The sequence below is a fragment of the Phycicoccus ginsengisoli genome, from assembly GCF_054779295.1.
In genome coordinates this window covers 224,641-280,991 of record NZ_BAAGYN010000006.1, presented here as the reverse complement: position 1 = coordinate 280,991, position 56,351 = coordinate 224,641, and the positions used below count along the sequence as shown (strand labels likewise).

52 protein-coding genes (2 of these 52 only partly in view) are annotated in these 56,351 nt (G+C 73.4%); 15 read left to right on the top strand and 37 right to left on the bottom strand.

The features are described from left to right. On the bottom strand, nt 1-496 hold the 5' portion of the coding sequence (locus tag ACYVDO_RS12460) for a PadR family transcriptional regulator (RefSeq protein WP_460936296.1). 200 nt of this gene lie to the left of the window's left edge; the window shows 496 of its 696 coding nt (coding positions 1-496); it begins with the start codon at nt 494-496; its stop codon lies beyond the left edge, outside the window. Between the two features lie 180 nt (nt 497-676). Further along, nucleotides 677-1,222: a hypothetical protein gene (locus tag ACYVDO_RS12455; RefSeq protein ID WP_460936294.1), complete on the bottom strand. Its 546-nt coding sequence runs from the start codon at nt 1,220-1,222 to the stop codon at nt 677-679. A 142-nt stretch (nt 1,223-1,364) separates the two neighbouring features. On the opposite strand from ACYVDO_RS12455, the gene argG reads away from it, so the two are divergent. Continuing rightward, a complete protein-coding gene (gene argG, locus ACYVDO_RS12450) occupies nt 1,365-2,792 on the top strand; it encodes an argininosuccinate synthase (protein ID WP_460936292.1) in 1,428 nt (475 codons plus the stop codon). A gap of 120 nt (nt 2,793-2,912) precedes the next feature. On the opposite strand, the gene ACYVDO_RS12445 is transcribed toward argG, so the two are convergent. After that, nucleotides 2,913-3,593 (bottom strand): response regulator, encoded by a 681-nt coding sequence (locus ACYVDO_RS12445; protein ID WP_460936290.1) that lies wholly within the window; start codon nt 3,591-3,593, stop codon nt 2,913-2,915. 124 nt (nt 3,594-3,717) lie between these two features. Here ACYVDO_RS12445 and ACYVDO_RS12440 point away from each other — a divergent pair, with 124 nt between their 5' ends. Beyond that, the gene (locus ACYVDO_RS12440; RefSeq protein WP_460936288.1) at nt 3,718-4,140 is read left to right on the top strand and encodes a response regulator; all 423 of its coding nucleotides are present in this window, start codon (nt 3,718-3,720) and stop codon (nt 4,138-4,140) included. A gap of 208 nt (nt 4,141-4,348) precedes the next feature. After that, nucleotides 4,349-5,785, top strand: coding sequence for a PAS domain-containing sensor histidine kinase (locus tag ACYVDO_RS12435; protein ID WP_460936286.1), 1,437 nt, complete (start codon nt 4,349-4,351; stop codon nt 5,783-5,785). A gap of 390 nt (nt 5,786-6,175) precedes the next feature. Here the strand turns inward: ACYVDO_RS12435 and cimA are convergent, their stop codons facing one another. From cimA to ACYVDO_RS12370, 13 genes are all read right to left on the bottom strand, one after another. Next, the gene (gene cimA / locus ACYVDO_RS12430; RefSeq protein ID WP_460936284.1) at nt 6,176-7,756 is read right to left on the bottom strand and encodes a citramalate synthase; all 1,581 of its coding nucleotides are present in this window, start codon (nt 7,754-7,756) and stop codon (nt 6,176-6,178) included. Between the two features lie 409 nt (nt 7,757-8,165). Continuing rightward, nucleotides 8,166-9,104: a type IV toxin-antitoxin system AbiEi family antitoxin domain-containing protein gene (locus ACYVDO_RS12425; RefSeq protein WP_460936282.1), complete on the bottom strand. Its 939-nt coding sequence runs from the start codon at nt 9,102-9,104 to the stop codon at nt 8,166-8,168. A gap of 147 nt (nt 9,105-9,251) precedes the next feature. Next, nucleotides 9,252-10,364 (bottom strand): branched-chain amino acid aminotransferase, encoded by a 1,113-nt coding sequence (locus ACYVDO_RS12420; protein ID WP_460936280.1) that lies wholly within the window; start codon nt 10,362-10,364, stop codon nt 9,252-9,254. 90 nt (nt 10,365-10,454) lie between these two features. Then, nucleotides 10,455-11,531 (bottom strand): 3-isopropylmalate dehydrogenase, encoded by a 1,077-nt coding sequence (locus ACYVDO_RS12415; protein WP_460936278.1) that lies wholly within the window; start codon nt 11,529-11,531, stop codon nt 10,455-10,457. Nucleotides 11,532-11,653: 122 nt separating this feature from the next. Then, a complete protein-coding gene (locus ACYVDO_RS12410; RefSeq protein WP_460936276.1) occupies nt 11,654-11,752 on the bottom strand; it encodes a 3-isopropylmalate dehydrogenase in 99 nt (32 codons plus the stop codon). Between the two features lie 355 nt (nt 11,753-12,107). Beyond that, entirely contained in the window at nt 12,108-13,694 is a 1,587-nt protein-coding gene (gene serA / locus ACYVDO_RS12405) for a phosphoglycerate dehydrogenase (RefSeq protein ID WP_460936274.1), read from the bottom strand. A 313-nt stretch (nt 13,695-14,007) separates the two neighbouring features. Further along, nucleotides 14,008-15,036: a ketol-acid reductoisomerase gene (gene ilvC / locus ACYVDO_RS12400; RefSeq protein WP_460936273.1), complete on the bottom strand. Its 1,029-nt coding sequence runs from the start codon at nt 15,034-15,036 to the stop codon at nt 14,008-14,010. A 100-nt stretch (nt 15,037-15,136) separates the two neighbouring features. Next, nucleotides 15,137-15,649, bottom strand: a complete 513-nt coding sequence (gene ilvN, locus ACYVDO_RS12395; RefSeq protein ID WP_310155145.1) for an acetolactate synthase small subunit — start codon at nt 15,647-15,649, stop codon at nt 15,137-15,139. Next, nucleotides 15,646-17,550, bottom strand: coding sequence for an acetolactate synthase large subunit (locus ACYVDO_RS12390; RefSeq protein WP_460936270.1), 1,905 nt, complete (start codon nt 17,548-17,550; stop codon nt 15,646-15,648). Before ACYVDO_RS12390 ends, ilvN begins: the two co-directional genes overlap by 4 nt. 264 nt (nt 17,551-17,814) lie before the next feature. Next, the gene (gene ilvD, locus ACYVDO_RS12385; protein WP_460936267.1) at nt 17,815-19,536 is read right to left on the bottom strand and encodes a dihydroxy-acid dehydratase; all 1,722 of its coding nucleotides are present in this window, start codon (nt 19,534-19,536) and stop codon (nt 17,815-17,817) included. Between the two features lie 76 nt (nt 19,537-19,612). After that, entirely contained in the window at nt 19,613-20,137 is a 525-nt protein-coding gene (locus ACYVDO_RS12380; RefSeq protein ID WP_460936265.1) for a SixA phosphatase family protein, read from the bottom strand. Nucleotides 20,138-20,324: 187 nt separating this feature from the next. Next, a complete protein-coding gene (locus tag ACYVDO_RS12375; protein WP_460936263.1) occupies nt 20,325-22,388 on the bottom strand; it encodes a YhgE/Pip family protein in 2,064 nt (687 codons plus the stop codon). Then, complete coding sequence (locus tag ACYVDO_RS12370) at nt 22,385-23,086, bottom strand: hypothetical protein (protein WP_460936261.1); 702 nt, start codon at nt 23,084-23,086, stop codon at nt 22,385-22,387. The genes ACYVDO_RS12375 and ACYVDO_RS12370 overlap by 4 nt, the downstream gene beginning before the upstream one ends. Before the next feature lie 125 nt (nt 23,087-23,211). On the opposite strand from ACYVDO_RS12370, the gene ACYVDO_RS12365 reads away from it, so the two are divergent. Together ACYVDO_RS12365 and ACYVDO_RS12360 are read left to right on the top strand one after the other, a co-directional pair. Beyond that, nucleotides 23,212-23,874 carry a TetR/AcrR family transcriptional regulator gene (locus tag ACYVDO_RS12365; protein ID WP_460936259.1) on the top strand — a complete coding sequence of 221 codons (663 nt, stop codon included), beginning with the start codon at nt 23,212-23,214 and terminating at the stop codon, nt 23,872-23,874. A 9-nt stretch (nt 23,875-23,883) separates the two neighbouring features. After that, nucleotides 23,884-24,996 carry a PLP-dependent cysteine synthase family protein gene (locus ACYVDO_RS12360; RefSeq protein ID WP_460936256.1) on the top strand — a complete coding sequence of 371 codons (1,113 nt, stop codon included), beginning with the start codon at nt 23,884-23,886 and terminating at the stop codon, nt 24,994-24,996. 84 nt (nt 24,997-25,080) lie between these two features. Here ACYVDO_RS12360 and ACYVDO_RS12355 read toward each other — a convergent pair whose 3' ends face one another. From ACYVDO_RS12355 to ACYVDO_RS12345, 3 genes are all read right to left on the bottom strand, one after another. Beyond that, nucleotides 25,081-25,359: a MoaD/ThiS family protein gene (locus tag ACYVDO_RS12355; protein ID WP_460936254.1), complete on the bottom strand. Its 279-nt coding sequence runs from the start codon at nt 25,357-25,359 to the stop codon at nt 25,081-25,083. A 2-nt stretch (nt 25,360-25,361) separates the two neighbouring features. Then, nucleotides 25,362-26,444, bottom strand: coding sequence for a WD40/YVTN/BNR-like repeat-containing protein (locus ACYVDO_RS12350; protein WP_460936252.1), 1,083 nt, complete (start codon nt 26,442-26,444; stop codon nt 25,362-25,364). A gap of 87 nt (nt 26,445-26,531) precedes the next feature. Then, entirely contained in the window at nt 26,532-27,455 is a 924-nt protein-coding gene (locus tag ACYVDO_RS12345) for a 2-hydroxyacid dehydrogenase (RefSeq protein ID WP_460936250.1), read from the bottom strand. A gap of 65 nt (nt 27,456-27,520) precedes the next feature. Here ACYVDO_RS12345 and ACYVDO_RS12340 point away from each other — a divergent pair, with 65 nt between their 5' ends. Beyond that, a complete protein-coding gene (locus tag ACYVDO_RS12340) occupies nt 27,521-28,741 on the top strand; it encodes a PQQ-dependent sugar dehydrogenase (protein WP_460936248.1) in 1,221 nt (406 codons plus the stop codon). Nucleotides 28,742-28,926: 185 nt separating this feature from the next. Here the strand turns inward: ACYVDO_RS12340 and gatB are convergent, their stop codons facing one another. From gatB to gatC, 3 genes are read right to left on the bottom strand one after another with little or no spacing between them, the layout of a single operon-like run. Continuing rightward, nucleotides 28,927-30,477, bottom strand: a complete 1,551-nt coding sequence (gatB, locus tag ACYVDO_RS12335) for an Asp-tRNA(Asn)/Glu-tRNA(Gln) amidotransferase subunit GatB (protein WP_460936246.1) — start codon at nt 30,475-30,477, stop codon at nt 28,927-28,929. A 5-nt stretch (nt 30,478-30,482) separates the two neighbouring features. After that, nucleotides 30,483-32,006, bottom strand: a complete 1,524-nt coding sequence (gene gatA / locus ACYVDO_RS12330) for an Asp-tRNA(Asn)/Glu-tRNA(Gln) amidotransferase subunit GatA (protein ID WP_460936244.1) — start codon at nt 32,004-32,006, stop codon at nt 30,483-30,485. A gap of 21 nt (nt 32,007-32,027) precedes the next feature. Next, a complete protein-coding gene (gene gatC / locus ACYVDO_RS12325; protein ID WP_460936242.1) occupies nt 32,028-32,324 on the bottom strand; it encodes an Asp-tRNA(Asn)/Glu-tRNA(Gln) amidotransferase subunit GatC in 297 nt (98 codons plus the stop codon). Nucleotides 32,325-32,431: 107 nt separating this feature from the next. Between gatC and ACYVDO_RS12320 the strand changes: the two genes are divergently transcribed. The 6 genes from ACYVDO_RS12320 (at nt 32,432) to ACYVDO_RS12295 (ending at nt 38,675) form a co-directional block, all read left to right on the top strand. Then, nucleotides 32,432-33,001, top strand: a complete 570-nt coding sequence (locus ACYVDO_RS12320) for a hypothetical protein (protein ID WP_460936240.1) — start codon at nt 32,432-32,434, stop codon at nt 32,999-33,001. A gap of 59 nt (nt 33,002-33,060) precedes the next feature. Next, complete coding sequence (gene mce / locus ACYVDO_RS12315) at nt 33,061-33,504, top strand: methylmalonyl-CoA epimerase (protein ID WP_460936238.1); 444 nt, start codon at nt 33,061-33,063, stop codon at nt 33,502-33,504. Nucleotides 33,505-33,587: 83 nt separating this feature from the next. Beyond that, on the top strand, nt 33,588-34,208 hold the full coding sequence (locus ACYVDO_RS12310) for a hypothetical protein (RefSeq protein WP_460936236.1): 621 nt from the start codon (nt 33,588-33,590) through the stop codon (nt 34,206-34,208). Nucleotides 34,209-34,213: 5 nt separating this feature from the next. Then, nucleotides 34,214-35,839 carry an FAD-dependent oxidoreductase gene (locus tag ACYVDO_RS12305; RefSeq protein ID WP_460936234.1) on the top strand — a complete coding sequence of 542 codons (1,626 nt, stop codon included), beginning with the start codon at nt 34,214-34,216 and terminating at the stop codon, nt 35,837-35,839. A gap of 100 nt (nt 35,840-35,939) precedes the next feature. Then, nucleotides 35,940-37,280 carry a crotonyl-CoA carboxylase/reductase gene (gene ccrA / locus ACYVDO_RS12300; RefSeq protein WP_460936424.1) on the top strand — a complete coding sequence of 447 codons (1,341 nt, stop codon included), beginning with the start codon at nt 35,940-35,942 and terminating at the stop codon, nt 37,278-37,280. A gap of 102 nt (nt 37,281-37,382) precedes the next feature. After that, on the top strand, nt 37,383-38,675 hold the full coding sequence (locus ACYVDO_RS12295) for an AI-2E family transporter (RefSeq protein ID WP_460936232.1): 1,293 nt from the start codon (nt 37,383-37,385) through the stop codon (nt 38,673-38,675). Nucleotides 38,676-38,710: 35 nt separating this feature from the next. On the opposite strand, the gene ACYVDO_RS12290 is transcribed toward ACYVDO_RS12295, so the two are convergent. The 7 genes from ACYVDO_RS12290 to ACYVDO_RS12260 form a co-directional block, all read right to left on the bottom strand. Further along, on the bottom strand, nt 38,711-39,904 hold the full coding sequence (locus ACYVDO_RS12290; protein WP_460936230.1) for an ABC transporter permease: 1,194 nt from the start codon (nt 39,902-39,904) through the stop codon (nt 38,711-38,713). Beyond that, nucleotides 39,901-40,830, bottom strand: a complete 930-nt coding sequence (locus tag ACYVDO_RS12285) for an ABC transporter ATP-binding protein (protein ID WP_460936228.1) — start codon at nt 40,828-40,830, stop codon at nt 39,901-39,903. Before ACYVDO_RS12285 ends, ACYVDO_RS12290 begins: the two co-directional genes overlap by 4 nt. Before the next feature lie 223 nt (nt 40,831-41,053). Beyond that, complete coding sequence (locus ACYVDO_RS12280) at nt 41,054-41,353, bottom strand: hypothetical protein (RefSeq protein ID WP_460936226.1); 300 nt, start codon at nt 41,351-41,353, stop codon at nt 41,054-41,056. Beyond that, complete coding sequence (locus ACYVDO_RS12275) at nt 41,311-41,880, bottom strand: SigE family RNA polymerase sigma factor (RefSeq protein WP_460936224.1); 570 nt, start codon at nt 41,878-41,880, stop codon at nt 41,311-41,313. The genes ACYVDO_RS12280 and ACYVDO_RS12275 overlap by 43 nt, the downstream gene beginning before the upstream one ends. Before the next feature lie 3 nt (nt 41,881-41,883). After that, nucleotides 41,884-43,428: a hypothetical protein gene (locus ACYVDO_RS12270; RefSeq protein WP_460936222.1), complete on the bottom strand. Its 1,545-nt coding sequence runs from the start codon at nt 43,426-43,428 to the stop codon at nt 41,884-41,886. A 100-nt stretch (nt 43,429-43,528) separates the two neighbouring features. Continuing rightward, nucleotides 43,529-45,307 (bottom strand): 3-hydroxyacyl-CoA dehydrogenase family protein, encoded by a 1,779-nt coding sequence (locus tag ACYVDO_RS12265; RefSeq protein ID WP_460936220.1) that lies wholly within the window; start codon nt 45,305-45,307, stop codon nt 43,529-43,531. A 143-nt stretch (nt 45,308-45,450) separates the two neighbouring features. Then, a complete protein-coding gene (locus tag ACYVDO_RS12260; protein ID WP_460936218.1) occupies nt 45,451-45,864 on the bottom strand; it encodes a hypothetical protein in 414 nt (137 codons plus the stop codon). Nucleotides 45,865-45,970: 106 nt separating this feature from the next. On the opposite strand from ACYVDO_RS12260, the gene nucS reads away from it, so the two are divergent. After that, nucleotides 45,971-46,666 (top strand): endonuclease NucS, encoded by a 696-nt coding sequence (nucS, locus tag ACYVDO_RS12255; protein WP_460936216.1) that lies wholly within the window; start codon nt 45,971-45,973, stop codon nt 46,664-46,666. Between the two features lie 10 nt (nt 46,667-46,676). On the opposite strand, the gene ACYVDO_RS12250 is transcribed toward nucS, so the two are convergent. Genes ACYVDO_RS12250 through ACYVDO_RS12230 form a run of 5 tightly spaced genes read right to left on the bottom strand, consistent with a single transcriptional unit; the run spans nt 46,677 to nt 50,908 of the window. Further along, nucleotides 46,677-47,300 (bottom strand): histidine phosphatase family protein, encoded by a 624-nt coding sequence (locus tag ACYVDO_RS12250; protein ID WP_460936214.1) that lies wholly within the window; start codon nt 47,298-47,300, stop codon nt 46,677-46,679. 56 nt (nt 47,301-47,356) lie between these two features. Further along, nucleotides 47,357-48,190, bottom strand: a complete 834-nt coding sequence (locus ACYVDO_RS12245; protein WP_460936212.1) for a class II fructose-bisphosphate aldolase — start codon at nt 48,188-48,190, stop codon at nt 47,357-47,359. A gap of 1 nt (nt 48,191) precedes the next feature. Next, nucleotides 48,192-49,124: a 1-phosphofructokinase family hexose kinase gene (locus ACYVDO_RS12240; protein ID WP_460936210.1), complete on the bottom strand. Its 933-nt coding sequence runs from the start codon at nt 49,122-49,124 to the stop codon at nt 48,192-48,194. After that, entirely contained in the window at nt 49,121-50,095 is a 975-nt protein-coding gene (locus ACYVDO_RS12235; RefSeq protein ID WP_460936208.1) for an ROK family protein, read from the bottom strand. The genes ACYVDO_RS12240 and ACYVDO_RS12235 overlap by 4 nt, the downstream gene beginning before the upstream one ends. Nucleotides 50,096-50,098: 3 nt before the next feature. Then, complete coding sequence (locus tag ACYVDO_RS12230) at nt 50,099-50,908, bottom strand: DeoR/GlpR family DNA-binding transcription regulator (RefSeq protein WP_460936206.1); 810 nt, start codon at nt 50,906-50,908, stop codon at nt 50,099-50,101. A gap of 279 nt (nt 50,909-51,187) precedes the next feature. Here ACYVDO_RS12230 and ACYVDO_RS12225 point away from each other — a divergent pair, with 279 nt between their 5' ends. Further along, nucleotides 51,188-52,090 (top strand): SIS domain-containing protein, encoded by a 903-nt coding sequence (locus ACYVDO_RS12225; RefSeq protein ID WP_460936422.1) that lies wholly within the window; start codon nt 51,188-51,190, stop codon nt 52,088-52,090. Then, on the top strand, nt 52,087-53,286 hold the full coding sequence (locus ACYVDO_RS12220; protein WP_460936204.1) for an N-acetylglucosamine-6-phosphate deacetylase: 1,200 nt from the start codon (nt 52,087-52,089) through the stop codon (nt 53,284-53,286). Before ACYVDO_RS12225 ends, ACYVDO_RS12220 begins: the two co-directional genes overlap by 4 nt. Nucleotides 53,287-53,301: 15 nt before the next feature. On the opposite strand, the gene ACYVDO_RS12215 is transcribed toward ACYVDO_RS12220, so the two are convergent. From ACYVDO_RS12215 to murA, 3 genes are all read right to left on the bottom strand, one after another. After that, nucleotides 53,302-55,320, bottom strand: a complete 2,019-nt coding sequence (locus tag ACYVDO_RS12215) for a protein meaA (protein ID WP_460936420.1) — start codon at nt 55,318-55,320, stop codon at nt 53,302-53,304. A gap of 116 nt (nt 55,321-55,436) precedes the next feature. Further along, complete coding sequence (locus ACYVDO_RS12210) at nt 55,437-55,802, bottom strand: STAS domain-containing protein (protein ID WP_460936202.1); 366 nt, start codon at nt 55,800-55,802, stop codon at nt 55,437-55,439. Nucleotides 55,803-55,974: 172 nt separating this feature from the next. After that, a protein-coding gene (gene murA / locus ACYVDO_RS12205) for a UDP-N-acetylglucosamine 1-carboxyvinyltransferase (RefSeq protein WP_460936200.1) crosses the window boundary here: on the bottom strand, nt 55,975-56,351 show its 3' portion. It continues 907 nt past the right edge of the window; only the last 377 of its 1,284 coding nucleotides appear in the window; the start codon falls outside the window, past its right edge; it ends in the stop codon at nt 55,975-55,977.

The following is a 56,351-nucleotide window of genomic DNA, read 5'->3' as shown; positions in this document are numbered from 1 at the left end:
CGCCCGCCAGCTCCTCGACGTGGGCCTCGGCGTAGGCGCGGCCGTCGGCGGTGAGGGCGAAGACCTTGCGGCGCGGATCGTCGTCGCTCTCGTCGGGGGCGATGAGGCCCTCCTCGTCGAGCGCCCGCAGCGCCGGGTAGATCGAGCCGGGGCCTGGCTGCCAGGTGGCGTCCGAGCGCTCGGCGATGGCGGTGATGATGCCGTAGCCGTTCCTCGGCTCCTCGGCGAGCAGCGCGAGGATCGCCCTGCGGACGTCACCGCGCCGGCCGCGGCGCCCCGGGCCGAAGCCGCCCCCGCGGGGGCCGCCGAAACCCGGGCCGAAGCCAGGGCCGAAGCCAGGGCCGAAACCGAGGCCGGGGCCGCCCGGTCCGCGGCGCGGGTGCCGCCCGTGCGGTGCGTCGGGGCGCCGGGGGCCGTCATGGTGGGCCCCGTCGTGGTGCGGGCCGTGGTGGTGGTCGTGGTGGTGCTGCTCGTGGACGTGGTTCATGCGGTTCATGGCTGGTCTCCCGTTCGGGTCGTGGGGGTGTGCGGCGGGGCCTCGCCCTGTCTGCGGGGGGCCGGTCTCGACGCACTGTCGACGATGTTCCGTCGATATATCGATAGAGTGCCTCGTCGACATATCGGTGTCAACCCCCGCCCGGCCCTGCCCTACGCCGTGCCCCCGCCCGGCCCTGCCCTACGCCGTGCCCACCGCGAGGGCTGCGCGGGAGGGCGCGAGGACGTCCCGGAGCCGTTCGAGCAGCGCCACGTCGACGCAGGCCGCACCGCCCGTGCCCCGCAGGGCGTCGATGACCTCCAGCACCTGGCCGTCGAGCCACGGAAGTCCCGGCGTGAACCCCGCCTCCGCGGCGAAGTCCACGGTGCTCTCCACCCGCGAGAACAGGCCGCCGAAGGAACGCTCGTTCCCCTGACCGGCCTCGAGGGCGTAGGCGAGCGCCGCCAGGAAGTCCACCCGGAAGGCCGCCGGCCCATCCGGCTCCTCGTCGAGCCGGAGCTCCTCGCTGGTGGTCACCTCCGCGAGCAGGGAGTCGGGCGGACCTGCGTCGACGTCGCGCAGCGCCCGGTCGAGCCACTCCCGGCAGACCTCGCCGCGCTGTCGGCCCTCCGGCGTGTCGTCGTACCGCAGGACCGGCGCCAGCACCCACGTGAGCAGCAGCCCCAGCACCATCCGCTCGCGGGGGCGCAGGTCCCTCGCCTGCCCCTTCAGGCCGTCTCCGTTCATGACTCACCCCATCAGACCAGGACCCCGAACCGGACCCGGCTCAGGATCGACGACCCGCCCACGCCCGTCAACGGCGGAAGGGCCGTGCCACCCCGTGGGCGCCGGGACGACGGCGTGCGGCAGGGCCGTAGGCTGACCTGCTGTGTCCAAGGTTCTGACGTCCCTCCCTGTCGGTGAACGTGTCGGCATCGCCTTCTCCGGCGGGCTCGACACCTCGGTCGCGGTCGCGTGGATGCGTGAGAAGGGGGCGATCCCCTGCACGTACACCGCCAACCTCGGCCAGTACGACGAGCCCGAGATCGACACCGTCCCGGGCCGCGCCGGCCAGTACGGCGCCGAGCTCGCGCGCCTCGTCGACTGCCGCTCGGCCCTCGTCGAGGAGGGGCTCTCGGCCATCGCCTGCGGCGCGTTCCACATCCGCAGCGGCGGTCGCACCTACTTCAACACCACTCCCCTGGGTCGCGCCGTCACCGGCACCCTGCTCGTGCGCGCCATGAAGGAGGACGGCGTCGACATCTGGGGCGACGGCTCGACCTTCAAGGGCAACGACATCGAGCGGTTCTACCGCTACGGCCTGCTCGCCAACCCCTCGCTGCGCATCTACAAGCCGTGGCTCGACGCCGACTTCGTGCACGAGCTCGGCGGCCGGCACGAGATGTCGCAGTGGCTCACCGCCCGCGACCTGCCGTACCGCGCGAGCGCCGAGAAGGCGTACTCCACCGACGCCAACATCTGGGGCGCGACGCACGAGGCCAAGACGCTCGAGTACCTCGACGAGTCGATGGAGGTCGTCGACCCGATCATGGGCGTCGCCTTCTGGGACGAGTCGGTCCACATCGCGTCCGAGGACGTCACGGTCCGGTTCGAGCAGGGCCGCCCCGTCGCGATCGACGGCGAGGGTTTCGGCGGCGACGCCGTCGCCCTGGTCGACGCGGCCAACAAGGTCGGCGGGCGCCACGGCCTCGGCATGTCCGACCAGATCGAGAACCGCATCATCGAGGCCAAGTCGCGCGGCATCTACGAGGCCCCCGGACTGGCGCTGCTGCACATCACCTTCGAGCGGCTGCTCAACGCGATCCACAACGAGGACACCATCGCGAGCTACCACGCCGAGGGGCGCCGGCTCGGCCGGCTCCTCTACGAGGGCCGCTGGCTCGACCCGCAGTCGCTCATGCTCCGCGAGTCGCTGCAGCGCTGGGTCGCCTCGGCCGTGACCGGCGAGGTCACCCTGCGGTTGCGGCGCGGCGACGACTACTCGATCGTCCGCACCGAGGGCCCGGCCTTCTCCTACCACCCCGAGAAGCTCTCGATGGAGCGCACCGAGGACGCGGCCTTCGGCCCCGTCGACCGGATCGGCCAGCTCACCATGCGCAACCTCGACATCGCCGACAGCCGGGCCAAGCTCGAGCTGTATGCCGCGCAGGGCCAGCTCGTGCGCCGTCACCAGGACCTCGTGGGCGACCTCGAGCCCGGCGGCGCCCGCGCCATCTCGGCGAACCCCAGCGCCGCCCAGGTCGACGAGCAGGACGACGCCCTCGACCGCGCAGCGATCGAGTCCGGCACCGACTGACGCCTCCGACGGTCAGCCGGCATACCGGCATACCGCCGCTCCCGAAGAAGTGCCCACTCTCCGGATCGGGAGGGAAGGTTCCAGCCCGACGCGAAGACTGGGCACTTCTTCGGGTGAGGGTCAGCCGGGCGGGGAGAGCAGGCCGCGCTGGATGGCGATCGACATCGCCTCGAGCTTGCTGTGGGCACCGAGCTTGGCCGACAGGTTGGCCACGTGGTTGCGCACGGTGTTGACGCTGACGACGAGCTCGGCGGCGATGGCGGCGTTCGACAGGCCGCGGGCCAGCATGGAGAGGACCTCATCCTCGCGCCGGGTGAGGGTCGGCCCGGGCGCGGGCTGGCGGGTCAGCTTGGGCAGCAGGCGGGCCAGCATCTCCGGTGAGATGGTCGCCTCGCCCTGGGCTGCGGCACGGACGGCGCTGGTCACCTCGCCGAGGCTGCGCGTCTTGGAGAGGAACCCGGCGGCGCCCGCCTCGAGCGCCCGTACGAGCACGTCGTCCGAGCTCGACCCGGTCAGCACCAGCACGTTCATGCTGGGGCGCAGCGCCTTCAGCGCGGCGATGGCGTCGACGCCGTCGCCGTCGGGGAGCCTCCGGTCGAGGATCAGCACATCCGGGGCAGCCGACTGGATCCGGGCCCGCGCCTGCGCGATGGTGCTCGCGAGCCCCACCGTCACGACGTCGGGCTCGTCGTCCAGGACGCGCGCCAGACTGGCCGCCACCACCTCGTGGTCGTCGACGATGACGACCCGGATGGGTTGCTCGGCCCCTGGCTCGTGCGCCACCTCGGCACGCTCGCTCACCACACCACCTCCGCGGCTAGTATCCATGCACTATCCCCCGCGACGCGCGCGCATCGGCATTCCCGTGCCCCTCCGACGGCAGAATGAAGTGCCATCTGAACCTTCGTCGCCGTCAGGAAATTCCGTGCCCCTTCGCGTGCTCGTCGCCGACGACCATCCGCAGATGCTGGCCGCCCTCGTGCACGTCCTCGAGTCCGACGGCCGGTTCACGGTGGTGGCCCGCGCCTCCGACGGCGAGGAGGCCCTCCGCCTGGCCTCCGAGCTCGACCTCGACCTCGCCCTGCTCGACGTGCGGATGCCGGGCGGCGGGGCGGCCGCCGTCGCGGCCATCGCGGCCCTGCCGGGCGCCCCGGCCGTCGTGGCGGTGTCGGCCGAGGTCACGGGAAGCACGGTGGCCGCGATCGTCCGCGCTGGCGCGGTGGGCTACCTGGCCAAGGGACAGATCGGGGAGTTCCTGACCGACCTGCTCGTGCGCTGTGCCGCTGGTGAGGTCGTGCTCGCGACGGGGACTGCCGCCGGGGCGCTGCGGGTCCTCACGCGGGGCTGAGCCGGCGGGTCGCCTGCCCTGCGGGTCTCGTGTCCCGTGGCTCGCCTGCGGTGCGGTCGCGTGGACTGCGGGTGGGTCTGCTGCACGGTCCCCTGGGCTGCGGGCCGCCTCCCCCCTCTGCCACCCGTGGTCAGTTCGGTGTGCGCCCGACCATCGCGCCTACGATGAGGGCGCGGCCACCGCGGGCCGGCACCTGGAGGGGGCGCGCATGGCAGAGGGCGAGTGGCTCACGACCGATGACGGGGTCGACGTCGGGCCCCAGATCATCTTCGGGATGGATGCGACCGGGCGGTGCACCCTCTCGGTCGGGCCCGGGCTGGCGGCGATCGGTCTCGGCCCCAACGAGCTGCTCGGCCAGAACTTCTTCGACGTCTACCGGGACGACCCGCTGGCGACCGAGGCCGTCACCAGGGCGCTGGCGGGCGAGCGGTTCTCCGGGGAGCGCGAGTTCCGGGGCCGGCGGCTCGCCATGCACTTCGAACCACTCTTCGACGACGACAGCAGGCTCACGGGCGCGGCCGGCGTCACCACGGACGTCACCGACCAGCGGGCCCGCGAGGCAGCCGCTGCGGCTGACCGCCGCCGCATCGAGGACCTGGCGTCCGACCTCAGCAGGTTCAAGGCCCTCGTCGAGGCGTCCCCGGACTTCATCGCCATCGCCTCGCTCGACGGCACGGTCGAGTACGTCAACCCGGGCGGCAGGGCCCTCATCGGCATGCCGGCCGACGCCGACGTGCGCCGGACGACGATCGCCGACTACCTGACCCCGGAGGGACTGGTGGCCTCGGTCGAGGTCGAGCAGCCCGCCGTGGTCCGCGACGGGCACTGGGCCGGCCAGACGACCCTGAAGCGCTGGGGCGTCGACGACGCCATCCCCGTGGTGGTCGCCAGCTTCCTCATGCGCGACATCGCGACCGGCGAGCCGTTCGCCCTCGCCACCGTGCAGCGAGACATCAGCGAGCGGGTCGCGTCCGAGGCGGCGCTGCGCGAGCTCGTGGACCAGCGGTCGGCCCTGCTCGGCCGGCTCGTCGACGCCCAGGACGCCGAACGGGCGCGCATCGCCGCCGACGTGCACGACGACCCGGTCCAGGCGTGCGCCGCGGTCGACCTGAGGCTCGGACTGCTGCGCCGCCGGTTGCGGGAGCAGGCGCCGTCGCTGTTGCCCGAGCTCGACGGGCTCCAGGAGTCGGTCACCGGGGCCACCGCACGGCTCCGGGCGCTCCTGTTCGACCTGGAGCCGCCGGACCTGCACGAGGGCGTCACCCCGGCACTGGCACGGGCGGCCGAGGAGGTCTTCGAGGGGACCGACGTCGTCCGCCGGGTCGACGGCACGGCGGAACCGGACATGCCCGAGTCCACCCGCGCCGTGGCCTACCGGATCGTCAAGGAGGCCCTGGTCAACGCGTTCAAGCACGCGAAGGCCTCCCACGTCGAGGTCGTGGTCTCGGGTGTCGACGGCGGGCTGCGGGTCCTCGTGCGGGACGACGGCGTCGGCCCCGGGGAGGGCGTCGAGTCCTCGGCGCCCGGCCACCGGGGTGTCTCGGGTATGCGTGACCGCGCCACCCTGGCCGGTGGCTGGTGCACCGTCGAGCCGCGGCCCGGTGGCGGCACCTGCGTGACGCTCTGGCTCCCCGGTCCGCACTGATCCCCATGCACTAGGCGAATTGCGGCGGCGGCACCGGGTGCCGGCCCTGCCCCGCGGGAGAGGGTAGGCGTACGCCGACCGGTCCACGTCCCCTGAGGGCCGGTCGGCGCTCCACGCCGGGCGATCCCGCCGACGCCTGCGCGTCCCGAGCACCGGCCGGTCCAGGCATACCCCCCCTCCTCCAGGACCGGTCGGTGCTCGACTCGTTCCAGCGCCGGGTCGTGGACGCCCCGTCACCACCGGTCGTACGCGCCCCGTCACCGCCGGTCGTGCGCGCCGCCTCCAGGATGGGACGCCGCCTGCCGGACGGGGCCACAGCCTGCTGGACGGGACCGCCTACCGGACGGGGCCACAGCCGGCTGGACGGGGCCGCCTACCGGACGGGGCCGCCTACCGGACGGGGACGCCGGCCCGGACCAGGCCGTACGTGACGCCGTCGACGAGGGCCTGCCAGGACGCCTCGATGATGTTGCCCGCGACGCCGATGGTCTCCCACGAGGTGGAGCCGTCGGACGTCTCGATGAGCACCCGGGTGACCGCGTCGGTGCCGTGCGCGGCGTCGAGGATGCGGACGCGGAAGTCGATGAGCTCGAGCTTGTCCAGCTCGGGGTAGGCCGGGACCAGCGCCTGCCGCAGCGCGTGGTCGAGCGCGTTGACGGGGCCGTTGCCCTCCCCCGTCGCGACGACGCGCTGGCCGCCCGCGACCACCTTCACCGTCGCCTCCGAGAGGGCGTCCTCGGCACCGCGCGCGTCGGTGATGACCCGCCACGACTCGACGTCGAAGAAGTCGTGGGTGGCACCCTCGACCTCGCGGCGCAGCAGCAGCTCGAAGGACGCGTCGGCCGCGTCGAAGGTGTAGCCGCGCAGCTCGAGCTCCTTGACGGTCGCGAGGACGCGGGCGAGCAGCTCCGGGTCGCCCGACAGGTCGTAGCCCAGCTCTCGGCCCTTGAGCTCGATCGAGGCGCGACCGGCCATGTCGGACACCAGCATCCTCATGTCGTTGCCGACGTGCTGGGGGTCGGTGTGCTGGTACAGGTCGGGGTCGACCTTGATCGCGCTCGCGTGCAGGCCGGCCTTGTGCGCGAACGCGCTGGCGCCGACGTAGGGCTGGCGGGAGTACGGCGGGACGTTCGTGATCTCACTGATGGAGTGGGCGATCCGGGTCGCCTCGCGCAGCCGCTGCGGCTCGAGCAGGGGCAGGCCGCGCTTGATCTGCAGGTTGCTCACGACGGTGAGCAGGTCGGCGTTGCCGGTGCGCTCGCCGTACCCGTTGATCGTGCCCTGCACGTGGCTGGCACCCGCCTCGACCGCCGCCATCGAGTTGGCCACCGCGCAGCCGGTGTCGTTGTGGCAGTGGATGCCGACCCGCCCCGCCGTCGACGACACCGTGTCGCCCACGACGTCGGCCACCTGCCCGGGCAGCATGCCGCCGTTGGTGTCACAGAGCGCCACGACCTCCGCTCCCGCCTCGAGCGCGGTCCGCACGACCTCGAGCGCGTAGGCACGGTCCGCGGCATACCCGTCGAAGAAGTGCTCCGCGTCGAGGAACACGCGCCGGCCCTCGCCGGTGAGGAAGGAGACGGTGTCGCGCACCATGGCGAGGTTCTCCGCCAGGGTAGTGCGCAGCGCGGACTCGACATGGCGCACGTGCGACTTGGCCACGAGGGTGACCACCGGCGCCTCGGAGTCGAGCAGGGCGCGGACCAGTGGGTCGTCGGCAGCGACGCCGCCGGCCCGCCGGGTCGCGCCGAACGCCGCGAGGGTGGCGTTGCGCAGCTGCAGCTCGGTGCGGGCGCGGGCGAAGAACTCCGTGTCCTTGGGGTTCGCACCCGGCCAGCCCCCCTCGATGAAGCCGACGCCCAGCTCGTCGAGGTGCGCCGCGATGGCGAGCTTGTCGGCGACGGAGAGGTTGAGTCCCTCCTGCTGCGCGCCGTCGCGCAGGGTCGTGTCGTAGACGTGCAGGTCGCTCATCGTGGGTCCTCGGGGCCGTTCTCGCGGTCGGGCCGCCGCGTGGCGGTCCGTGTCCTCGTCCTGGGGGTGATTGTCCTCGTCGTCGCGCCCGACGCCCGGCGTGGGGTGGGCCGGGTCGTCGCCACAAACAGACCGTGCTTCACAAACAGAAAGACCCCCCGGGTGCGGGAGGTCTGCGCGACGGGAGAGATCTCGTCGCGCTAGTCGATAATCACCATGGCGGTGGCCACGTGCCAGGACGTCATGGGCCCATCGTGACAGCCCCGTCCGGCCACTGGTACCCCGCGTCCGGATGGTGGGCGCCGGGTCGCCAGTCTCGTCCGCCCCCCTGCGAATGTTGGCCCAAGATTCGCAGGGCGGGTGAAGGTTCGCCAGCAGCGCGAATCTTGGGCCACGATTCGGGACAGGGTCAGGCAGACCGCACGGCCGCCCGCGAACGCGCCTGACGCAGAAGCAGGGCCAGCCGGCCCGGCGTGTGCAGGTCGGCCCACGTGAGCCGGACGACCTCGTACCCGGCCGCACGCAGCCGGTCCTCACGATGCTTCTCCGCCGCCAGGGCGTGTCGACCCTCCTGCCCCTCGTACTTCACGAGGCCGTCGAACTCGAGCACGATCCGACCCTCGACGAGGAAGTCGACCCGGCCGATGAAGCCGCGCGAGTCGCCCACGTCGACCTGGGTCCTGAAGCGCACCCCCAGCCCCACCAGCGACATCCTCGTCAGGCTCTCGCCGGGTGACTCCGACGAGGCGTCGACGAGCTGCAGGAGCCGTGCCGCCTTCGACCTGCCTCGGACTCCGAGCGCCAGGCGGCTGGTGGCGGCCGACAGCCCTGCGAGGTCGACGAGGCCCGCGTGCGTCGCCGCGTCAGCAGCGACGACTCCGGCCCTGAGACCGTGGCGGACCGCCGTCATCACCACGGCACTCGCCGTGGAGATGCACTTGACCCCGCCGACCACCAGGGTCTGCTCACCCTCGGGCAGCGGGTGTGTCACCACGTTGCCGTTGCGGAACTCGCGCTTGACCCCGGCGCAGACGTCGAAGCGGTCGAGGTCGAGGTCGAGCAGGGGGAGACCTGCGACGGCCAGGGCCGCGTAGTGCGAGGCCCACCCCGGCTCACCCCTGGACAGCAGCACGGCCCTGGACTTCACGGCATACAGCTGCTCGGGCGTCAGCACGAGAACCGCGTCGGCGCACACGAAGGCCTCTCGCCTCACCCGCAGCAGCACGTCCTCGCGCACGAGCCGGTAGAGCTCGAGGTCGTCGACGCCGAACCGGTGCGCCTGGACCGAGCTGAACGCTCCGGACTGCGAGGCCGCGAGGTCGGCGAGTGCGGGCTCCATCGTTGGCATGGACCCAGCGTGGCAGCCGCCCGCGCGGAGATGGGAAGCATCGTCGGGGCTGTGGACAACGCCGAGCCCGGACGTGCCCCGGCAATGTTGGGCAAAGATTCGGCCGCGGGACGGGGCGGGCGGGTCGGGCGGGTCGGACCGGACGGGTCAGACCAGGCGGGTCAGCCAGCCGTGGGTGTCCTCGGCCCGGCCGTACTGGATGTCGAGCAGCCGCGTGCGGATGGTCCCGGTGACCTCGCCGATGTCGGAGCCGTCACGGCGGTGGTCGCACGAGCCGCCGTCCCAGCGCATCTCGCCCACCGGCGTGATGACCGCGGCCGTCCCGCACGCGAAGATCTCGGCGATCTCGCCCGAGGCGGCGCCGTCCTTCCACTCCTGGATCGGCACCCGGCGCTCCTCGACCGTCAGCCCGAGCTCCTTGCCGAGCTCGAGCACCGACGAGCGCGTCACCCCTTCGAGGATCGACCCGGTGAGCTCGGGCGTGACGAGCCGGTTGTCGCGGGTCACGAAGAACAGGTTCATGCCGCCGAGCTCCTCGACGTAGGTGTGCGTCGAGGAGTCGAGGAAGACCGCCTGGTCGCACCCGTGCTCGATGCCCTCGAGCTGGCCCGCGAGCGAGGAGGCGTAGTTGCCCCCGCACTTGGCCGCGCCGGTGCCGCCCTCCCCCGCCCGGGCGTAGTGCTCGGACAACCACAGCGTGACCGGCTTGATGCCGCCGCTGAAGTACGCGCCGGCGGGCGAGGCGATGACCGAGTAGGTCACCTCCGCGGCCGGCCGCACGCCCAGGAACGCTTCCGAGGCATACATGAACGGCCGCAGGTACAGGCTCTTCTCGCCGCCGTCGTACGCCGGGACCCACGCCTGGTCCACCTCGACCAGCGCCCGCAGGGAGGCGAGGAAGTCGTCCTCGGGCAGCTGCGGCAGCGCCATCCGGGTGGAGCTGCGCAGCATCCGCTGGGCGTTGGCCTCCGGGCGGAAGGTCCAGATGGAGCCGTCCTCGTGCCGGTAGGCCTTCATGCCCTCGAAGATCTCCTGGGCGTAGTGCAGGACCGCCGCCGAGGGCATGAGCGTGATGGGCCCGTATGCCGTGACCCGGCCGTCGTGCCAGCCCTCGTCACGCGTCCACGTGGCCGTGACCATGTGGTCGGTGAAGGTCGTGCCGAACCCCGGGTTCGCCAGTACGGCCTCGCGCTCCGCGTCCGGCCGCGGGTCGGTGCGGCGGGTGACCTCGAAGGTCAGCGGGGCGGCGGTCTGGCTCATGGAGTCCTCCTGCGACGGTGCGGGTTCTCCTGCCGAGGTTACCTGCCCGGCCGGGCGCGTCGGGCAGGAGAGGCGGGCGCCGCCGGGGACCTAGAGCCGGGCGGCGACCGCGTCGCCGACCTCGGTGGTGCTGCGTACGGCCGAGCCCCGCTGGGCCAGGTCCGCGGCCACGGCGGCCTCGACCCGGGCGGCCTCCTCGGGGCGGCCGAGGTGCTCGAGCAGCATGGCCACGGAGAGGATCGTCGCCGTCGGGTCGGCCTTGCCCTGGCCGGCGATGTCGGGGGCCGACCCGTGCACCGGCTCGAACATGCTCGGCGCGGTGCGGTCGGGGTTGATGTTGCCACTGGCGGCCAGGCCGATGCCCCCGGCGATCGCGGCGGCGATGTCGGTGATGATGTCGCCGAACAGGTTGTCGGTGACGATGACGTCGAACCGCCCCGGGTCGGTGGCCAGGAAGATCGTGGCCGCGTCGACGTGCTGGTAGGCCGTCTGGACGTCGGGGAACTCCGCCCCGACCTCCTCGACCGTCCGGCGCCACAGGTGCCCGGCGTGGGTGAGGACGTTGTGCTTGTGCACGAGCGTCAGGTGCTTGCGGGGGCGCGCCTGGGCGCGGGCGAAGGCGTCGCGCACGACCCGCTCGACGCCGAACCGGGTGTTGACGCTCACCTCGGTGGCGATCTCGTGGGGGGTGCCGGTACGCAGCGACCCGCCGTTGCCGGTGTACGGCCCCTCGGTGCCCTCCCGGACGACGACGAAGTCGATGCCGTCGGGGGCGACGCGCTCGACGGCGAGCGGGCTCTGGACGCCCGGGTAGAGCTTGGCCGGCCGCAGGTTGACGTAGTGCTCGAGCGCGAACCGCAGCGGCAGCAGGACGCCCCGCTCGAGGACGCCGCTCGGGACCGTCGGGTCGCCGATCGCGCCGAGCAGGATCGCGTCGTGGCCGCGAAGCTCCTCCAGCACCGAGTCGGGCAGCGTCTCGCCGGTGGCGTGCCAGCGGCGGGCGCCGAGGTCGTACTCGGTCGTGTGGAACTTGGTGCCGCTGCCGGCGGTGACCGCCTCGAGGACCTTCAGCCCCTCCGCGACGACCTCGGGGCCGATGCCGTCGCCGCCGATCACGGCCAGGGCGACGGTGTCGGACGAGGGGCTCGTGGCGGGATGGGAGGTCATGGGAACCAGCCTAGGGATCGTCTTGCCATACGAAATGTCTGTCTCAGATGACGAACGGCCCCGGATCGCGGGGATCGGGGCCGTTCGTCTGGCGCGGCTCGCTGGCCGGCATCGGGTGGGTCTCAGTCGTCCGAGTGACCCTGCTCGCGCAGGTCCATCGACTCCTGCAGTGCCTGACGCGCCTTCTGTGCCTCTTCGCTCATCACGATCTCTTCCTTCACGGATTCCCCTGTGTGGGAACAGGGTTCGGGTCTTGGGGTTCGGGGGGCCATCCCTGGGTTCCAGGGGGCCGCTGTCAGCCGGGCACGGCGGGATCTCCGCGGCGAGCTGGCTGACTACCGGAACTCGCCGCGGCTGCTAAGAATTACGAGCTGCCACGCCATGCTTCGAGATTACGTGGACGTCCAACTATCCGGAACCCGTTTCCCACAGCCTGAGACGGCCCTTCCCTTCGCGAGCACGACCGTCCCTCCCCCGCAGGACCGCAGCCAGTGCTCACCGGAGCACCCCGCCAAGCACGGATGCCGTGTGGCCCCCGGTCGGGGCCACACGGCATCCGGGCGGAGCAGTGTCGCGTCAGTCGGCCAGGTCGACGACGGTGACCTCGGCGCCCACCTCGGAGGCGATGGCGTCCAGGACGTCACCGGGGACCTTGGTGTCGACGGTGAGGGTCACCAGGGCCGACCCGCCCTGCTCCTTGCGCGCCACCTGCATGCTGGCGATGTTGACCTGCGCGTCACCGAGGAGGCGGCCCACCGTGCCGATGACACCGGGGCGGTCGACGTAGGTGAAGAAGGCGAGGTGGTCGGCAAGGGCGACCTCGAGGTCGAACCCGTTGACCCCCACGATCTTCTCGGTCAGGCGCGGGCCCGTGAGCGTGCCCGCGACCGACACGGTCGACCCGTCGGCGAGGGTGCCTCGCAGCGTGGTGACGTTGCGGAAGTCGCTGCTCACGGGGTCGGTGCGCAGGCGCACCTCGCAGCCCCGCTGCTCGGCGAGCAGGGGTGCGTTGACGTAGGTCACCGGGTCCTCGGTGACGTCGGCGAACAGGCCCTTGAGCGCGGCGAGCTTCCAGATCGACACGTCGTGCTCGGTGATCTCGCCCTGGACGTCGACGTCGAGCTGCACCGGCACGGAGCCGGCCAGCCCGGTGAAGATGCGACCGAGCTTCTCGACGAGGGCGATGCCGGGCCGGACCTCCTCGGGGACGGCACCGCCGTCGACGTTGACCGCGTCGGGGACGAGATCGCCGCCGAGGGCCAGTCGGACCGACTTGGCCACGGCCACGCCGGCCTTCTCCTGGGCCTCGTCGGTCGAGGCGCCGAGGTGCGGCGTCACGACGACGGACTCGAACTCGAAGAGCGGGCTCTCGGTCGTCGGCTCGGTGGCGAACACGTCGATCCCGGCCCCGGCCACCCGGCCCTCGCGCAGCGCCTCGGCGAGGGCCTCCTCGTCGACGATCCCGCCGCGGGCCGCGTTGATGACCCGCACGCTGGGCTTGACCTTGGTGAGCGCCTCCTTGCCGATGAGGCCGAGGGTCTCGGGGCTCTTGGGCAGGTGCACGGTGATGAAGTCGGACTGCTCGAGCAGCTCGTCGAGGCTCACGAGCTGGGCACCCAGTTGGCCGGCGCGCTGCGCGGAGACGTACGGGTCGTAGGCCAGGATCTCCATCCCGAAGCCGCGCAGGCGCTCGGCCACGAGCTGGCCGATGCGGCCGAAGCCCACCACGCCGACCTTCTTGTCGAGGAGCTCGACGCCGGAGTACTTGCTGCGCTTCCACGCGCCGGCCTTGAGGGCCTGGTTGGCGGGGGCGATGTTGCGGGCCGTCGACAGCAGCAGGCCGACCGCGAGCTCCGCAGCCGAGGTGATGTTGGAGGTGGGCGCGTTGACCACCATGACGCCGGCGCGGGTGGCGGCCGGGACGTCGACGTTGTCCAGACCCACGCCCGCGCGCGCGATGACCTTGAGGTTCCTCGCGGCGGCGATGGCCTCGGCGTCCATCTTCGTGGCGGAGCGGATGAGGACGGCGTCGGCGTCGGCGAGCGCGGGCAGCAGGGCCTCGCGGGAGGCGCCGTCGACGTGGCGGATCTCGAAGTCGGGCCCGAGGGCGTCGATGGTGGCGGGGGACAGCTCCTCGGCAATGAGGACGATCGGCTTGCTCACGTGGGTTCCTTCGAGGTTCCGGGGGTGGCTGACGGTGTCTCGGCACCACGCTGTGCCCGCCGACAGCATAGGCGCGCTCTCACCATGTGGATGCGGTCGCTCGACATCTGGAACACACATCACATCCCGGGGCGCGGCGTCCCGCGGCACACGGCCAGCCGTCGACGAGCTCCCTCGCGGCGCCCACCCTGGGTGCCGCCTCTTCCCCACTCGCTCTCCCCGCCCCGACCCCCGCAAGACAACGGTTGCTCGACTTCCCGCGGAATGTCATCCCGAGGGTCGTCGAGCAACCGTTGTCTTGCGAGAAGTCCCGTCAGCGGGCCGCGGAGCCCTCGACGTAGTCGGTGTCGGTGTCCTTCACCCAGGCCATGAGCTTGCGCAGCTCGCGGCCGGTGGCCTCGATCGGGTGCTGGGCACCCTTCTCGCGCAGGGCCTTGAACTCCGGGCCGCCGGCGTCCTGGTCGTCGATGAACCGCTGGGCGAACGCGCCGCTCTTGATGTCGGCGAGCACCGCCTTCATGTTCTCCTTGACGTGCTCGTCGATGACGCGCGGGCCCGACACGTAGTCGCCGTACTCCGCGGTGTCCGACACCGACCAGCGCTGCTTGGCGATGCCGCCCTCGACCATGAGGTCCACGATCAGCTTGAGCTCGTGCAGGCACTCGAAGTACGCGACCTCGGGCTGGTACCCGGCCTCGACCAGGGTCTCGAAGCCGTACATGATCAGCTGGCTCGCGCCACCGCAGAGCACCGACTGCTCACCGAACAGATCGGTCTCGGTCTCCTCGGTGAACGTGGTCCGGATGCCGCCGGCACGCAGGCCGCCGATCGCCTTGGCGTAGGACTTGGCGAGGTCCCAGGCCGCGCCGCTGGCGTCCTGCTCGACCGCTAGGAGCACCGGCACGCCACGCCCGTCGACGAACTCGCGGCGCACGAGGTGGCCCGGCCCCTTGGGGGCGACCATGACGACGTCGGAGCCGGCCTCGGGCTTGATGTAGCCGAACCGGATGTTGAAGCCGTGGCCGAACAGCAGGGCCGCGCCCTCCTTGAGGTTGGGCTGGATGTCGTTCGCGTACACGGTCCGCTGCACCTGGTCCGGCGTGAGGATGACGACGAGGTCGGCCTCCTTCACGGCGTCGGCCACGGACTTCACGGTGAGGCCCTCGTTCTCGGCCTTCGCCCGGCTCTTGCTGCCCTCGGCGAGGCCGACGGTGACGTCGACGCCCGAGTCGCGCAGGTTGAGCGCGTGGGCGTGGCCCTGGCTGCCATAGCCGATGACGGCCACCTTCTTGCCCTGGACCACACTCAGGTCAGCGTCGTCGTCGTAGAACATCTCGGCCACGGTGGCCAACTCCTTCGGTTGCGGGTTTCGTTCCGGTTCTTGGTGTTTCGTGGGTGGGTTCAGTGGTGGGTATGCCGCGTGCCCGGCGGGGACCCGGGGCTCAGGCCGAGCGCAGCGCCCGGTCGGTGATCGAGCGCGAGCCGCGCCCGATGGCGACCATGCCGGACTGCACGAGCTCCTTGACGCCGAACGGTTCGAGGACCTCGAGGAACGCGGCGAGCTTGTCGCGGTTGCCGGTGACCTCGATCGTGAGCGTGTCGCTGGCGACGTCGACGACCTTGGCCCGGAACAGCTGCACCGTCTCCAGGACGTGGCTGCGGCTGTTCAGGTCGGTGCGCACCTTGACCAGCAGGATCTCGCGCTGGACCGAGGCGTTGGGCTCGAGCTCGACGACTTTGAGCACCTCGACCAGCTTGTTGAGCTGCTTGGTCACCTGCTCCAGCGGCAGGTCCTCGACGTCGACGACGACCGTCATCCGCGAGATCTCGGCGTGCTCGGTCGGGCCCACGGCGAGGGAGTCGATGTTGAACCCGCGCCGGGAGAACAGCGCCGCGATGCGGGCGAGCACGCCGGGCTTGTTCTCGACCAGGACCGAGAGGGTGTGCTTGCTCATGCTCGGTTCGCCTCCTCCTGCGCTGCAGCCTGCTCGGCCGCGACCTGGTCGGCCACGGCCTCCTCGGCCGTCGTGTCGTCCTCGCGGTCCCACTGCGGCGCGGTGTCCTTGGCCACCTGGATGGCGTCGTTGCTCACGCCGGCGGGCACCATCGGCCAGACCATGGCGTCCCGGTGGACGACGAAGTCGACGACGACCGGGACGTCGTTGATCTCCATCGCCTTGGCGATGGTCGCGTCGATGTCCTCGGGTCGCTCGCAGCGCAGGCCGACGCAGCCGTACGCCTCGGCCAGCTTGACGAAGTCGGGCACCCGGCGGCCGACCGAGGTGTGCAGGTCGGTGTTGGAGTAGCGCTGGTTGTAGAACAGCGACTGCCACTGCCGGACCATGCCGAGGCTGCTGTTGTTGATGACCGCGACCTTGATCGGGATGTTGTTGATGACACAGGTCGCGAGCTCCTGGTTGGTCATCTGGAAGCAGCCGTCGCCGTCGATCGCCCAGACCGTGCGCTCGGGCTCGGCGACCTTGGCGCCCATGGCGGCGGGCACGGCATACCCCATGGTCCCGAGGCCACCACTGTTGAGCCACGCGTTCGGGCGCTCGTACTGCACGAACTGCGCCGCCCACATCTGGTGCTGGCCCACGCCGGCGACGTAGGTCGCCTCGGGCCCGGCGATGGCGCCGATCCGCTCGATGACCTGCTGCGGCGCGACGGTCTGCTCGCCCTCGGGGGTGGTGTAGCCGAGCGGGAAGGTCGACTTCCAGCCGGCGGTCTGCTCGCGCCACGCGGTGTAGTCGCCGGCCCTGCCGGCCTCGTGGTCGGCGGTCACGGCGGCGGTGAGCTCGGTCAGCACCTCGAGCACGTCGCCGACGATCGGGACGTCGGCGACCCGGTTCTTGGAGATCTCGGCCGGGTCGATGTCGGCGTGGATGACCTTGGCCTCGGGCGCGAAGGTGGACAGGAGCCCCGTGACCCGGTCGTCGAACCGCGCGCCCAGGGTGATGAGCAGGTCGGACTTCTGCAGGGCGGTCACCGCGGCGACCGAGCCGTGCATGCCCGGCATGCCGAGGTGCAGCGGGTGGCTGTCGGGGACGGTGCCGCGGGCCATGAGCGTGGTGACGACGGGGATCTGCGTCAGCTCGACGAACGCCCGCAGCTCCTCCGAGGCGTGACCGCGCACCACGCCGCCACCGACGTAGAGCACCGGCCGGCTGGCCTCGGCGATGAGCCGGGCGGCCTCGCGGATCTGCTTGTTGTGCGGCCGGGCCACGGGCCGGTACCCCGGCAGCTCGAACTTCGGCGGCCAGGAGAAGACGGTCCGCGCCTGCAGGGCGTCCTTGGAGATGTCGACGAGGACCGGGCCGGGACGCCCGGTCGAGGCGATGTGGAAGGCCTCGGCCACGACCCGCGGGATCTCGGCCGCGTCGGTGACGAGGTAGTTGTGCTTGGTGATCGGCATGGTGATGCCGCGGATGTCGGCCTCCTGGAAGGCGTCCGTGCCGATGGCTGCGGAGCTGACCTGGCCGGTGATCGCCACCATGGGCACCGAGTCCATGTAGGCGTCGGCGATGGCCGTGACGAGGTTGGTCGCCCCCGGCCCGGAGGTCGCCATGCAGACGCCGACCCTGCCGGTGGCGCTGGCGTAGCCCTCGGCCGCGTGGCCGGCGCCCTGCTCGTGGCGGACCAGGATGTGGCGCACCTTGGTCGAGTCGAGCAGCGGGTCGTAGGCAGGGAGGATCGCGCCGCCCGGGATGCCGAAGACGGTGTCGACGCCCACGGCCTCGAGCGCGAGCACGAGGCTCTGCGCCCCGGTCACCTGGGTGGGGGTCTTGGCGCGGGCCTGCTGCGCCACCTGGCTCGGGCTGGGCGCCGGCGCCTGGGCCGGTCTCGCGTCGCTCACGTCTGTCTCACTGCTTTCGCTTCTCGCTGGGTCTGGCCACACCGTGTCGATTCACAAAAAATGCCCCCCAGTCCCGTGGCGGGGACGACGGAGGGCAGCGCGCCGGCTCTTCGGGGAAGGGCCTGCGCGCTAGGGAAGTACGAGAACTCGTGCCACACGAGCACTCTCCCGCCGCGCCCCCGGTGTGTCAATGCGCGAGACACCGAGTACCACCATGCGGACGTGTCGTCTCAGTCACAGGACCAGGCACGCCCGCCCCTCTCCTCAGCCGCAGACCGCTCCCCCGCTCGCCGAGCCCACGAGCTTGCGGTACTTCGCGAGCACGCCGCGGGTGTACTTGGGCTCGGGGTGGGTGACGCCCTCGGCGCGCCGGCGGGCCAGCTCGTCCTCGTCGACCACCAGGTCGAGCGTGGCGTTCGCGACGTCGAGCCGGATCCGGTCGCCGTCGCGGACGAAGGCGATCGGACCCTCGTCGACCGCCTCCGGCGCGACGTGCCCGACGCACAGTCCGGTCGTGCCGCCGGAGAACCGGCCGTCGGTGAGCAGGAGCACGTCCTTGCCGAGGCCGGCTCCCTTGATCGCGCCGGTCACCGCGAGCATCTCGCGCATGCCGGGGCCGCCCTTGGGCCCCTCGTAGCGGATCACGACGACGTCGTTCGGCTTCAGCAAGCCCGACTCGACGGCGTCCATGGCCGCACGCTCGCCGTCGAAGACGCGGGCCGTGCCCTCGAAGACCTCGTCGTCGAAGCCGGCGGTCTTGACGACCGCACCCTCCGGTGCGAGCGACCCGGTGAGGATGGTGAGGCCGCCGGTCTTGTGGATCGGCTGCGCCATGTCGCGGATGACGCGTCCGTCGATGTGCGGCGGGGCGAGCTCCTCGAGGTTCTCGGCCATGGTCTTGCCGGTGACCGTCAGGCAGTCGCCGTGCAGCAGGTCGGCGTCGAGCAGCGTCTTGAGCACCACCGGGATGCCGCCGATGTGGTCGATGTCCTTCATGACGAAGCTGCCGAACGGCTTCACGTCGGCCAGGTGCGGGACCTTGCGGCCGATGCGCTGGAAGTCGCCGATCGTCAGGTCCACCTCGGCCTCGTGGGCGATCGCCAGCAGGTGCAGCACCGCGTTGGTCGAGCCGCCGAACGCCATGACGACCGCGATGGCGTTCTCGAACGCCTCCTTGGTCATGATGTCGCGGGCCGTGATGCCGCGGCGGAGCAGGTTGACGACGGCCTCACCCGACTTGCGGGCGTAGGCGTCGCGGCGCCGGTCGGTCGCCGGCGGCGCCGCCGAGCCGGGGAGCGACATGCCGATCGCCTCACCGACGGTGGCCATGGTGTTGGCGGTGTACATGCCGCCGCAGGCGCCCTCGCCCGGGCAGATGGCGCGCTCGATGGCGTCGACGTCCTCGCGCGACATCTTGCCGGCCGCGCAGGCCCCGACCGCCTCGAAGGCGTCGATGATCGTGACCTCCTTCTCGGTGCCGTCCGAGAGCTTGGCCACGCCGGGCAGGATCGACCCGGCGTACAGGAAGACGGAGGCGAGGTCGAGCCGTGCCGCCGCCATGAGCATGCCCGGCAGCGACTTGTCGCAGCCGGCGAGCATGACCGAGCCGTCGAGCCGCTCGGCGTTCATGACCGTCTCGACCGAGTCGGCGATGATCTCCCGGCTGACGAGCGAGAAGTGCATGCCCTCGTGGCCCATCGAGATGCCGTCGGAGACGGAGATCGTGCCGAACTCCAGCGGGAACCCGCCGCCGGCGTGCACCCCGTCCTTGACCGCCTTGGCGAGCCGGTCGAGGGAGAGGTTGCAGGGGGTGATCTCGTTCCACGACGACGCGACGCCTATCTGGGGCTTGGCGAAGTCGTCGTCGCCCATCCCCACCGCCCGGAGCATCCCCCGCGCCGCGGTCTTCTCCAGGCCGTCGGTGACGTCGCGGCTGCGCGGCTTGATGTCGACGCCGTCAGGGGTGCGGTGCTCGGGGGTCGTCATGGCCGAAGTCTAGGACCGCCGTCCACGAGGTGGGACGCGGGTCTCACGGTCCAGACGGCCACGCTCCACGCGCCGCTCACCCCCGTGCCGTGTGGCAGCGCTCGAGCCGGGCCAGCCCGGTGTCGAGGCGCTCCCAGGCACCGGCGTAGCGCAGCACCGCGACCGTCGAGGTGGGGAAGCCCTCGGCCAGGCACTCGTGCGCGAGCGAGGAGCCGTCGCCCTCCGAGAGCGAGCTCGCCAGCACCGCCATGGTCGGGTTGTGCCCGACGACGAGGACCACCTGCGCGTCACCGCCGAGCTCGCGCACCGTCTGCAGCACTTCGCGGGCCCCACCGTCGTAGAGGGTCGAGTCGAACTGCACCGTCTCGCCGCAGGCGCCGCCGCTCTGGGCCGCCTCCCAGGTCTGGCGCGTGCGGGTGGTCGGCGAGCACAGCACCAGCTCCGCGCCGAGCTCGTGCTCGTGCAGCCAGCGCCCGGCGGCTCGGGCGTCGCGGCGGCCGCGCCCGGTCAGCTCCCGCTCGTGGTCCGGCTTGCCGAGCACCTGCTCCGCCTTGGCGTGCCGCAGCAGGAGCAGCACCTTGTCGTCGGCGGCGGTGGTCATACCTCGAGGATGGCCCCGTTCGGGGACGCCTGCCACCGCACGCCCGCGGCGCGGCCGTGGCCGGCTCCGCGCGGCGTGGACGCGACCCGCTGGCGGCAGCGCACCGGCGGTGGTGGCACGTCGTCCGGACGGCCGGCACCCCCGGTGGCCACGCGCCGCTGACCTGTGCGTATGCCGGGAGCGCGGGTCAGATCGCCAGCTCCGGCTTGACCCGCAGCGCCGTCCACGTGCCCGCGCGGCGCGCGGCGACGGTGGAGACGAGGAACGCCGCGACGAGGTAGGCGGCGAGCACCCCGAGGTCGACGGCGAGGTGGTCGAGCGACCCCCCGTACATGAGCCGTCGTATGCCGTCGACGGCATACGACATGGGCAGCACGTGGTGCAGCGGGTGCAGCGGGCCGGGCAGCGTCTGCCACGGGAAGGTGCCCCCCGCGCTGACGAGCTGGAGCACCATGAAGACCAGGCCGAGGAACTTGCCCGGCGCCCCCAACCGGGCCGCGAGCGCGTGCAGCACCATGACGAAGGTCAGCGACACCGCGGCCATGAAGGCGATGAGCAGCAGCGGGTACTGGGCCCCGATGCCCACCCCCCGCACCACGACGGCATACACGAGGACGGACTGGACCACGCCGAGGACTGCCGGCGCGAGCCAGCCACCGAGCGCCGTCCGCCAGCTCGGCTGGCCGGCCGCGAGGGCGCGGGCGGACAGCGGCTTGACGAGCAGGAAGAGCACGTAGCCGCCGATCCACAGGGCGAGGCTGAGGAAAAACGGCGCGAGCCCCGCGCCATAGCTCGCCGCGGACGCCAGCGAGCTGCCCTCGACGCCGACGGGGTTGCCGAGCGTCTGGGCCACGGCCTTGCGTGCCTCGGGGCTGGGGTCGGGGATGGACCGCAGCCCCTCGCGCAGGCCGTCGCGGAGCTTCGTGGCGCCCTGCTGGAGCCGGTCGAGGGCGGTGGCCAGGTCGCCGGCGCCGGAGTCGAGCTTCGTCGCGCCGTCGAGGGCGGCCCGCTGGCCGGTGGCCAGGTCCGACGCACCCGAGGCCAGGGCACGGTTGCCGGCGGCGAGGTCGTTCGCCCCGGCCGCGAGGCGCGCGCTGCCACTGTCGGCCTGGGCGATGCCCGCGTGGAGCGGGCCCGAAGCGGCAGCCAGCCGGTCGGCGCCGGCGGCCACCTGGGCGGCCCCGGTGGAGAGCTGGTCCAGCTGCGTCGACGCCGTCTGTACCTGGCCGTCGGCACTGGTGACGGGGCCGCTGAGCTGCCGCGCCGCGTCGAGGACCTGCTGCACCTGGGTGTCGGTGAAGCCCGCGGCACGCAGCGTGTCGGCGAGGTCCCCCTGGTTGGTCGTCACGTCGGCGACGAAGGCGCTCGAGGCGCTCGCGACCTGCCGCCCCGCAGCCGCCACCTTCGCGTTGCCGTCCGCGACCTGGTGAGCGCCGTCCGCGAGGCGGCGCGTGTCGGCGGGGAGGGCCGCGGTGCGCTGGTCGAGCGTCTGCAGGCCCGAGTGCAGGTCGCCCGCGCCGGAGGCGAGCCGGTCGGCGCCGGCCGCGGCCTTCGACGCACCCTGGGACAGCTGGTCGGTGCCGTCGACGAGCTTCTTCTCCCCCGCGACGAGTCGGTCGGCGCCGTCGGCCAGCCGGTGCGCGCCGTCGTCGGCCTGCGAGATCCCGTCGGCGAGCTTCCCGGCGCCGCCGGCAGCATCCTCGACCTTGCCGTGGATCGTCGTGAACCCGGTGAGCAGCTGGTTGGCGGCGGTGGAGCTCACCTCGGAGGCCACCGACTTCGTCACCTGGGCGACGACCTGGTTGGCAATGGTGCGAGCCAGGTAGCCGTTGGCGTCGTTGGTCTCCAGCCGCAGCTCGGCCTGACGCGGGGTGAAGTCGGCGCTCGAGGCCAGGGCTGAGGAGAAGTCGGCAGGTACCACCAGCGCGAAGTCGTAGCGGCCGTCGGACACGCCGTCGTGGGCCTGCTGCCGGTCGACACGGTGCCAGTCGAAGCTGTGCGAGCGCACGAGCTCGTCGGCCACCTGGCTGCCGACGGCCAGCCGCTCGCCGTTGGCCAGCGTCGTGCCGGAGTCCTCGACCACCACGGCCGCCGGGACGTGCTCGAGGCCGCCGTAGGGGTCCTTGTTCGCGTAGAGGTAGAGGCCGCCGTAGAGCGTGGGCACGAGGAGCATCGCCAGGAGGGCGGCCCGGGGCAGGCGCCCCGCGGTGAGCCGGCGCAGCTCGGTCAGGGCGAGTCGGACGGCGGTCACGCGACCACCTCCGCAGCGGGGGACTGCGGCGCAAGGCCGGGCTCCCCGGCGGGGGCCCTGCCCCCGGTCTCCACCAGGTCGCGGGTCGCCCCGAGCTCGTGGCGGACCGGTTGGCCCAGCGCCCGGACGGTCGCGTGGCTGCACTGCACGACCACGGTGAGGCCGTCGTCGGCATACCGGTGCACCGCAGACCACCACTCCTCCGGCCGGCCACCCAGCCGGTCGGGGGCCGTGAGGACGAGCACGCGGGTGAGCGCGCGGCGCGCGGCGACGTCGAGCAGCAGCCGGGTGCGGGCACCGGGGGCGAGTGCCTCGAACCGCTCCCGGGCCAGGTCCTGCAGACCGTGCGCGGCGAGCAGCGCCCCGGTGGCCGCGCGGCTCGACGGCAGCCCGGCAAGCGCCAGCTGCTCGGCCACGGCGGCGCGCACGGTGACCGCGTCCTCGGGGGCGCTCACGTCCGGCACGTCGACGAGGGCGACGTGCCGGCGCAGGGCGGCGGCGGCGGGGTCCCCGTCGAGCGTGACCGAGCCACCGGCGAGCCGGATGCGCCCGGCCAGGGCGAGGGCGAGGGCCACGTGACCCGGGCCGGGGTCGCCGGCCACCAGCTCGACGCGGCGCGGTGAGGCGTGCAGCGTGGTCGGCAGCAGCAGCGGGCCGTGCAGCCCGGCGACCTCGACGCGGTCGGCGAGGAGCTCCATGTCTGTCCTTCTCCGGCCGCCGGGGGCCCGGGCGACCCCGAGGGGTGGGCCCGCACCGGCGGTCTCGAGTGCGGTGGTGCGTTGAATACACATCCGTATCCGATACAGGAGTGTATCCTCATCGCATGGCCACCGCCAACGCAGACCAGGGCAAGCCGCGCTCCCACCGCCGGCAGGCCACCCGGGACCGGCTCCTCGCCGCCGCCGCGGAGGTCTTCGCCGAGCGCGGCTTCCACGGCGCCAGCGTCGAGGACATCTGCGAGCGCGCCGGCTTCACGCGGGGGGCGTTCTACTCGAACTTCACCGACAAGGACGAGCTCGTCACGGAGCTCTACGCCCAGCACGCGCGACGGCTGCGGACGGCCATCGCCGAGGTCGCGTCGCAGCCGGGACTGACCCTGCCCGCGCTGCTCGACGCGGTCGTCGACGTGTGGGCGGGCGACCCGGAGGAGCGTCGTCGCTGGCACCTGCTCACGACCGAGTTCGGGCTGCACGCCCTGCGCGACGAGCAGGCCCGGCGCGCCTGGGCGGCGATCCAGGCCGACGTCCGCGCCGGCCTCGGCGAGGTCGTCGACGGCATCGTGCGCGACCACGGCCTGCACCCCACCCTGCCGACCGACCGCTTCGTGCGCCTCGTGACGATGGTGCTGCAGGGCGGCCTGGCCCAGCACCTGCTCGAGCCGGAGCGGGTCGGGCCGGGTGAGCTCGAGCGGGAGTTCCTGCCCCTGGTGACCGGCGCAGCCACCGGCGGCCCGGTGCCGGGCCGGGGCAGGCGCACCGGCCGCTAGCCTTCCGCCATGGCGAAGGCACCCTCCCTGGTCGACGTCGTCCCGCAGCGGCCGGCGGACCGCGCCTGGCTGGACGAGGCGGTCCGCCGCATCCAGGCCGACGCCAACCGCAGCGCCGACACGCACCTGATCTCGGTGCCGGTGCCCGGGCTGCCGGGGATCGACCTCTACCTCAAGGACGAGTCGACCCACCCCACCGGCAGCCTCAAGCACCGGCTCGCCCGGTCGCTGTTCCTCTACGCCCTCTGCAACGGCGAGCTCCGCCCGGGCACCACCGTCATCGAGGCCTCGAGCGGCTCGACTGCGGTGTCCGAGGCGTACTTCGCCCGCATGCTGGGCCTGCCCTTCGTCGCGGTCATGGCCCGCACCACCAGCCCCGAGAAGATCGCCCTCATCGAGCGCGAGGGCGGCCGCTGCCACCTCGTCGACGACGCCGCCGAGGTCTACGAGGTCGCGCGCCGGCTGGCCGACCAGCTCGGCGGCCACTACCTGGACCAGTTCACCTTCGCCGAGCGCGCGACGGACTGGCGCGGCAACAACAACATCGCCGAGTCGGTCTTCGAGCAGATGGCCCGCGAACGCCACCCCGTGCCGACCTGGGTGGTCGTGGGTGCAGGCACCGGTGGCACGAGCGCCACGATCGGCCGGTTCGTGCGCTACCGCAGCCTGGCCACGAGGGTCTGCGTCGTGGACCCGGAGAACTCCGCGTTCCTGCCGGCGTTCCGCGGCGACGACGACGGGGTGGCGCGCGCGTGGGGGTCGCGGATCGAGGGCATCGGGCGTCCGCGCGTCGAGCCGAGCTTCGTCCCGGCGGTCGTCGACCGGATGATGCTCGTCCCCGACGTCGCCTCGGTGGCCGCGATGCGCTTCCTGGCCGAGCGGACCGGGCTGCGCGCCGGCTGCTCGACGGGGACCAACCTCTACGGCGCCCTGCGCCTCGCCTGCGAGCTGGCCGCGCGGGGCGAGGAGGGCAGCATCGTGTCGCTGCTGTGCGACGGCGCCGACCGGTATGCCGGGACGTACCTGTGCGACGACTGGGTCGCCGAGCGCGGGTGGGACCTGCAGGGTCCGACCGCCACGCTGCGCCGCGCCTGGGACGACGGGGTCTGGGACGAGGGCTGAGCACTCCCCGGTCCGGGACGCCTGGCGCCGGGACCAGCCCACCCCCTGCCGACAGAGCCGCGCCAGAGCCGCGCCAGGTCCGGCTCAGCCGCCGGAGACGGCGTTGACCACGTGCACCGTCGCCGCGGTGGCCACCGGGGTCGCGACGCCCTCGAGCCGCTTGGCGTCCTCGCCGTCGACGAAGACGTTGACGTGCCGGCGGATCTCGCCACGCTCATCGCGGACGCGGCGCGCCAGCACCGGCCACGGCTCGAACGCGCGGTCGAGCACCTCGGACAGCCGCGCCCCCTCCCCCACCTCGACGGGCAGCTCGGCAGCGCCGTCAGCCAGGTCGCGCAGGAGCCCCGGGAGGACCACCCGCACCGTCACGGCAGCGTGACGGCGCGGACGACGAGGACGTCCGGCAGCTGGGTCGCGATCCGCTCGAACGTCTCGCCCTCGTCCGTGGAGGCGTAGACCTCGCCGTTGCGGGTGCCGACGTACAGGCCCGGCTCTTCGGAGGTGTCGGTGCCGGCGGCGTCGCGCAGCACGTTGGTCCAGCTGTGCGGCAGGCCGGTCGTGAGCTCGCGCCAGGTCGCCCCGGCGTCGTCCGAGCGCGCCACCTGGAGCTGCGCGTCCGGGGGGATGCGCTCGCCGTCGGAGGCGATCGGTACGAGCCAGACCGAGTCGCCGCGCGCCGGGTTGGCCACCGCCGTCATCCCGAAGTTGGTCGGCAGCCCCTCCTCGATCGAGGTCCAGGTGACGCCGTTGTCGTCCGAGCGGTAGACGCCCTTGTGGTTCTGCGCGTAGAGCCGGGTCGGCGTCGCCGAGTCGCGCGCGACCTTGTGGACGCACTGGCCGAACTCGGGCCACTCGTCGTGGGGCATGAAGTAGGCGTGGATGCCGGTGTTGCCCGGGTTCCACGAGGCACCGCCGTCCGTCGTGTTGTAGACGCCGCCGGTGCTCATGGCCACGAGCATCGAGTCGGGGTCGGCCGGGCTCGGCAGCACCGTGTGGATCGCTCCCCCGCCGAACCCCTCGCCCCACTGCGGCCGGTGCGGGTGGTCCCACAGCCCGCGGTTCAGCTCGAACGTCTCGCCGCGGTCACCGCTGCGCCACAGCCCTTGCGGCTCGGTGCCGGCCCAGACGACCGCCGGGTCGTGCGGGTCGGCCACGAGCTGCCACGTCGCCTTGAGCGCGGTGTCGGTGTCGGCCGGGAACTGGATCGAGCCGTCGGGGTGCTCGACCCACGTCTGCCCCAGGTCGTCGGAGTGCTGCAGCGACGGCCCCCAGTGCGAGGAGCGGAAGCCCACGAGCAGCCGCGTGGGGTCCTGCCGCGTGTCGAACAGCAGCGAGAGCACCTCGCTCATGAGGAAGTGCGGGCCCTCGAGCCGCCACCCCCGCCGGTCCTCGCTGCGTGCCAGCCACAGTCCCTTGCGCGTGCCGATCCCGACGATGGTCTCGCTCATGGAACCTCAGGATGCCACCGCCGTGCGACAGCGTCACCGGCTTTGGGGCGCAGGCCTCGTTCCTCGGGGATGCAGGCCAGGGACGCGCTAGGGGTGGACGACGTTGCGCAGCGGCCGGCCCGCGGCATACGCCCCCAGCTGCTCCTGGAGCAGCCGGGTGGCGCGCGGCGTGAACGCGCTCGACGCGCCCCCGACGTGGGGCGTGATGAGAACGCCCGGGACGTCCCACAGCGGGTGGTCCTCGGGCAGCGGCTCGGGGTCGGTGACGTCGAGCGCCGCCCGGACCCGTCCGGCGCGGGCGTGCCGCAGCAGGGCGTCGGTGTCGACGACGCCGCCGCGGGCGACGTTGACGAGCAGGGCACCGTCGGGCATCGCGGAGAGGAACGCGTCGTCGACCAGCCCGGCGGTGGCCTCACCGAGCGGGACGATGAGGATGACGACGTCGTGGTGCGGCAGCAGCTCCGGCAGCTCGTCGACGCCGTGCACCGAGCGGACGAGGTCGTCGCCCGCGCGCGCCCTCGACGCCACCGCGGTGACCGTGACCTCGAACGGCGTGAGGCGAGCAGCGATCGCCCGGCCGATCGAGCCGTACCCCACGACGAGCACGCGCTTGTCGGCCAGCGCCGGGTGCATCGTCGTGGGCAGCCAGCGGTGCTCGCGCTGGGCCACGACGAAGTCCGGGACGTCGCGCAGCGACGCGAGCGCCAGGGCCACCGCCAGCTCGGCCGTCGAGGCGTCGTGGACCCCGGCCGCGTTGGCGAGCCGGGCACCCGGTGGCAGCAGGTCGGGGATGCCGTCGTACCCGGCCGTGAGCAGCTGGACCAGGTCGAGGTTCGGCAGCGTCGACAGCACGGGGAGGCGGGGGCCGGCCCCGAGGTACGGCGGCACCACGACGCGCACCTCCTCCGGGCGCGGGTGCGGCTCGGACAGGTCCCACACCTCGAGCTCCAGCCCGGGCACGGGACCCACCGCGTCGACCCACTCCTGCCCCGGCAGCGTCACGAGCACCATGACGGCCACGCTAGCCCGAGCGCCGTGCGCCGGGTCGGGCGCCTCCACCTCGCGCACAATGGGGTATGCCGCCGCGCCCCACCACCCGCGCCGTGCGGGCCCTCGCAGCGGGGTCCGCCGCCGTCGTGGCCCTGCTGGTCGCGACCGGCTGCAGCGGGTCGCCCTCGTCAGACGGGACGGTCACCGCCCCCTCACTGTCGACCACCGCTGCGCGGGACGGCAGCACGTCCGGCACCACCCCGCCGACCAGCGGCGGCACGTCGTCGTCGGGGGCCGGCTCTCCGACCGGCACCTCATCCTCGACCAGCTCCACGGTGACCCGGCCGGCCGTGGTCACCGTGGCCCGCGACCTCGACGTCCCGTGGTCGGTGGCGTTCCTGCCGGACGGCTCGGCCCTCGTCACCCTGCGCGACCGGGCGCAGCTGCTGCACGTCCGCGAGGGGTCGGCTCCCGTGGTCCTCGGCACCGTCCCCGGGGTCGCGCCCGCCGGTGAGGGCGGCCTGTTGGGCGTCGCGGTGTCGCCGACCTTCGCGCGCGACCACCGCGTCTTCGTGTACTTCACCGGGGAGCAGGACAACCGGGTCGTGCGGCTGACGTTCGCCGACGGGAGGGCGACGTCGTTCACGCCGGTGCTCACCGGCATACCCAAGGCCGGGTTCCACAACGGCGGGCGACTCGCGTTCGGGCCGGACGGGTACCTCTATGTCACCACGGGCGACGCGGGCAACCGGCCGGCGGCGCAGGACAAGGGTGCGCTCGGCGGCAAGATCCTGCGCGTCACGCCGGACGGTGCCGCGGCGCACGGCAACCCGTTCGGCACGCGGGTGTGGAGCTACGGGCACCGCAACGTCCAGGGCATCGCGTGGGCTCCCGACGGGCGAATGTATGCCAGCGAGTTCGGCCAGGACACGTGGGACGAGCTCAACCTCATCCAGCCCGGGCGCAACTACGGGTGGCCGGTGGTCGAGGGCCGGGCGGGTCGCGCCGGGTACACCGACCCGCTCGTGCAGTGGCCGACCTCGCAGGCCTCACCGAGCGGCATCGCGGTCGCGGACGGGTCGGTCTGGATGGCGGCGCTGCGGGGTCGTTCGCTGTGGCGGATCCCGTTGCAGGGCAAGGGCGTCGGGACGCCGCAGCGGCTGCTCGAGGGTCGCTACGGCCGGCTGCGCGACGTGGTGTCCGCGGGCGACGGAAGGCTGTGGGTCGTCACGAGCAACACGTTCCGCGGCGCCCCCGGCCCCGACGACGACCGCATCCTCGACCTCGCCGTCTCCTCCCTGCGCTGAGACCGCCCGCTCCCCCATCCCTCGCCGCGCGCCACCCCGCCCCCCGACGCGCAACACGGCAGTTGCTGACGCGAAACGGGGGTTCAGAACTGCCGTTTCGTGCCAGCAACTGCCGTGTTGCGGGGGGAGGGAGTCGTCGAGCCCCAGGGCGCGACCGGGGACTGGGGGGCTGGGGGGCTGGGGGGTCAGCCGAGCTTGGCGAGGATGAGCTCGCGGGCCCTGCCGGCGTCGGCCTGGCCCTTCATCTCCTTCATGACCTGCCCGATGAGCGCGCCCGCGGCCTGGACCTTGCCGTCGCGGATCTTCTGGGCCACGTCGGGGTTGCCCTCGATGACCTTGTCGACGGCCGCCTCGAGGGCGCCGTCGTCCTGCACGAGCTCGAGCCCGCGCGCGTCGGCGACCTGCGTCGGCGTCCCCTCGCCGGCGACCACGCCGTCGAGGACCTGCCGGGCCATCGAGTCGTTGAGCCGGCCGTCACGCACCAGCCCGTCGAGCTCGGCGATGTGCTCGGCCGTGACCCCGAGGTCGGCGACCGCGACACCGTCGGCGTTCGCGCGCCGGGCGAGGTCGCCGAGCCACCACTTGCGGGCGGCCGCCGGGCTCGCGCCGGCCGCCACGGTCTCCTCGATGAGCTCGACCGCGCCGGCGTTCACGACGTCGCGCATCTCGAGGTCGCTGTAGCCCCAGTCGGACTGGAGCCGCTTGCGGCGCTGCGCCGGCGGCTCGGGCAGCGTCGCCCGGAGCTCCTCGACCGTCTCGCGGGTCGGGGCGACGGGCACGAGGTCGGGCTCGGGGAAGTACCGGTAGTCGTCGGCGTCGGACTTGGGGCGCCCCGACGTGGTCACGCCGGTGTCCTCGTGCCAGTGCCGCGTCTCCTGGAAGATCGAGCCGCCGCCGTCGAGGATCGCCGCATGCCGCGAGACCTCGTACCGGACAGCCCGCTCGACCGAGCGCAGGGAGTTGACGTTCTTGGTCTCGGTGCGGGTGCCGAGCGGGACGGCGGCCTGCTCCTCGCTCGTCGGCTCGCCGACCCTCGCGCGCAGCGACACGTTGGCGTCGCAGCGCAGCGAGCCCTGCTCCATCTTCACGTCGGAGACACCCAGCGCGCGCAGCAGGTCGCGGAGGGCACCGACGTACGCGCGGGCCACCTCGGGCGCCCGCGAGCCGGCGCCGGTGATCGGCTTGGTGACGATCTCGATGAGCGGGATGCCCGCCCGGTTGTAGTCGACGAGCGAGTAGTCGGCGCCGTGGATGCGGCCCGTCGAGCCGCCGATGTGCAGCGACTTGCCGGTGTCCTCCTCCATGTGGGCGCGCTCGATCTCGACCCGGAACACCTCGGTGCCGGAGCCGTGCTCGGCCGGGACCTCGACGTCGAGGTAGCCGTTGAAGGCGATCGGCTCGTCGTACTGGCTCGTCTGGAAGTTCTTCGGCATGTCCGGGTAGAAGTAGTTCTTCCGGGCGAACCTGCACCACTCGGCGATCTCGCAGTTGAGCGCCAGCCCGATCCGGATCGCCGACTCGACGGCCTTCTCGTTGACGACCGGCAGCGCGCCGGGCAGGCCGAGGCACACCGGGCAGACCTGGCTGTTCGGCTCGGCGCCGAAGCCGGTCGCGCAGCCGCAGAACATCTTGGTCGCGGTGTTGAGCTCGACGTGGACCTCGAGGCCCATGACCGGGTCGTACCGCTCGATCGCCTCGTCGTAGTCGACGACCTCGTCGGTGACGGTGGTGGTCATCGCGGTCACGCTCCCTTCAGGGCGGTCAGGTCGGGGGCCTGCGTCAGCAGCGGGCGGCCCCAGCTCTGGACGAGCATCCGCTCCAGCGCCGCACCGACGCCGTAGAGCCGCTCGTCCTGGGTGGCGGGCGCGAGGATCTGGATGCCGGTGGGCAGCCCGTCCTCGTCGGCCAGGCCGCTCGGCAGCGACATCCCGGGCACGCCGGCGAGGTTGGCCGGGATGGTCGCGACGTCCTGCAGGTACATCGACATCGGGTCGTCCAGCTTGTCCCCCAGCCTGAACGCCGTGGTCGGCGAGGTCGGGCTGACGAGGACGTCGACCTTGTCGAAGGCCGCGGCGAAGTCGTTCGAGATGAGCCGCCGGACCTTCTGCGCCTGCCCGTAGTAGGCGTCGTAGTAGCCGCTGGACAGCGCGTACGTGCCGAGGATGATGCGCCGCTTGACCTCGTCGCCGAAACCGGCGTCACGCGTCGCGGCCATGACCTGCTCGGCGCTCGGGGCGTCGACGCCCTCGGGCAGCACCCGCAGGCCGTACCGCATGGCGTCGAACTTGGCGAGGTTGGAGGACGCCTCGCTCGGGAGGATCAGGTAGTACGCCGCGAGCGCGTAGTCGAAGCTCGGGCAGGACACCTCGACCACCTCGGCGCCGGCGCCCTCGAGCAGTGCCACCGCCTCGTCGAACCGGGCGCGCACGCCCGCCTGGTAGCCCTCGCCACCGAGCTCCTTGATGATCCCGACCTTGAGCCCGGCGACGTCGGCGCGGCGGGCGGCCTCGACGACCGGCGGGGCCGGCGCGGCGATCGAGGTGGAGTCCATCGGGTCGTGGCCGCCGATGACCGAGTGCAGCAGCGCCGCGTCGAGCACTGTGCGGGTGCACGGACCGGCCTGGTCCAGGCTCGAGGCGAGCGCGACGAGGCCGTAGCGGGAGACGCCGCCGTAGGTCGGCTTGACGCCGACGGTGCCGGTGACCGCCGCGGGCTGGCGGATCGAGCCACCCGTGTCGGTGCCGATGGCCAGCGGTGCCTCGTACGCCGCGACGACGGCCGAGGAGCCACCGCCCGAGCCGCCGGGGATGCGGTCGAGGTCCCACGGGTTGTGGGTGGGTCCGTAGGCCGAGTGCTCGGTGGAGGAGCCCATCGCGAACTCGTCCATGTTGGTCTTGCCGAGGATCGGCAGGCCGGCGGCGCGCAGCCTGGCGACCACGGTGGCGTCGTACGGCGGCAGCCAGCCCTCGAGGATGCGCGAGCCGCAGGTGGTGGGCATACCGCGCGTGGCCATCACGTCCTTGACCGCGATCGGCACGCCGGCGAGGACGTGCAGGTCCTCGTCGCCGGCGGCGCGGCGGTCGTCGACGGCGCGGGCGCCCGCGAGCGCCCCCTCGGCGTCGACGTGGAGGAAGGCGTGCACGGCGCCGTCGACGGCGGCGATGCGGTCGAGGTGGGCCTGGACCAGCTCGACGGAGCTGATCTCCTTGCGGGCGAGGCCGTCGGCGAGCTCCGCGGCGGAGGCGCGGGTGAGGTCGGAAGTCACGGGTGTCCTTGGTCTGTCGGGTCAGTCTTCGTCGAGGATGCGCGGCACCGCGAAGCGCTGCTGCTCCTGGGCGGGCGCGCCCGCGAGCGCTGCCTCGGCGCCGAGGGAGGGGCGCACCTCGTCCGGCCGGGTCACGTTGGTGATCGGCATGGGGTGCGACATCGGCTCGATGTCCTGCGCCGCCACCTCCTGCACCTTGGCCACGGACTCGAGGATGACGCCGAGCTCCCCGACCATGCGGTCGAGCTCGGCATCGGACAGGTCGATGCGGGCGAGGCCGGCGAGGTGCGCGACGTCGTCCCGGGACAGTGCGGACATGCAGCCAGTCTAGGGGCGCTCCGGTGCCGTCCGGTGCTCCACCTGCGCCGGCCGGACCGGTGGCCGCGCCGCCCGGTGACGGTCCGCGAGGTGTCTAGCATCGGGCCATGTCCACCGGCCTGCGTCCTGCCTCCCGGCACGACCGCGTCGTGGTGCGCGCACCGTGGCCGCTGCTGTGGGTCGGCGGACCGGCGGCTGCCGCCCTGTGGGTCGGGATGCTGGCCGCCGTGCGGCTCGCCGTCGCCGAGGGTGACTGGATGGCTCCCTTCAGGGGCTCGGGGATCGGGGCCGTCGGCAGCGTCGTGGGCTGGCTGCTCGTCGCCGGCTTCCTGGTCGTCCTGCCGGTCAGGGTCTGGTACGCCGCGTCCTACCGTGAGGTCCTCGACGCGGACGGCGTGCGCCTGCGGGTGGGGCGGCGACGCACCGACACCTCCCGCGAGCGCGTCGTGTCGATCCGCTACGTCGACGCCTCGTCGGTCGACGGCCGGCAGCGGCCCTCGCGCGTCTTCGTGATGACGCAGGACCACAAGCAGCCGGTGGCCCGCTTCACGGCCCGCGACCGGGGCTGGCGTCCCGCGGTGGGCATCCTGGCGCAGTGGCTGCAGCAGCGACCCGAGCTCGCCGCCGACGCCCGGACGCGGGAGTTCTTCGAGCCGCACCTCGACACCCAACCCTGACCGCGACGTGACGCAGCACTCATGTCCGCGGTGCGACCACCCGTCCTAGGGTGGTGCCCATGGACGCCGCCCTGCCGACCGAGCTGTTCACCGCCATCGACCACGTCGGCGTGGCCGTGCGCGACCTCGACGAGGCGATCGCCTTCTACCGCGACACCTTCGGCATGGAGCTCGCGCACGAGGAGGCCAACGAGGAGCAGGGGGTCCGCGAGGCGATGATGGCGGTCGGCGGCAGCGGTTCGCACGTGCAGCTCCTCGCGCCCCTCACCCCCGACTCCACCATCGCCAAGTTCCTCGAGCGGTCCGGCCCCGGTGTGCAGCAGGTGGCCTACCGCGTCGAGGACGTCGAGGCGGTCGGCCAGGTGCTCCGCGACCGCGGCCTGCGGCTGCTCTACGACGAGCCGCGCCGGGGCACCTCCAACTCCCGGGTCAACTTCATCCACCCCAAGGACGCCGGCGGGGTGCTGGTCGAGCTGGTCCAGCCGGCGCACGAGACGCACTGACCCCTCAGGACCTCCGGCCCTGACCGGCGCCCGGCGGGTCAGGGACGCTGGACGCCTCTGCACGACCGACCCTCGGAGGCCGCATGTCCAGCCCAGTGCAAGCCCGTGAGGCTCCCGGCCGCCCGGCCCCGCCGACCGCCGTCCCGCCTCGAGAGGTCGTCGCCGCCGTGGCGGGCAGCGCGGCCCAGACCGCGCGCCTCGTCGCCGCCGGACGGCTGCGCCAGCCCGAGGACCTGGTCGGCACCCGGCTGCGCTTCCGCGACGGCACCCGCTCGATCATCTTCCGCACCACGGAGACGGACCACTCCTCCCCCGGCGTCGAGCCCGCGGTCCTGCAGGTGCAGTTCCGCCTGCGCTGGATCGGCGAGCGCCGCGCCCTGCACCGCGTCTTCGTGACGACCTGCGTGGTCAACACGCCCCTGTTCGCCGGGTTCCCCGGCTTCGTGCGCAAGCAGTGGATGGTCGACCCGGAGACCTTCGTCTACCGGGGGCTGTACGACTGGGACGGTGCGGACCGAGCACGCTGGTATGCCGACCGGCTCTGGCGGGTTCTGGCCCTCGTCGCCGTGCCGGGCTCGATCGACTACCTCGTGGTGCCGGGGCTGGGCGTCGACGACGTCCTGCGCGACGGGAGCCGCCTGCAGCGGCCGGAGGCCCGCTCCTCGGGCGTCGCCGCCGCCCTGTGGTGGGAGCTGGCCGGGTAGGCGCGATGGTCGCGGGACGGGCGTCCTCCGCCGAGCTCGACGTGCTCGTGGTCGGCGCCGGGCCGACGGGCCTCACCCTCGCGCTCCAGGCGGCGGCCCACGGTGCGCGGGTGGCCGTCGTCGACCGGCGCGACGGCACGGCCCGGCCCTCGCGGGCGCTGGTCGTGCACCCGAGAACCCTGGAGCAGCTGGCGCCCCTGGGCGCGAGCGAGCTCCTCCTGCGCTCCGGCCGCTCCCACCTCGACGCCGTGCTGCACGCCGGGGGCCGGGACGTCCCCGTGCACCTCGGCGAGCTCCCGTTGCCCGACACCGCGCACCCTCGGCTGCTGCTGGTGACGCAGGCCGCGGTCGAGGCGACGCTGCTCGAGCTGCTCACCCGGCGCGGGGTCCCGGTGCGCTGGGGCGTGGACGTCAGCGGCACCGCCCCGGACCCCGACCGGGCCGGGACGGTCGCGCTCGACCGGCAGGGCGGCATCGTCGCCACGGCGACCTTCGTGGTCGGGTGCGACGGGGCGGACAGCACCGTCCGGGCCGCTGCGGGCATCGGCTTCCCGGGACGGCCCTACCGTCACCCGGTCGTGATCGGCGACGTCGAGCTGGGGGCGCCCCCTGCTCCCCCCGGAGCACACGTCTTCGCCGGGCGCGACGGCATTCTCTTCCTCTTCCCCGCCGGTGAGCGAGCCACCTGGCGGGTGGTCGTCGCCGGCCCCGGCCCGCGCCCCGCGGCGCGCTGGCACCGGCCGGCCCGGCACCGGCAGGCCCCGCACCGGCTGCCCGCGACCGGGCCGGGCGACGACCCGGACCGCGCGCTCGCCGGGCTGGTCCACTCGTTGTCCGACGGGGCGGTCTCCGTCCGGGACGTGGCCTGGGCCGACCACGTGCCGCTGCGCCACCACCTGGCCGACTCCTACCGTCGCGGCTCACTGCTCCTCGCCGGCGACGCCGCCCACGTCCACAGTCCCGCGGGCGCGCAGGGCATGAACACCGGGATGCAGGACGCCTGCAACCTCGGGTGGAAGCTGGCCCTCGCCGCCAGCGCCCCACCGGGGACGAGCCGGCTGCTCGACAGCTACGAGCGCGAGCGCCGCCCGGTCGCCCGGCTCGGCATCGGCTGGACCTCGGTGGCCTGGTGGGGCGAGTCCTCGCCCGACCCCGTGGCCCGCGCGCTGCGCCGGGCCGTCGTGCCCGCGGTGGCGCCCGGCGTCGCCCGGCACCTCGAGGCGATCGCCCCCGGGGTGCGGCTCGTCACCGGCCTGGCGCTGAGCTACCGCCGGCGTGCCGTCCCCGTCGCGCCGCCGCTCTCGGGCGTCGTCGGTCCCCGGCTGCGCGTCGGGGACAGGCTCCCGGACCTGCCCCTCGACGGCCCCGCCCAGGTGGACGACCCGTCCGGCGTACCGGCGCGTCCACACCGGCTGTACGAGCTGCTCGAGGGGACCGGCCACCACCTGCTGCTGCTCGGGGACGGCCCGGCCCCAGCCCCCGACCCCGACCTGCCGGCGGGCTGGGTCCGCGAGGTCCGGCTGCCCCCGGGCCGCGGGGCCGCCGAGCTGCGCCGTCGGCTCGGCCCGGCCGGTCCCACCTGGTGCCTCGTGCGCCCCGACCGGTACATCGCCGGCATCGGCAGCGGGTGAGCCACGTCACCGCGTGACCGGAGTCTCACTCCCTGCCCCGATCGCCATACCCACCAGTAGTTTCGCTGCATCCGTGCAGCCCGACGCCGAGGAGCAGCTCATGCAGGAGATCCGCGACGCCATCCTCTCCGGGGACCGGACCGAGCAGACGTATGCCGGCCTGTCCATCCCCGAGTCCTACCGCGCCGTGACGGTGCACAAGGACGAGGTGGGGATGTTCGAGGGCATGGCCACCAAGGAGAAGGACCCGCGCAAGTCGTTGCACCTCGACGACGTGCCGGTCCCCGAGCTCGCACCGGGTGAGGCCCTCGTGGCCGTGATGGCCAGCGCCATCAACTACAACACCGTGTGGACCTCGATCTTCGAGCCCGTCTCGACCTTCGGCTTCCTCGAGCGCTACGGCCGCACCTCCGAGTACGCCAGGCGCCACGACCTGCCCTACCACGTGGTCGGCTCCGACCTCGCCGGTGTCGTCCTGCGCACCGCACCCGGCGTCACCAAGTGGAAGCCCGGCCAGGAGGTCGTGGCCCACTGCCTGTCGGTCGAGCTCGAGGACGCCGACGGCCACAACGACACGATGCTCGACCCCCAGCAGCGGATCTGGGGCTTCGAGACCAACTTCGGCGGCCTCGCCGAGCTCGCGATCGTCAAGTCCAACCAGCTCATGCCCAAGCCCGCCCACCTGTCGTGGGAGGAGGCGGCCTCGCCCGGCCTGGTGAACTCCACGGCATACCGCCAGCTGGTCTCCAAGAACGGCGCGCAGATGAAGCTCGGCGACCGCGTGCTCATCTGGGGCGCCTCCGGCGGCCTCGGCTCCTACGCCACCCAGATGGCGCTGGCCGGTGGCGCGACGCCCGTCTGCGTCGTGTCCTCGCCGGAGAAGGCGCAGATCTGCCGCGACATGGGAGCCGAGCTCATCATCGACCGCAGCGCCGAGGGCTACCGGTTCTGGAACGAGGACAACACCGCGCAGAACCCCAAGGAGTGGCAGCGGCTCGGCAAGAGGATCCGCGAGCTCACGGGCGGCTACGACGTCGACATCGTCTTCGAGCACCCGGGCCGCGAGACCTTCGGCGCCAGCGTCTACGTGGCCCGCAAGGGCGGCACGATCGTGACCTGCGCGTCGACGTCGGGCTACCTGCACGAGTACGACAACCGCTACCTGTGGATGAACCTCAAGCGGATCGTCTCCTCGCACTTCGCCAACTACCGCGAGGCGTGGGAGGCCAACGAGCTCATCAACCGCGGCCTGATCCAGCCCACCCTGTCCAAGACGTACGCGATGGACGAGGTCGGGCAGGCCGCCCTCGACGTCCACCGCAACGCCCACCAGGGCAAGGTCGGCGTGCTCACCCTCTCCCCTGAGGAGGGGCTCGGCGTCACGGATCCCGAGAAGCGCGAGGCGTTGCTGCCGCAGATCAACCGGTTCCGCAACACCTGACCGGGGTTCCCGGCGGGGACGGCACCCCCGCCCGCCGGGAACCGGTGCCGCAGCGTCGTGGCGGATCCGTCCGCCGGCCCCTGGTGCCCTAGGCTCGGCGGCATGTCAGTGCTGTACCGGTGGAGGGAGTTCCGGCGCAGCCAGCGCGCAGCGCTGGAGGCGAGCTACCACTCCCACGAGGGGGAGCAGACCCCTGTCCCCGCCGACCTGCTGACCGACGTGCTGCCCGGCCTGCGGCAGCAGCCCGAGTCACCCGGGGGCGAGGACCTGACCGGCGCAGCGAGCACCTCCGACGACGCCGCCCCGGAGACGGACCTCCCCTCGGACGGCCAGCGCTTCGGGCGGGCGGGGCGCCCCCTCAACCGCCAGTCCCCGTTCTACATGGGTTTCGTCGGCGCCATCGGGGTGCTGGCGGCGCTCCTGCTGTGGCACACGCTCGGACGCCTGGGCACGGTGCTCACCATCCTCGTCATCTCGTTCTTCCTCACCCTCACCCTGAACCCGGTGGTCGAGACGCTCACGCGGCGCGGGGTGAAGCGCGGCGGCGCCGTCGCCATCGTCTTCGCCGGGCTGGTGGTCGTGTTCGCGCTCCTCGGCGTGGTCGTCGTGCCGCCGGTCATCACCCAGGGCGGGCAGCTGATCCAGCAGGCGCCGGACTGGCTCGACCAGATCCTCAAGAGCCGCTGGGTGCAGGACCTCGACAAGCACTACGACCTCGTCGACAAGATCCGCGCCGAGTTCAACAAGAAGATCACCGACAGCGGCTTCCTCAGCTCGGTCTTCGGCGGGGTCCTCGGGGTGGGGGCCGCGGTCGTCGGCGGCATCTTCCAGGCCTTCACGGTCCTGGTGCTGACGCTCTTCCTGCTCGCCTCGCTCCCCAGGGTCAAGCACGCGGCCTACGCCGTCGTCCCCGCCTCGCGCCGCGCGCGGGTGATGTCGCTGTCCGAGGAGATCATGCGGCGCACCGGCTCCTACGCCATCGGGCAGATCGCCGTGGCGACCGTGAACGCCGCGTGCTCGTGGATCATGATGACCATCGTCGGGATCCCGTATGCCGCGGTGCTGGCCGTGTCGGTGGGCTTCCTCGGGCTGGTCCCCATGGTGGGCGCGTCGCTGGGGGCAGCGGTGGTCTGCCTGGTCGCCGTCTTCGACGAGCCGCGCAAGATGTTCATCGCGCTCGCGTACTACGTCATCTACCAGCAGATCGAGAACTACGTCGTCGCGCCGCGGATCATGCAGCGCACGGTGTCGGTGCCCGGCGGGGTCACGGTGGTGGCCGCCCTCGCGGGTGGCACGCTGCTCGGCGTCCTGGGGGCGCTGCTCGCGATCCCGGTGGCTGCCGGCCTGCTGCTGCTCTACGAAGAGGTCCTGCTGCCGCGCCAGCGCCGGCACTGACCCCGGCCCGTCAGCCGTCGGCCCGGGCGTCGCGCTCAGGCGGGGTGAGCAGGGCGGGGGTGCCCGCGCCGGCCGAGGAGCTCGTGCCAGCGCACCCGGTGGCCCGTGATCACGAGCGCGCGACGGTAGACGGCGGCGCCGGCGACCACGAGCAGGAGCGCGGTCCACGCCGTCACGCCCATGGCGGCGACGAGCTGCCACACCGGCACCTCGCCGGCCGCCCACCGGATGGGCATCGCCATGGGGGCGCTGAAGGGGAACAGGGAGATGGCGGTGCTCCAGCCGCTGCCGGGGTCGCCCATCACGACGATGATGCTCAGCAGGTAGCCGAACACGAGCACCGTCGTGACCGGGGCGACGGCCGCACTGGCCTCGGTGACCTTGTCCACCAGCGCGGCCGACGCGGCGAAGAGGAACGCGTAGAGCACGAACCCGAGCAGGAACCACCCGATGGCCAGCGCCAGGTCGCCGCTCGCCACGGCGGTCAGACCGACGTAGCCCAGCCGGACGGCCACGGCCAACGGCACGCAGAGCACCAGCAGCTGGGCCAGGGTGGCCAGGCCCACCGCCGAGACCGTGCCGACGAGGACCTGGCTCGGGCGCAGGACGGCCAGCAGCACCTCGGACACCCGGGTCGACTTCTCGACGGCGACCGCCGTGGCGATCGCGCTGCCCGCGAAGGTCAGCGCCAGGTACAGGGCGATGCCCACCCCGAACCCCACCGCGGCGCGCTCCTCGTTGCCGACCCGGGCGACGGGTACCTGCTGCGGCGGTCGCACCGCGGCCAGCTGGGCGAGCTGCGCCTCCGACAGCCCCGCGGCCCGCAGGCGAGCCGTGGCCTCGAGCGACACCACGGCCTGGGAGACGAGCGCCGGGAAGGTCTGGTCCGTCTTCGTGGCGGTGAACAGCGTGCCACCGGCGAGACCCGCGCTGGCGTCCCCGTCGCGTACGGCCCGGCGCACCGCGTCCGCGTCCGCGCGCGCGGTGTACTGCACCGTGAAGTCGCCACGGGCCGCCGCAGGGGCGAGCGCGGCCCGCAGCGGCGCGGGCGCCTCCCCCACCGTGGCGAGGGTGTAGGACACCTTCTGGTCGAGGATGAGACGCGGCACCATCACCGCGGCCGCCGAGGCGAGCAGCAGCGCCGCGGTGACGAGCCGGTAGGTGCGCGAGCGGAACGTCTCGAGCAGGCTGCGCTGCCCGACCAGCAGGGTTCCCCGCCACCAGGTCACCGGTGCACCTCCTGCAGCGCCGGCTCGGCGTCGACCGCCGCCAGGAAGAGCTCGGAGAGGGTCGGCAGCTCGAGCCCGAAGTCGAGCACGGGCCCGCGGGCCCGCGCTGCGTCCAGGACGCGGAGCGGGTCCACGCCCCGCGGCACCGAGAGGCGCAGGTCGTCGGCATGGTCGCTGATCACCCGCACGCCGTCGAAGGACCTCAGCCACTGCCGGTCGGGTGACTCCACCTGCAGCCGCAGCCTGCGCTGGCCGGAGGCGGCGCGCAGGTGCGACACCGTCCCGGCGAGGACGGTGCGCCCGTGCTCGACCATGACGATGTCCTCGCAGAGGTCCTGCACGAGGTCGAGCTGGTGGCTCGAGAAGAGGACGAGGGCGCCGGCGGCAGCGCGCCGCCGCAGCATCAGTGACAGCTGCTCGACCGCCACCGGGTCCAGCCCGGCGAACGGCTCGTCGAGCACGATGACCTCGGGTCCGTGCACGAGCGCGGTCGCGAGCTGCAGCCGCTGCTGCATGCCGCCGGAGAGCCGGTCGGTGCGCTCGTCCCACCGGTCCCCCAGCTCGAGCTCGGCGAGCAGGGAGCGCGCGCGCTGCTCGGCCTCCGCGCGGCCGAGGCCGTGCAGCCGGCCGAAGTGGACGACCTGGGCGCCGGCGGGCATCGCCGGGTAGAGCCCCCGCTCCTGCGGCATGTAGCCCCACGACCGCCTGTCGTGCACCTCGCGCAGCGGCGTGCCGTCGAGCCGGACCTCGCCACCGTCCGGCTGGAGCACCCCCAGCAGGACCCGCATCAGGGTCGTCTTGCCGGCGCCGTTCGGTCCCAGCAGGCCGGTGAGGCGCCCGGGCGACACGGCGCACGACACCCCGTCGAGGGCCACCCGGTCCCCGAAGGCGTGCCTGACGCGGTCGACCCGCAGTCCCTCCGCCACCCGTCCACCGTCGGCGTCGCACGACGGCCACGACAGGGCCCAACGTCCCACCCAGTGCGACGCCCTGCTCGCGCTCGGCCACGCGGCCCCGTAGCACGCGGGTCTGTGCACACACCTGCGTCTGGCTGCGCGCAGATCCGCTCAGCGCTCACTGGGACGGAGATGTGTGAGCAGAGCTCCGGTCACCGCCCGTCAGGGGGATCCGCGGCCGGGGCAGGCCGTCTCAGCGGTAGGAGCCGGTGGCATGCCGCCGGCCGCGTGCCTCCCAGCAGGTGGTGTGCCAGTGCCGGCGGTCGTCCAGGCCGCCCAGGCCGTCAGCCGGCCACGCGACCACGTGCGGGGTGCCCGTGGGGATCGTCTGCTGGCAGCCCGGGCACAGGTACGCCCGGGTCGACCCCTCACCCGAGACGCGGCGCACGAACCACTCGCCCCCGGCATACGACTCGCGGCGCGGGGCGCCCCCGACGGCCCGCTGCAGGTTCAGCGGGGCGTCGTCGCGGCGACGGCGGTTGGCTCGGGGCACGGTGGCGATTCTCCCAGAGCCGGGACGCGGCCGCGGAGCCTGGCCAGCGCCTTGTGCGCCGTGACGCGCACGGACACCGCCGAGCAGCCCAGCACCTCGGCGATCGCCGCGTCGGGCAGGTCGTCGTAGTAGCGCAGGACGAGCACGGCCCGCTGGCGCGGCGTGAGTGTGGCGAGCAGGGTCCACATCTCGTCGCGGTCCTCGGGGCTCGCGGTGGCCCCGGGGCGCTGGGCGACCCGGTCGGCGGTGACGAGCTCGTGCGACACCACCTCGCGACTGGACCGCCGCCGGCGGCTGGACACGAAGATGTTGACCATGACCTTGCGGACGTAGGCGTCGGCGCTGTCGGCCCGCTCGACCCGCCCCCAGTGGACGAGCACCTTGGCCACGGTGTCCTGGACGAGGTCCTCGGCGTCGTGTCGGTTGCCGGTCAGCGACAGGGCCGCCGCCATGAGCCTCGGCAGCGCCGCGTCGACGTACGCCTCGGCGGAGGCCGCGACCCGTTCACCCCTGCGCAGGATCCCCACGGGTCAGCGCCCCTTGGCGGCCGGGAGGCCGCTGGAGGCGACGCCTGCGGTGAGTATGCCGTTGAGCCGGACCGCCTCGGCCCTCGCCTGGTCGGCCGGCAGGTTCGACACCACGACCGAGACGATGAGGTCGCCGACGCGCCGGGAGGCGAGGAAGGCGGTGTGGCCGGGTGCCGTGCTGTGCGACAGCCAGGTCGTGGCCGGGTCCTGCCCCATCCAGGTGTCGCGCTGCTGGTCGGGCATCCAGGCGCACCGGCCCCGGTCCTGCTGCAGCTCGGCGAACCGCGCGGCACCCGTCCCCTTCGCCCAGCCCGTCACGCTGAACGTGACGGAGGGGTCGGGACCGTTCCCGTCGCCCGCCCAGGCGTCCCGCTGGGCCCCCGCGACCGGTCCCGGCTTCGCCTCGCGCTCGGCCCGGTCGGCGAACCCGCTGAGGTCGCAGACCTGGGCCCCAGGGGCGGCCGGTGTCCCTGTGCCCGTCAGTGCGTCCCCGTGGTAGGCCAAGCCGTGCCCCAGCTGGTCCGCGGTCGGGAAGACGTCACCGATCTCGTACGCCGGCGCCGCGAGCACCGGTACCTGAGCTGAGGCTCCCGGCGCCGACGCGTCGTTCGGGGCGCTTGCGCTGGACCCCAGGACCTTGCCCAGGGCCGGCGGGAACCCCGTGGAGACGAGCTGCTGGGCGGACTGGCGGGCCAGCGCCGTCGCGACCCGCGTGGCCTCGGCGGCACCGTCCGCCCGCGCGGACCCGCCGACGAGCACGTCGCCGACCAGGACGACGGCGAGAGCCAGGTGCCGGCCGGGCGTGGCCTTGTCGGCACCGGTGAACAGCACCGAGTCGACCCCGCCACCGTTCCAGTCGGCGTACTTCAGCTGCTTCTGCGGCAGGCAGGGCAGGGTCAGCTCGCGCAGCTGGATCATGGCATCGAGCCCGGTGCCGGTGGTGAAGCCGACGAGGCCGAGCCCGGCGGCATACGACCCGGGGTGGCTGGTCGAGGCGAACTGCCACGTCCGCCCGGCCACCGGCTGCCGCCGGTCGGGGTGGGCGTCGAAGGCGCAGACGCCCGCGACCCCGACGAGGTCGGCGTCCTCGAACGAGAGCTGCTTGGCTGCACCGGGGGCCGGGACGGTCGGGCTGCCCGGCGTGACCACCTCCGGACCGAGGGTCAGCGGGATGAGCCCGGCGGGCGGGCTGCCGGGCAGCGCGTCGGGGAAGCGGTAGGCGAAGGACCCCGTCCCCGGCACCAGCTGCTGCCACGCCCGGACCGACCCCGCGCCGCCCTCGCGGACGGCGGAGGGCCCCGCGGGTGCGAGCCGCGCCCCGACCCCGAACGGACCGGTCCCCACGACCAGCGCCAGCACGGCGGCCGCGACCAGGCCCGTGGCTCCAGCGCCTTGCAACGCTGCCCGGCGCCGCCGCAACCTCGTGGCGCGAGCGAACGCGCCGGTGCGCACGGCGTCGAGCCCCGGGCCGGTCCCGACGCCGTCGCGGGCGTCGGCGAATGTCTGGCGCAGCAGCGCCTCGAGCGGCTCCTCGTCGGTCCTGGCCATGGCTCCCCCTCCGGTGCGGGAGCCGCGGCGCGCCTCCTCACCCGTCCTGACGCGCCGTCCCCCCGTCCGCGTTACCCGCGGGCGACAGGGTATGCCGGGGTCAGGCGTAGGTACGGAAGCCGCGGCCGGTCTTGCGGCCGAGGTAGCCGGCGGTGACGAGGTGCTCGAGCAGCGGGGCGGGGGCGAAGCCGGGCTCGCGGAACTCGAGGTAGAGCTCGCGCTGGATGGCGAGCGACACATCGAGGCCGACGACGTCGAGCAGCTCGAACGGCCCCATCGGCAGGCCACAGCCGGTCTTCATCGCGGTGTCGATGTCGTCGGCGCTCGCGTAGTTGGCCGACAGCATCTTCACCGCGTCGTTGAGGTACGGGAAGAGCAACGCGTTGACGATGAAGCCCGAGCGGTCGCCGCACGACACCGCCTGCTTGCCGATCTTCGCGCAGAGGTCCTGCACCGTGGCGACGACGTCGGCGTCGGTCGAGACGGTGTGCACGACCTCGACCAGCTTCATCACCTGGGCGGGGTTGAAGAAGTGCATGCCGATGACGTCCTGCGGCCGCGTGGTGGCGGCGGCGAGCTCGACGACCGGCAGGCTCGAGGTCGTGGTGGCGAGGATCGCTCCGGGGCGCACGATCTCGTCGAGGTTCTCGAACAGCGCCTGCTTGACGGCGAGGTCCTCGACGACGGCCTCGACCACGAGGTCCGCGCCGGCGAGCGACTCCAGCGACGTCGACCCGGTGAGCCGGCCGAGCGCCTCGTCGCGGGCCTGCTCCTCGAGCTTGCCGCGCTGCACGGCCTTCTCGAGCGAGCGGGTGACACCGGCCGTGACCGCATCCACCTTGGCCTGGCTGCGGGTGACGTAGGTGACGTCGTAGCCGGCCTTGGCGAAGACCTCGACGATGCCCGTGGCCATGGTGCCGGAGCCGACGACGCCGACGGTGCGCACCGGCCGCAGGGTGGCGCCGGACTCCCCCACCGGACGCGGCGTCAGCGCGTCCTCCACGACCGCGGACGAGCCGGGCTCGGCATACGTGTAGAAGCCACGGCCGCTCTTGCGGCCCTTGAGGCCGGCACTGACCATCTGCTTGATGATCGGGCTGGGGGCGTGCAGGCGGTCACGGCCCTGCTTGTACATCGTGTCGAGGATCTCGTAGGCCGTGTCGAGGCCGATGAGGTCCATGAGGGCGAGCGGGCCCATCGGGTAGCCGCAGCCGAGCCGCATGGCCGCGTCGATGTCCTCGCGGCTGGCGTAGCGCGACTCGTACATCGAGACGGCGTGGTTGAGGTAGCCGAAGAGCAGGGCGTTGGCGATGAACCCGGCCTTGTCGCCCACGACGACCGGCTGCTTGCCGAGCCGCTGGGCGAGCGCCTTCACGTCCTCGAAGACCTCGTCCTCGGTGACGACGGTGCGCACGACCTCGACGAACTGCAGCACCGGGGCGGGGTTGAAGAAGTGCATGCCGACGACGCGCTTGGGGTTGCTCGTGGCGACGGCGATCTCGGTGACCGACAGGCTCGAGGTGTTCGTGGCGAGGACCGCCTCGGGGCCGACGATGGCGTCGAGCTTGCCGAGGACCTCCTTCTTCAGGTCGAGGTGCTCGGGGACCGCCTCGACGACGAGCTCGCAGTCGGCGAGGTCGTCCATGCTCGAGGTGAAGTGCACGCGCGAGTGCAGCGCCGACTGGTCCTCGGTCGAGAGCTTGCCGCGGCTGACCGCGCGCCCGGTCGAGTGCTCGAGGACCCCACGACCCTTCTCGACCGCCGCGTCGTCGACCTCGACCGCGACGACGTCGATGCCGTTGCGCGCGAACACCTCGACGATGCCGGCACCCATGGTGCCGAGACCGATCACTCCGACCTTGCTGAACTTCCGAGCCATGCGGGCGAGTCTCCCAGACGGTGGAGGCGCCCGGGACCCCCGGGCGCAGTGACGGTCGACACCCGCGCGCGGACGGTCGACGCCTGCGCGGGGACGAGCCACAGGAGCGGGGTATGCCGTTGCCCCGCCTCAGCGCAGCGACGTCACCACTCGTGGCCGGCGCCGATGAGGGCCGACTCCATGTGGAACCGCTGCTCGCGCGACAGGCCGCGGATGGCCGGTGGGACGGGGATGTCCACCGCTCGGCAGTAGTCGCGCAGCGCGTGGTCGTACGCCAGCCGGGCCGCCATGAGGCGCTCGGCCTTGTTGGGCAGGTCGGACTGGTCCACGTAGCGCACGTGGCGGGCGAGCCGGTCGAGCTCGAGCGCCAGCAGGACGGGTGGGATCGGCTCGGGTGCGCCCCGTCGGGCCGCCAGCCAGGCCTGCCACCGGTCGACGACGGGTCGCAGCAGCGGGGGCGTCTGCCCCATGACCGCCCAGTGGATCCCCCTGCCGGCGCACCACACCAGGGCACACAGGCCACCCAGGCCTGCCACGTAGCCCAGGACGACCGACATCTGCACTCACCTCTGAGTCAGAGTGTGCGCCGCCCGGGATCGCCACGCAACGGGCCTTCGGTCCCGGGCGGGGTCGCCGGCCTGGCCGCCCGTAGAGTGGCGCCTCGTGCGGCTCGTCATTGCGAAGTGCTCGGTGGACTACGAGGGCCGGCTCTCGGCCCACCTGCCCCTGGCCACCCGGCTCCTGCTCGTCAAGGTCGACGGCTCGGTGCTCGTCCACAGCGACGGCGGCTCCTACAAGCCGCTCAACTGGATGTCGCCGCCGTGCGCCATGGCCGAGGTGACCCCCGAGGCGCACGAGGCGGCCGACGGCGTCAGCGCCGTCTGGGTCGTCCAGCACGCCAAGTCCGAGGACCGCCTGCGGGTGCTCATCCACGAGGTGCTGCACGACTCCTCCCACGAGCTGGGCGTCGACCCGGGGCTCATCAAGGACGGCGTCGAGGCGCACCTGCAGAAGCTCCTCGCCGAGCACATCTCCACCCTCGGCGAGGGCTGGACCCTGGTGCGCCGCGAGTACATGACCGCCATCGGCCCCGTCGACATCCTGTGCAGGGACGCGCACGGCGGCTCGGTCGCCGTCGAGATCAAGCGCCGCGGCGACATCGACGGCGTCGAGCAGCTCACCCGCTACCTCGAGCTGATGAACCGCGACCCGCACCTGGCACCGGTGACCGGGGTCTTCGCCGCCCAGGAGATCAAGCCTCAGGCGCGCACGCTGGCCACCGACCGCGGCATCCGCTGCGTCACCCTCGACTACGACGCGCTCAAGGGCATCGACACCAGCGAGCACCGCCTCTTCTGAGCGCGCGGGCTCAGACGACCGAGCGGTCCACCGACCCCGGCCAGCAGCGCACCGCGAACCCGTCGCCGTCGACGGCGACCTCGGCGATCCCGCAGTTGGGCAGGAACGCCGCCGCCGCCAGGTCGGCGCGCACGGGCCCGTCGATCCGGGGCAGCACGAACGACATCACTCCCCCGTGGCTGAACACGAGCACGGTCTCGCCGCGGTGCTGGTCGGCGATCGAGAGCAGCGCCTCGCGGTAGCGCGCGACGACCTCCGCACCTGTCTCGCCCCCGGGGATGAACCGCCCGAGGTCCCCGTGCATCCAGGCCTTGAACACGGACATGAGCTCGGGGTCGTCGTGCGGGCGCCCGGCCAGGGCACCCACCGAGAACTCCTCGAGGCCCTCGACGACCACGCTGTCCACGCCCAGCACCTGCGCGGCCACGGCCCCGGACTCCACGGCGCGCTGCAGCGGGCTGGTGTGCACCCGGGCGACGTTGCGGCCGCGCAGCGACTCCGCCAGCGCTCGGACCTGGTCGCGGCCGTGCTCGCTGAGCCAGCCGCCCTCGTCCGACAGCACGGATGGGTGGCCGTACTCCGCGTCGCCGTGGCGGGCGACCAGCAGCGTCGCCGGGCAGTGCAGGTCGCTCATGCCCCGAGCGTATGCCGCGCACGGGCCGCGAGGGCAGGCCCCAGCGCAGGGAGGCCTCAGCGGAGGGCGAGCAGCGTGAGCAGCCGAGCCGCCTCGGCCCGGACGGCGTCGCGCGCGGGAGCCAGGTACTTCCGGGTGTCCACGACCCGGGGGTCCGCGTCGAGCACACCGCGGACCGCCCCGGTGAAGACGCCCTGCAGGTGGGTGGCGATGTTGACCTTGGTCATGCCGGCCCCGACCGCGGCGCGCAGCCCGTCGTCGTCGACACCGGACGACCCGTGCAGCACCAGCGGCACCGGCACCTGCTCGCGGATGGCGCGGACGAGTCCGAGGTCCAGCGCTGCGGTCCGTTCGGTCATGGCGTGCGAGGTGCCCACGGCCACCGCGAGTGCGTCGACACCGGTGTCCGCGACGAACCGGGCCGCGTCGCCCGGATCGGTCCGCGCGCCGGGCGCGTGGACCCCGTCCTTGCCGCCGATCTCGCCGAGCTCGGCCTCGACCGCGACCCCGGCAGCGTGGCACTCGGCGACGACCTCGCGGGTCTGGGCCCGGTTCTCCTCGTCGGGCAGCGTGGACCCGTCGAACATCACCGACGTGAAGCCCAGGCGAAGCGCCTGCGTGACGAGGTCTCGCGACGTGGCGTGGTCGAGGTGGAGCACGACCTCGGCCCCCGACTGCTCCCCCAGCGCGCGCGTCGCCGCGGCGAGCGGCGCCAGCGAGCCGTGCCAGCGCACGGTGTTCTCGCTCACCTGGAGCACCACCGGCAGGCCGGAGTCCTCCGCCGCGCCGACGAGGGCCTCGGCGTGCTCGAGGTGGATGACGTTGAACGCGCCGACCCCTCGCCCCTCGTCCCTGGCCCGGGCCAGCACCTCCGTCAGTCCGACCAGCACCTCAGCGCACCTCCACACCATCGAACCGGACGAGCCCGCGCAGTCGCGCGACGTCCTCCACCGACACCTCACCGGCCACGGGCTGGAGCACCGCGGCGGCCGACCAGGCGACGGCGTCGGCCAGCACCTCCGGCCACGCCGAGCCACGCGCCAGGCCACGGGCGACGGCGGCGACGCAGGCGTCCCCGGCACCGGTGGGGTTGCCCCGCAGCGGCGCCTCGAGCCGGGCGTGCAGCACCGTGCCGTCCGGGTGCACGAGCAGCATGCCCTCGGCGCCCAGCGACACCAGGACGTGGCGGGCCCCGTCACGCTGCAGCGCGGTGGCGCCCTCGACGGGGTCGGCGAGACCGCTGACGGCGCGCAGCTCGTCCCGGTTGGGCTTGACCACGTCGGGCTGCGCCGGCAGGCCGCCGATGAGCGCGTCCTGCGAGGCGTCGAGGACGACGTGGCACCCGGCCGAGTGCCCGGCGGCCAGCAGCGCGGCATACCCCTGCCCTCCGAAGCCGGGCGGCGCGCTGCCGGACGCCACGAGCACCGACGGGCGGTGCACCCGGAGCAGTCGCTCCACGTGCAGGACCAGCTCGTCGCGCAGCTCCGGCGGCCACTCCTGCCCCGGCTCGTTGAAGGCGGTGGCGTCGCCGTCGTGCGCCGAGACGACGGTCACGGTGCGGCGGGTGGGCAGCGCGCAGGGGTGGAAGTCGTGCCGGATGCCGCGCCGGTCGAGGTCCCGGCGGACCTGCTCACCGGCGGCTCCGCCGAGGGCGCCGGTCGCAAGGACGGGCTCGCCGAGGCGGGTGAGGACCGAGGCGACGTTGATCCCCTTGCCGCCCGCCACCTCGCGGACCCGGCGCACGCGGTGGCTGGTGTGCGGGACGAGCCGGTCCACGTCGTACGTGACGTCGAGCGCGGGGTTGGGCGTGACGGTCAGGATCACGCGACCACGTCCCAGGCCAGGCACGCTGCGCCGAGGCACCCGGCCCGCTCCCCGAGCAGCGCGGGCTCGATGCGGGGCGGCCGCTGGAAGGTGAGCGAGTCCCGGACCGCCTCCCTCAGCGGCGCGAGCAGCGTCTCGCCGCTCTGGGCCAGGCCGCCGCCGATGAGGATGTGGTCGACGCCGGTGGCGGTGGTCATCATCACCAGGCTGCGCGCCAGGGCCGTGACCGCGTGGTCCCAGACGGCGACGGCGTCCGGCTCCCCTCCGCGGACGAGCCCGGCCACCGCCTCGGCGTCGAGCACGGGGCCGCTGGCGGCAACGGGGCCGCTGGCGGCAACGGCGCCGCTGGCGGCATCGGCGCGGCCTGCGGTGCGCGCGGCATACGCCCGCGCCACGGCGGCAGCGGACGACACCGTCTCGAGGCACCCTCGCTGCCCGCACGGGCAGGGCAGTCCGTCGGGCTCCACGACCACGTGCCCGATCTCGCCGGCCCAGCCGTCAGCCGAGACGACGTGCCCGTCGAGCATGAGGGCGCCGGCGATGCCGGTGCCGAGTGGGATGAACAGCACGTTGCGCGAGCCCGTCGCGGCCCCCCAGGCCACCTCGGCCCGCAGCCCCGCCCGGACGTCGTGACCCAGGGCGACCGGGACGCCCAGCGCCTCGGCGAGCGGGTCGGTCACCGGCAGGTCGCGCCAGCCCAGGTTCGAGGCCCAGACCGCCACGCCGCGGGCGTCGTCGACGATGCCGGGCACGACGACGCCCACCGCCGCCACCTCGAGCGGGCCGGCGTCGGCGGGGCCGGAACGCAGCTCCTCGACCGTCGCGGCCACGGCCCGCACCAGGGCGCCCGGCAGGTGGAGGTCGCCCGGGGTCGGCCGGGTGAGCGTGACGCGTTCACGCCCGTTGCGGTCGACCAGGGCAGCCTTCATCCGGGTGCCGCCGACGTCCACGGCGGCCACGACGCAGGTCACGGCTCAGACCACCTCCACCGCGACACCGGCCGCACGCAGGTCGGCCACGGCGGCCGGGTCGGCCGTGGCATCGGTCACCACGGTGTCGATCCGTGCCGACGGGCAGATGCGCGCGAAGGCACGGGCCCCCACCTTCGCGCCCGTGGCCGCCACGACGACCCGGTCCGAGCGCTCGACCATGAGGGCGTTGATGCCCGCCTCGCCCTCGTGGTGGCACATCGCCCCCGCCGCGGCGGACACCGCGTCGACGCCGAGGACGACGGTGTCGAGCCACAGCTCGTTGAGGACCATGGTGGCCAGCGGCCCGGACAGCTCGTAGGACTCCGGCCGGGCCACGCCACCCAGGGAGACGCACCGGATGAACGGCCGCAGCACCATCTCGGTGGCGATGTTGAGGGCGTTGGTCACGACCGTGATCGCCGGACGGCTCGAGGACATCGCGAGGTCCGAGCGGGCGGCGAGGCGGCGGGCCACGGCGCTGGTGGTGGTGCCGCCGTTGAACCCGACGACGCTGCCGTCCCGCATCAGGTCGGCGGCGAACGCCGCGATCCGTTCCTTGGCGTCGTCACCGCCGGCCTGCTTGTAGCGGGCCGGCAGGTCGTAGGCGACGGCCGTCGCGACGATCCCGCCGTGGGTGCGGGTGACGAGCTGCTGGGCGGCGAGGTCGCCGAAGTCCCGGCGCACGGTGGCCTCGGACACACCGAGCACCTCCACCACCTCGCCGACGCTGAGCCGGCCGCGCTCGGCCAGGAGCCCGAGGAGGGCGCTCCACCGGGCGCCCCGGTCGAGTGTCTTCGCCGCGCCGCTGGTCACGTCCGGCTCCCTTCTGTCGTGCTCTGGTCCTTCTGTCGGCCCTGATCGTTTTGTTTCGTTTGTCGGGAGCAACACTCACGAACACGCGGCCATGCCGGACACCTTGGCGCGCCCGTCACTCTTCCGTCAAGCGGTTCCGCACGCATCCGGGCGCACTGCCCGCCCACCTCGGCCGTGGGCCAGGCCCGCCGCACCGTGCACTTGACTGATCGATTCTGATTGCTGGACACTCTGAGCAAGCGAAATCACTCATGAATGGGCGAAGGAGCCATGACCGCGATGACCGAGCACCCCAGCCACCTCGCCAGCGAGATCGCCAGCCAGCCGGACGACTGGGAGGCGGTCCTCGACCGGCTCCCCGAGGCTCGCGAGGCGCTGGCCGCCCCGGGCGAGCGGGTCGCCGTCGTCGGCTGCGGCACGTCCTACTACATGGCGCAGGCGTACGCCGTCCTGCGCGAGAGCGCCGGCCAGGGCCACACCGAGGCCCACGCCGCGAGCGAGTACCCGCACACCCGAACCTTCGACCGGGTCGTCGCCATCTCCCGCTCGGGGACCACGACCGAGGTCGTCGAGCTGCTCGGCCGGCTCGCCGAGGCGGGCCGGCCCACGACGGCGATCGTGGCCACCGGCAACACCCCCATCCCCGAGCTGGCCGAGCGCACCCTGCTCCTGCCCGAGGTCGACGAGCAGTCGGTGGTGCAGACCCGCTTCGCCACGACCACGCTGGCCCTGCTGCGCGCCACCCTCGGCGAGGACCTCCCCCGGATCGCCGACCAGGCCCGGGCCGTCCTCGCCGAGGACGAGGAGTCGGCCCTGGCCGGGGTGTCCGCCGCCGAGCAGCTCACCTTCCTCGGGCGCGGCTGGACCGTCGGCCTGGCCCAGGAGGCCGCTCTCAAGCTGCGCGAGTCCGCGCAGTTCTGGACCGAGGCGTACCCCGCCATGGAGTACCGCCACGGCCCGATCAGCATCGCGACGACCGGGCGCGCCACGTGGGCGTTCGGCGAGGTGCCGAGCGGGTTGGCGCAGGACGTCCGCGCGACCGGCGCCTGGTTCGAGCACCGCGACATCGACCCGCTCGCCGACCTGGTCCGTCTGCACCGCCTCTGCCTGGTCAAGGCGCGGCTCGCCGGGGTGGACCCGGATCGACCGCGCCACCTGACCCGGTCCATCATCCTGTCGTGACCTCGACGCCTCCCGACACCGCCTTCCTGCTCCACGGACGCACCGTCCTGCCCGACCGGGTGGTGGCCGACGGTGCCGTCGTCGTGGACGGCGGCACCATCGCGTATGCCGGGGAGCGCGCCGCGGTCCCGGCGCAGTGGGCGCAGGCCCCCACGCCGTCCGGCTGGGAGCCGGGCGCGACGATCCTGCCCGGGCTCGTCGACGTGCACTGCCACGGCGGCGCCGGGGGCGAGTTCGGCACCGACCCGGAGTCGGCCGCCCGCGCCGCGGCCCGCCACCACCGGGCCGGGAGCACGTCCGTGGTCGGCTCGCTGGTCTCCGCGCCGCAGGACGTCCTGCTCGCCGGCATCGGCACCCTGGTCCCGCTCGCCGAGGCCGGGGAGCTCGCGGGCATCCACCTCGAGGGGCCGTTCCTGTCGGTCGACCGCTGCGGCGCGCAGAACCCCGACGCCCTCACCGACCCCGACCCCGGGTTCATGGAGCGGGTGGCAGCAGCCGCGGGGCCGTGGCTGGCACACATGACCTACGCCCCCGAGCGCGCCGGGGCCGACCGGCTCCCGGCACGTCTGGCGGCGGCCGGTGCCCTCGCGGCCGTCGGGCACACCGATGCGCCGTGGGAGGTCGCGGCCCGTGCGCTGGAGCTCGTGCGGTCTGCGGGAGCCCGAGGCGGCCGCCCCCTGGTCACGCACCTGTTCAACGGCATGCCGCCGCTGCACCACCGCGCCCCCGGACCCGTGGCGGCCGCCCTGGCCGCCGCAGCACGGGGTGAGGCCGTCGTCGAGGTCATCGCCGACGGCGTGCACCTCGCGGCGGGCACCGTGCGGATGGTGTTCGACACCGTCGGGGCGGCGAACATCGCCCTCGTCAGCGACTCCATGTCGGCGGGCGGACTGTCCGACGGCGAGTACACCCTTGGCGGCCAGGCGGTGCGGGTCGTCGGCCGCGAGGCCCGGCTGGTCAGGGACGGCTCGCTGGCCGGTGGCGTGTCCACCCTGCTGGAGCAGGTGCGCTGGTGCGTGCAGGAGCTCGGCGTCGGCCTGCTCGACGCCGTGACCGCGGCCAGCCGCACGCCGTCCGCCGCGCTCACCCTCGACCGTGTGGGCACCCTGGCGGCCGGCCAGCACGCCGACGTGCTCGTCGTGGACGAGGACCTGTCGCTGCGGGCGGTGCTGCGCCGCAGCAGCTGGCTCGCCTGAGGCCGACCCGGCCGGTCAGGCGGGTTGCGTGCTCGGCGCCGGGAGCCCGCGCGAGGCGCGGATGACCTGCACGAACCGGCCCATGATCTCGGTGAGCCCGAAGTCCTTGGGGGTGAAGACCTCCGCCACCCCGAGCTCCTTGAGGGCGCGGGCGTCGGCCTCGGGGATGATGCCGCCCACGATCACCGGCACGTCACCGGCACCGGCGCTGCGCAGCCCCTCGAGGATCTCCGGCACGAGGGCCATGTGCGAGCCCGACAGGATCGAGATGCCCACGAGGTGCACGTCCTCGGCGACCGCCGCGGCAACGACCTGCTCCGGAGTCAGCCGGATGCCCTGGTAGACGACCTCGAAGCCGGCGTCCCGCGCCCGCACCGCCACCTGCTCGGCGCCGTTGCTGTGGCCGTCGAGGCCGGGCTTGGCCACGAGCACCCGCAGCCGCTCGCCGAGCTCCTCGGCGGTCCGGCGCACCTGCTCGCGCACCTCCCGCAGCTCGGCGCTGCCCGTCTCCCCCGTCACCCCGACGGACCCGCTCACGCCGGTGGGCGCGCGGAACTCGCCGAACTCCTCGCGCAGCGCCTGCGCCCACTCCCCCGTGGTCACGTCCGCGCGGGCGGCCTCGAGCGAGGCGGCCATGAGGTTGCTGCCGGTACGCGCGTCCTCGCGCAGGCGCGCCAGCGCTGCTGCCGCCCGCTCCCGGCGCCCGGGGTCGGCGTCGCGCTCCTCGCGCCACCGGCGCACCGCCTCGGCCGCCTTGACCTCGACGTCGTGGTCGACGACCTGGATCGCCGCGTCGAGGTCGGCGGTGAGCGGGTTGGGCTCGGTCGTCTCGAACCGGTTGACGCCGACGACGACGTCCTCACCGGACTCGATCCGCGCCCGGCGCCGCGAGTGCGAGGCCACGAGCGCCGACTTCATGTAGCCGCTCTCGACCGCGGCCACCGCGCCGCCCATCTCCTGCACGCGGGCGATCTCGGCCCGCGCGCCCTCGAGCAGCTCGGCCACCTTGGCCTCGACCACCGCGGACCCGGTGAACAGGTCGTCGTACTCGAGCAGGTCGGACTCGTAGGCCAGGACCTGCTGCATCCGCAGCGACCACTGCTGGTCCCACGGCCGCGGCAGCCCGAGCGCCTCGTTCCAGGCCGGCAGCTGCACGGCCCGCGCCCGGGCATCCTTGCTCAAGGTCACGGCGAGCATCTCCAGCACGATCCGCTGGACGTTGTTCTCGGGCTGGGCCTCGGTGAGCCCCAGGCTGTTGACCTGCACGCCGTACCGGAACCGGCGCTGCTTGGCGTCCTGCACGCCGTAGCGCTCGCGGGTGAGCTCGTCCCACAGCGCGACGAACGCGCGCATCTTGCACATCTCCTCGACGAACCGCACGCCGGCGTTGACGAAGAAGGAGATCCGGGCGACGACCTCGCCGAACCGCTCCGGCGGCACCTGCCCCGAGTCACGCACCGCGTCGAGCACCGCGACCGCCGTGCACATCGAGTACGCGATCTCCTGCACCGGCGTCGCCCCGGCCTCCTGCAGGTGGTAGCTGCAGATGTTCGTCGGGTTCCACCGCGGCATCTCGGCCACGGTGTAGGCCACCATGTCGGTGATGAGGCGCAGTGAGGGCTCCGGCGCGAAGACGTAGGTCCCGCGCGACAGGTACTCCTTGATGATGTCGTTCTGGGTGGTGCCGGCGAGCGCGTGGACCACCTCGGCCGAGTCCTTGCCCGCGGCGGCGGCCTGCTCCTCGGCGACCACCTGGTACATCGCGAGCAGCCACATCGCCGTCGCGTTGATCGTCATGGAGGTGTTCATCCGGTCGAGCGGGATCGAGTCGAACAGCGCCCGCATGTCCCCCACGTGCGAGACCGGGACCCCCACCTTGCCGACCTCGCCGCGCGCGAGCGGGTGGTCGGGGTCGTAGCCGGTCTGCGTGGGCAGGTCGAAGGCGACGGAGAGCCCCGTCTGCCCCTTGGCGAGGTTGCGCCGGTAGAGCTCGTTGCTGGCGGCGGCGCTGGAGTGGCCGGCATACGTCCGCATGACCCAGGGTCGGTCGCGCTCCGGACGGGCGGGCGCGGCGGCGTCGGGCACGGGGACGTCGGTGGGCTCGGCCATGGGGCCGAACGTACCTGCGGGTAGCGCGCGCAGGGAGGGGCTCAGGCGGTGACGGCCACCACAGGCGCAGGGTCCCCGTCGCCGCGGAGCACGAGCGCCCGGTCGAGCCGTGACGCACGCAACAGGCGCCCGGTGCGCTCAGTCATGTCGACGACGGCCAGCCGGCGACCGGCCCGGCGGGCCCGGTTGTAGGCCTCGACCAGCACCCCGAGCCCCGTGGCGTCGCCGATCTCCGCGGCGGCCAGGCGCACGTGGACGTCGCCGCACCCGGTGTCGATGATCTCGTGGAGCAGGAGCCGGACGTCCGGGACGCTGTGCACGTCGATCCGCCCCGTGATCGCGACCTCCTGGCCGTTCCCCACGGCACGGACCTCCACCGGCAAGGCCCCCAGGCTGCTGACCGACATGCGTACCCCCTCGTCCCGTCCACCCATTCACCCACACAGACGGTCGACGCGGGGTCGGCGGTTGTCCCGGGACGGATCAAGATCTGGTAACGACCCGGCGGCACCCCGGCGGCGCAACCCGGCCCGGCGGCTGGGCCCGGCGGCGAGGCAGCTCGGCGAGCCGGCCCGGCCGTCAGAAGAAGGGCGCCTCGTCCGGCTCGCGCGTGACGTCGGCGCCGAGGCCCTGCAGGGCCTCGGCGAACCCGGCGTACCCACGGTCGACGTGGTGGGCCCCGCTCACCGTGGTCACGCCGTCGGCGACCAGGCCGGCGATGACCAGCGCCGCGCCGGCGCGGATGTCGCTGGCCTCGACGGGCGCCCCGGAGAGCCGCTCGACACCGTGGACCATGACGTGGTGGCCGTCGATGCGGGTCTCCGCGCCGAGGCGGTTGAGCTCCTGGACGGTGCGGAACCGCGCCTCGAAGAGGTTCTCGGTGATCAGGGCCGAGCCGACGGCGACGGCGTTCGCGGCGAGCGCGAACGGCTGCAGGTCGGTCGGGAAGCCCGGGT

Excerpts from the sequence above, each read along its gene's own strand:
- ACYVDO_RS12455 (WP_460936294.1), bottom strand. The coding sequence starts at position 1,222 with ATGAACGGAGACGGCCTGAAGGGGCAGGCGAGGGACCTGCGCCCCCGC.
- ACYVDO_RS12435 (WP_460936286.1), top strand. The coding sequence starts at position 4,349 with ATGGCAGAGGGCGAGTGGCTCACGACCGATGACGGGGTCGACGTCGGG.
- cimA (WP_460936284.1), bottom strand. The coding sequence starts at position 7,756 with ATGAGCGACCTGCACGTCTACGACACGACCCTGCGCGACGGCGCGCAG.
- ACYVDO_RS12425 (WP_460936282.1), bottom strand. The coding sequence starts at position 9,104 with ATGCCAACGATGGAGCCCGCACTCGCCGACCTCGCGGCCTCGCAGTCC.
- ACYVDO_RS12420 (WP_460936280.1), bottom strand. The coding sequence starts at position 10,364 with ATGAGCCAGACCGCCGCCCCGCTGACCTTCGAGGTCACCCGCCGCACC.
- ACYVDO_RS12415 (WP_460936278.1), bottom strand. The coding sequence starts at position 11,531 with ATGACCTCCCATCCCGCCACGAGCCCCTCGTCCGACACCGTCGCCCTG.
- ilvN (WP_310155145.1), bottom strand. The coding sequence starts at position 15,649 with ATGAGCAAGCACACCCTCTCGGTCCTGGTCGAGAACAAGCCCGGCGTG.
- ilvD (WP_460936267.1), bottom strand. The coding sequence starts at position 19,536 with ATGACGACCCCCGAGCACCGCACCCCTGACGGCGTCGACATCAAGCCG.
- ACYVDO_RS12380 (WP_460936265.1), bottom strand. The coding sequence starts at position 20,137 with ATGACCACCGCCGCCGACGACAAGGTGCTGCTCCTGCTGCGGCACGCC.
- ACYVDO_RS12370 (WP_460936261.1), bottom strand. The coding sequence starts at position 23,086 with ATGGAGCTCCTCGCCGACCGCGTCGAGGTCGCCGGGCTGCACGGCCCG.
- ACYVDO_RS12365 (WP_460936259.1), top strand. The coding sequence starts at position 23,212 with ATGGCCACCGCCAACGCAGACCAGGGCAAGCCGCGCTCCCACCGCCGG.
- ACYVDO_RS12360 (WP_460936256.1), top strand. The coding sequence starts at position 23,884 with ATGGCGAAGGCACCCTCCCTGGTCGACGTCGTCCCGCAGCGGCCGGCG.
- ACYVDO_RS12350 (WP_460936252.1), bottom strand. The coding sequence starts at position 26,444 with ATGAGCGAGACCATCGTCGGGATCGGCACGCGCAAGGGACTGTGGCTG.
- ACYVDO_RS12345 (WP_460936250.1), bottom strand. The coding sequence starts at position 27,455 with ATGGTGCTCGTGACGCTGCCGGGGCAGGAGTGGGTCGACGCGGTGGGT.
- ACYVDO_RS12340 (WP_460936248.1), top strand. The coding sequence starts at position 27,521 with ATGCCGCCGCGCCCCACCACCCGCGCCGTGCGGGCCCTCGCAGCGGGG.
- gatB (WP_460936246.1), bottom strand. The coding sequence starts at position 30,477 with ATGACCACCACCGTCACCGACGAGGTCGTCGACTACGACGAGGCGATC.
- gatC (WP_460936242.1), bottom strand. The coding sequence starts at position 32,324 with ATGTCCGCACTGTCCCGGGACGACGTCGCGCACCTCGCCGGCCTCGCC.
- ACYVDO_RS12320 (WP_460936240.1), top strand. The coding sequence starts at position 32,432 with ATGTCCACCGGCCTGCGTCCTGCCTCCCGGCACGACCGCGTCGTGGTG.
- mce (WP_460936238.1), top strand. The coding sequence starts at position 33,061 with ATGGACGCCGCCCTGCCGACCGAGCTGTTCACCGCCATCGACCACGTC.
- ACYVDO_RS12310 (WP_460936236.1), top strand. The coding sequence starts at position 33,588 with ATGTCCAGCCCAGTGCAAGCCCGTGAGGCTCCCGGCCGCCCGGCCCCG.
- ACYVDO_RS12305 (WP_460936234.1), top strand. The coding sequence starts at position 34,214 with ATGGTCGCGGGACGGGCGTCCTCCGCCGAGCTCGACGTGCTCGTGGTC.
- ccrA (WP_460936424.1), top strand. The coding sequence starts at position 35,940 with ATGCAGGAGATCCGCGACGCCATCCTCTCCGGGGACCGGACCGAGCAG.
- ACYVDO_RS12295 (WP_460936232.1), top strand. The coding sequence starts at position 37,383 with ATGTCAGTGCTGTACCGGTGGAGGGAGTTCCGGCGCAGCCAGCGCGCA.
- ACYVDO_RS12270 (WP_460936222.1), bottom strand. The coding sequence starts at position 43,428 with ATGGCCAGGACCGACGAGGAGCCGCTCGAGGCGCTGCTGCGCCAGACA.
- ACYVDO_RS12265 (WP_460936220.1), bottom strand. The coding sequence starts at position 45,307 with ATGGCTCGGAAGTTCAGCAAGGTCGGAGTGATCGGTCTCGGCACCATG.
- ACYVDO_RS12260 (WP_460936218.1), bottom strand. The coding sequence starts at position 45,864 with ATGTCGGTCGTCCTGGGCTACGTGGCAGGCCTGGGTGGCCTGTGTGCC.
- ACYVDO_RS12250 (WP_460936214.1), bottom strand. The coding sequence starts at position 47,300 with ATGAGCGACCTGCACTGCCCGGCGACGCTGCTGGTCGCCCGCCACGGC.
- ACYVDO_RS12225 (WP_460936422.1), top strand. The coding sequence starts at position 51,188 with ATGACCGAGCACCCCAGCCACCTCGCCAGCGAGATCGCCAGCCAGCCG.
- ACYVDO_RS12215 (WP_460936420.1), bottom strand. The coding sequence starts at position 55,320 with ATGCGGACGTATGCCGGCCACTCCAGCGCCGCCGCCAGCAACGAGCTC.
- ACYVDO_RS12210 (WP_460936202.1), bottom strand. The coding sequence starts at position 55,802 with ATGTCGGTCAGCAGCCTGGGGGCCTTGCCGGTGGAGGTCCGTGCCGTG.